This window comes from Arthrobacter sp. H35-D1 (genome assembly GCF_030063185.1).
Classification (GTDB): domain Bacteria; phylum Actinomycetota; class Actinomycetes; order Actinomycetales; family Micrococcaceae; genus Specibacter.
The window spans coordinates 57,672-115,342 of sequence record NZ_JASISP010000002.1; the positions used below are offsets into that span (position 1 = coordinate 57,672).

General features: G+C 62.6%; 49 protein-coding genes, 1 tRNA gene and 1 pseudogene (2 of these 51 cut by a window edge). 14 read left to right on the forward strand and 37 right to left on the reverse strand.

Annotated features, from left to right (window positions below):
* The 4 genes from QMG25_RS03645 to QMG25_RS03660 all read right to left on the reverse strand — a co-directional run.
* Positions 1-134, reverse strand: the 5' end (the start) of a protein-coding gene (locus QMG25_RS03645) for a CDP-alcohol phosphatidyltransferase family protein (RefSeq protein WP_283457414.1). 622 nt of this gene lie to the left of the window's left edge; only the first 134 of its 756 coding nucleotides appear in the window; its start codon is at positions 132-134; its stop codon lies off the left edge, out of view.
* A 91-nt stretch (positions 135-225) separates the two neighbouring features.
* On the reverse strand, positions 226-1,386 hold the full coding sequence (locus QMG25_RS03650) for a glycosyltransferase (protein ID WP_283457415.1): 1,161 nt from the start codon (positions 1,384-1,386) through the stop codon (positions 226-228).
* 17 nt (positions 1,387-1,403) lie between these two features.
* On the reverse strand, positions 1,404-6,224 hold the full coding sequence (locus QMG25_RS03655) for a PKD domain-containing protein (protein ID WP_283457416.1): 4,821 nt from the start codon (positions 6,222-6,224) through the stop codon (positions 1,404-1,406).
* Positions 6,225-6,254: 30 nt separating this feature from the next.
* Positions 6,255-6,671: a hypothetical protein gene (locus QMG25_RS03660; RefSeq protein ID WP_283457417.1), complete on the reverse strand. Its 417-nt coding sequence runs from the start codon at positions 6,669-6,671 to the stop codon at positions 6,255-6,257.
* A 31-nt stretch (positions 6,672-6,702) separates the two neighbouring features.
* On the opposite strand from QMG25_RS03660, the gene QMG25_RS03665 reads away from it, so the two are divergent.
* Positions 6,703-6,978, forward strand: coding sequence for a hypothetical protein (locus QMG25_RS03665; RefSeq protein WP_283457419.1), 276 nt, complete (start codon positions 6,703-6,705; stop codon positions 6,976-6,978).
* On the opposite strand, the gene QMG25_RS03670 is transcribed toward QMG25_RS03665, so the two are convergent.
* The 20 genes and pseudogenes from QMG25_RS03670 to QMG25_RS03760 form a co-directional block, all read right to left on the reverse strand.
* Positions 6,956-7,984: a glycosyltransferase family 2 protein gene (locus QMG25_RS03670; RefSeq protein ID WP_283457420.1), complete on the reverse strand. Its 1,029-nt coding sequence runs from the start codon at positions 7,982-7,984 to the stop codon at positions 6,956-6,958. The genes QMG25_RS03665 and QMG25_RS03670 overlap by 23 nt on opposite strands.
* Positions 7,984-8,736 carry a glycosyltransferase gene (locus tag QMG25_RS03675; RefSeq protein ID WP_283457421.1) on the reverse strand — a complete coding sequence of 251 codons (753 nt, stop codon included), beginning with the start codon at positions 8,734-8,736 and terminating at the stop codon, positions 7,984-7,986. Before QMG25_RS03675 ends, QMG25_RS03670 begins: the two co-directional genes overlap by 1 nt.
* A 341-nt stretch (positions 8,737-9,077) precedes the next feature.
* A complete protein-coding gene (locus QMG25_RS03680) occupies positions 9,078-10,262 on the reverse strand; it encodes a DUF1972 domain-containing protein (RefSeq protein WP_283457423.1) in 1,185 nt (394 codons plus the stop codon).
* Positions 10,259-10,720: an FAD synthase family protein gene (locus QMG25_RS03685; protein ID WP_283457424.1), complete on the reverse strand. Its 462-nt coding sequence runs from the start codon at positions 10,718-10,720 to the stop codon at positions 10,259-10,261. The genes QMG25_RS03680 and QMG25_RS03685 overlap by 4 nt, the downstream gene beginning before the upstream one ends.
* An 11-nt stretch (positions 10,721-10,731) precedes the next feature.
* Positions 10,732-12,468 (reverse strand): sugar transferase, encoded by a 1,737-nt coding sequence (locus tag QMG25_RS03690; protein WP_283457425.1) that lies wholly within the window; start codon positions 12,466-12,468, stop codon positions 10,732-10,734.
* A gap of 734 nt (positions 12,469-13,202) precedes the next feature.
* The gene (locus QMG25_RS03695) at positions 13,203-15,926 is read right to left on the reverse strand and encodes a helix-turn-helix transcriptional regulator (RefSeq protein WP_283457426.1); all 2,724 of its coding nucleotides are present in this window, start codon (positions 15,924-15,926) and stop codon (positions 13,203-13,205) included.
* Between the two features lie 3 nt (positions 15,927-15,929).
* Complete coding sequence (locus QMG25_RS03700; RefSeq protein WP_283457427.1) at positions 15,930-18,725, reverse strand: helix-turn-helix transcriptional regulator; 2,796 nt, start codon at positions 18,723-18,725, stop codon at positions 15,930-15,932.
* Between the two features lie 156 nt (positions 18,726-18,881).
* Positions 18,882-19,454, reverse strand: a complete 573-nt coding sequence (pth, locus tag QMG25_RS03705; RefSeq protein ID WP_283457428.1) for an aminoacyl-tRNA hydrolase — start codon at positions 19,452-19,454, stop codon at positions 18,882-18,884.
* A gap of 9 nt (positions 19,455-19,463) precedes the next feature.
* Complete coding sequence (locus tag QMG25_RS03710) at positions 19,464-20,039, reverse strand: 50S ribosomal protein L25/general stress protein Ctc (protein ID WP_283457429.1); 576 nt, start codon at positions 20,037-20,039, stop codon at positions 19,464-19,466.
* 191 nt (positions 20,040-20,230) lie between these two features.
* On the reverse strand, positions 20,231-21,586 hold the full coding sequence (locus QMG25_RS03715; protein WP_283457430.1) for a phenylacetate--CoA ligase family protein: 1,356 nt from the start codon (positions 21,584-21,586) through the stop codon (positions 20,231-20,233).
* A gap of 312 nt (positions 21,587-21,898) precedes the next feature.
* The gene (locus tag QMG25_RS03720) at positions 21,899-22,879 is read right to left on the reverse strand and encodes a ribose-phosphate diphosphokinase (RefSeq protein ID WP_283457431.1); all 981 of its coding nucleotides are present in this window, start codon (positions 22,877-22,879) and stop codon (positions 21,899-21,901) included.
* Between the two features lie 39 nt (positions 22,880-22,918).
* The gene (glmU, locus tag QMG25_RS03725; protein WP_283457432.1) at positions 22,919-24,367 is read right to left on the reverse strand and encodes a bifunctional UDP-N-acetylglucosamine diphosphorylase/glucosamine-1-phosphate N-acetyltransferase GlmU; all 1,449 of its coding nucleotides are present in this window, start codon (positions 24,365-24,367) and stop codon (positions 22,919-22,921) included.
* A gap of 103 nt (positions 24,368-24,470) precedes the next feature.
* Positions 24,471-24,545: transfer RNA gene (locus QMG25_RS03730), tRNA-Gln, on the reverse strand.
* 201 nt (positions 24,546-24,746) lie between these two features.
* Positions 24,747-25,139: a putative endonuclease domain-containing protein gene (locus QMG25_RS03735; RefSeq protein WP_283457433.1), complete on the reverse strand. Its 393-nt coding sequence runs from the start codon at positions 25,137-25,139 to the stop codon at positions 24,747-24,749.
* Positions 25,140-25,427: 288 nt separating this feature from the next.
* Positions 25,428-25,583 (reverse strand): annotated as a pseudogene (locus QMG25_RS20480) (hypothetical protein); the annotation flags it as partial.
* 213 nt (positions 25,584-25,796) lie between these two features.
* Entirely contained in the window at positions 25,797-27,587 is a 1,791-nt protein-coding gene (locus QMG25_RS03740) for an ABC-F family ATP-binding cassette domain-containing protein (protein ID WP_283457435.1), read from the reverse strand.
* Between the two features lie 78 nt (positions 27,588-27,665).
* Positions 27,666-28,697 (reverse strand): 4-(cytidine 5'-diphospho)-2-C-methyl-D-erythritol kinase, encoded by a 1,032-nt coding sequence (locus QMG25_RS03745; RefSeq protein WP_283457436.1) that lies wholly within the window; start codon positions 28,695-28,697, stop codon positions 27,666-27,668.
* 31 nt (positions 28,698-28,728) lie between these two features.
* The gene (gene rsmA, locus QMG25_RS03750) at positions 28,729-29,601 is read right to left on the reverse strand and encodes a 16S rRNA (adenine(1518)-N(6)/adenine(1519)-N(6))-dimethyltransferase RsmA (protein ID WP_283457914.1); all 873 of its coding nucleotides are present in this window, start codon (positions 29,599-29,601) and stop codon (positions 28,729-28,731) included.
* Between the two features lie 91 nt (positions 29,602-29,692).
* On the reverse strand, positions 29,693-30,889 hold the full coding sequence (locus QMG25_RS03755) for a resuscitation-promoting factor (protein ID WP_283457437.1): 1,197 nt from the start codon (positions 30,887-30,889) through the stop codon (positions 29,693-29,695).
* 270 nt (positions 30,890-31,159) lie between these two features.
* Positions 31,160-32,083 (reverse strand): TatD family hydrolase, encoded by a 924-nt coding sequence (locus tag QMG25_RS03760; RefSeq protein ID WP_283457438.1) that lies wholly within the window; start codon positions 32,081-32,083, stop codon positions 31,160-31,162.
* 123 nt (positions 32,084-32,206) lie between these two features.
* Between QMG25_RS03760 and QMG25_RS03765 the strand changes: the two genes are divergently transcribed.
* The 3 genes from QMG25_RS03765 to QMG25_RS03775 are packed head-to-tail and all read left to right on the forward strand — an operon-like array spanning position 32,207 to position 37,311.
* Entirely contained in the window at positions 32,207-33,334 is a 1,128-nt protein-coding gene (locus QMG25_RS03765) for an AAA family ATPase (protein WP_283457439.1), read from the forward strand.
* A gap of 15 nt (positions 33,335-33,349) precedes the next feature.
* Complete coding sequence (locus QMG25_RS03770) at positions 33,350-34,807, forward strand: DUF58 domain-containing protein (RefSeq protein ID WP_283457440.1); 1,458 nt, start codon at positions 33,350-33,352, stop codon at positions 34,805-34,807.
* Positions 34,804-37,311, forward strand: a complete 2,508-nt coding sequence (locus QMG25_RS03775) for a transglutaminase TgpA family protein (protein WP_283457441.1) — start codon at positions 34,804-34,806, stop codon at positions 37,309-37,311. The genes QMG25_RS03770 and QMG25_RS03775 overlap by 4 nt, the downstream gene beginning before the upstream one ends.
* A 124-nt stretch (positions 37,312-37,435) precedes the next feature.
* On the opposite strand, the gene QMG25_RS03780 is transcribed toward QMG25_RS03775, so the two are convergent.
* The gene (locus QMG25_RS03780; protein ID WP_283457915.1) at positions 37,436-38,929 is read right to left on the reverse strand and encodes an NAD-dependent succinate-semialdehyde dehydrogenase; all 1,494 of its coding nucleotides are present in this window, start codon (positions 38,927-38,929) and stop codon (positions 37,436-37,438) included.
* Positions 38,930-39,301: 372 nt separating this feature from the next.
* Positions 39,302-40,249 (reverse strand): 16S rRNA (cytidine(1402)-2'-O)-methyltransferase, encoded by a 948-nt coding sequence (gene rsmI / locus QMG25_RS03785; RefSeq protein WP_283457442.1) that lies wholly within the window; start codon positions 40,247-40,249, stop codon positions 39,302-39,304.
* A gap of 70 nt (positions 40,250-40,319) precedes the next feature.
* On the opposite strand from rsmI, the gene QMG25_RS03790 reads away from it, so the two are divergent.
* The 5 genes from QMG25_RS03790 (at position 40,320) to QMG25_RS03810 (ending at position 44,643) form a co-directional block, all read left to right on the forward strand.
* Positions 40,320-42,119, forward strand: coding sequence for a dolichyl-phosphate-mannose--protein mannosyltransferase (locus QMG25_RS03790; RefSeq protein ID WP_502866349.1), 1,800 nt, complete (start codon positions 40,320-40,322; stop codon positions 42,117-42,119).
* A gap of 194 nt (positions 42,120-42,313) precedes the next feature.
* Positions 42,314-42,652, forward strand: coding sequence for a hypothetical protein (locus QMG25_RS03795; RefSeq protein ID WP_283457444.1), 339 nt, complete (start codon positions 42,314-42,316; stop codon positions 42,650-42,652).
* Between the two features lie 430 nt (positions 42,653-43,082).
* Complete coding sequence (locus tag QMG25_RS03800; protein WP_283457445.1) at positions 43,083-43,514, forward strand: hypothetical protein; 432 nt, start codon at positions 43,083-43,085, stop codon at positions 43,512-43,514.
* Between the two features lie 86 nt (positions 43,515-43,600).
* Positions 43,601-44,365: a hypothetical protein gene (locus QMG25_RS03805; RefSeq protein WP_283457446.1), complete on the forward strand. Its 765-nt coding sequence runs from the start codon at positions 43,601-43,603 to the stop codon at positions 44,363-44,365.
* Entirely contained in the window at positions 44,362-44,643 is a 282-nt protein-coding gene (locus tag QMG25_RS03810) for a hypothetical protein (RefSeq protein WP_283457448.1), read from the forward strand. The genes QMG25_RS03805 and QMG25_RS03810 overlap by 4 nt, the downstream gene beginning before the upstream one ends.
* A 66-nt stretch (positions 44,644-44,709) precedes the next feature.
* On the opposite strand, the gene QMG25_RS03815 is transcribed toward QMG25_RS03810, so the two are convergent.
* Positions 44,710-45,288, reverse strand: a complete 579-nt coding sequence (locus QMG25_RS03815; RefSeq protein WP_283457449.1) for a DUF6431 domain-containing protein — start codon at positions 45,286-45,288, stop codon at positions 44,710-44,712.
* 303 nt (positions 45,289-45,591) lie between these two features.
* Here QMG25_RS03815 and QMG25_RS20485 point away from each other — a divergent pair, with 303 nt between their 5' ends.
* Both QMG25_RS20485 and QMG25_RS03820 read left to right on the forward strand, forming a co-directional pair.
* A complete protein-coding gene (locus tag QMG25_RS20485; protein WP_502866340.1) occupies positions 45,592-46,020 on the forward strand; it encodes a DUF6544 family protein in 429 nt (142 codons plus the stop codon).
* A gap of 22 nt (positions 46,021-46,042) precedes the next feature.
* Positions 46,043-46,300 carry a hypothetical protein gene (locus tag QMG25_RS03820; RefSeq protein WP_283457450.1) on the forward strand — a complete coding sequence of 86 codons (258 nt, stop codon included), beginning with the start codon at positions 46,043-46,045 and terminating at the stop codon, positions 46,298-46,300.
* Positions 46,301-46,411: 111 nt separating this feature from the next.
* Here the strand turns inward: QMG25_RS03820 and QMG25_RS03825 are convergent, their stop codons facing one another.
* The 10 genes from QMG25_RS03825 to QMG25_RS03875 all read right to left on the reverse strand — a co-directional run bounded on the left by QMG25_RS03825 (position 46,412) and on the right by QMG25_RS03875 (position 55,100).
* The gene (locus tag QMG25_RS03825; RefSeq protein WP_283457451.1) at positions 46,412-46,753 is read right to left on the reverse strand and encodes a hypothetical protein; all 342 of its coding nucleotides are present in this window, start codon (positions 46,751-46,753) and stop codon (positions 46,412-46,414) included.
* Positions 46,750-47,040, reverse strand: a complete 291-nt coding sequence (locus tag QMG25_RS03830; protein ID WP_283457452.1) for a hypothetical protein — start codon at positions 47,038-47,040, stop codon at positions 46,750-46,752. The genes QMG25_RS03825 and QMG25_RS03830 overlap by 4 nt, the downstream gene beginning before the upstream one ends.
* Positions 47,041-47,715: 675 nt before the next feature.
* Positions 47,716-48,780, reverse strand: a complete 1,065-nt coding sequence (locus QMG25_RS03840; RefSeq protein WP_502866341.1) for an IS1595 family transposase — start codon at positions 48,778-48,780, stop codon at positions 47,716-47,718.
* A 460-nt stretch (positions 48,781-49,240) separates the two neighbouring features.
* The gene (locus tag QMG25_RS03845; RefSeq protein WP_283457453.1) at positions 49,241-49,441 is read right to left on the reverse strand and encodes a hypothetical protein; all 201 of its coding nucleotides are present in this window, start codon (positions 49,439-49,441) and stop codon (positions 49,241-49,243) included.
* 803 nt (positions 49,442-50,244) lie between these two features.
* On the reverse strand, positions 50,245-50,727 hold the full coding sequence (locus QMG25_RS03850) for a transposase (protein ID WP_283457454.1): 483 nt from the start codon (positions 50,725-50,727) through the stop codon (positions 50,245-50,247).
* Positions 50,728-50,812: 85 nt separating this feature from the next.
* Positions 50,813-51,013 (reverse strand): hypothetical protein, encoded by a 201-nt coding sequence (locus QMG25_RS03855; RefSeq protein ID WP_283457455.1) that lies wholly within the window; start codon positions 51,011-51,013, stop codon positions 50,813-50,815.
* A gap of 379 nt (positions 51,014-51,392) precedes the next feature.
* Positions 51,393-51,704, reverse strand: a complete 312-nt coding sequence (locus QMG25_RS03860; RefSeq protein ID WP_283457456.1) for a hypothetical protein — start codon at positions 51,702-51,704, stop codon at positions 51,393-51,395.
* A 178-nt stretch (positions 51,705-51,882) separates the two neighbouring features.
* Positions 51,883-52,986 carry a TIGR01906 family membrane protein gene (locus QMG25_RS03865; RefSeq protein ID WP_283457457.1) on the reverse strand — a complete coding sequence of 368 codons (1,104 nt, stop codon included), beginning with the start codon at positions 52,984-52,986 and terminating at the stop codon, positions 51,883-51,885.
* Between the two features lie 133 nt (positions 52,987-53,119).
* Positions 53,120-54,013 (reverse strand): SGNH/GDSL hydrolase family protein, encoded by an 894-nt coding sequence (locus tag QMG25_RS03870; RefSeq protein ID WP_283457458.1) that lies wholly within the window; start codon positions 54,011-54,013, stop codon positions 53,120-53,122.
* A gap of 94 nt (positions 54,014-54,107) precedes the next feature.
* On the reverse strand, positions 54,108-55,100 hold the full coding sequence (locus QMG25_RS03875) for a stage II sporulation protein M (protein ID WP_283457459.1): 993 nt from the start codon (positions 55,098-55,100) through the stop codon (positions 54,108-54,110).
* A 113-nt stretch (positions 55,101-55,213) separates the two neighbouring features.
* Here QMG25_RS03875 and QMG25_RS03880 point away from each other — a divergent pair, with 113 nt between their 5' ends.
* The 3 genes from QMG25_RS03880 to QMG25_RS03890 form a co-directional block, all read left to right on the forward strand.
* Positions 55,214-56,017, forward strand: a complete 804-nt coding sequence (locus QMG25_RS03880; protein WP_283457460.1) for an RDD family protein — start codon at positions 55,214-55,216, stop codon at positions 56,015-56,017.
* 801 nt (positions 56,018-56,818) lie between these two features.
* The gene (locus QMG25_RS03885) at positions 56,819-57,343 is read left to right on the forward strand and encodes a DUF6398 domain-containing protein (RefSeq protein WP_283457461.1); all 525 of its coding nucleotides are present in this window, start codon (positions 56,819-56,821) and stop codon (positions 57,341-57,343) included.
* Positions 57,336-57,671, forward strand: partial view of a hypothetical protein gene (locus QMG25_RS03890; protein ID WP_283457462.1) — the 5' end (the start) only. The gene runs 1,416 nt beyond the window's last position; 336 of the gene's 1,752 nt are visible here — the first part of the coding sequence; it begins with the start codon at positions 57,336-57,338; the stop codon falls past the right edge of the window. The genes QMG25_RS03885 and QMG25_RS03890 overlap by 8 nt, the downstream gene beginning before the upstream one ends.

Genomic DNA, 57,671 nt, shown 5'->3' on the forward strand with positions numbered 1-57,671 from the left:
AAAGGCCGATTGACGTAGATCGAATATGCGGGCGCACCGCGTGCACGTTCTTTCTGAGCCGACCCCAGTTCAGCCTCAATTTGCCGATAGCGTTCCCGGAAGGACCCGGATGCATTTGCGACGGACTTGCTCATTGCACTCTCGATTCAGGAAGCGTCGACGAAACGTCACTGTAGCCGTTGGCGTACTGATCACTTCCGACAATAGCCTTTCCGCAAGCCGAACTCACGGAATTCCTTTTGTGGCTGGGAAAGCGGGTTCTGAAACGGCACAGCCTTCAACGATCGATACGATCTTCTCTTGGTATTGGGCAATGCTGTGACGCTGCCGTGCGAGTGGCAAATCATCGGCTAGATCCCTTGGCAGATCATCCCACCGAGCCGTGACTGCTTTAACAGCCCCTGCCACGGCAGCCGGGTCGTTTGGCGGAACCCTGGTCGCTGCCGAGTAACCGGCGGTAGCTTCGATCAACCCCGTCGTTCCACTTGCTATGACAGGGCGTCCACCGAGGATGGCTTCCACAGCTGTGTTTCCGAATGGCTCATCGGCGCGCGATGGCACAACGACGATGTCGCTATCGGCTACGAAGTTCCACACCGACGGCTGAAATCCGAAGAACTTGACCTGGCCACCAAGGCCGCGCGCCTCAATCTGGTCTACCAGTTGCTGTTCGTACCATTCGTAGCCGGGAAAGACAGCACCCATGATGCCCAACTCAGCCTTGACACCGTCACGCAGCAACAAAGCCAAGGCATCTATGGCGGTGTCCACCCCTTTTCGGGGTGAAAGGCGCCCCATGTAGGCCAGCCGCAAGGGGCCGCACAATTCTGATCGAATGGGTCGCGGATTGAGTGGTCCGGGCACTGCGTTGTAGACCACCTGAATCCGCTTCCCAAGACTCTTGAACGAAGCTTGGATGACCCCGGCACTGAACGTGCTGTTCGCGATTGTTGTCCGGGCCAAGAACAAGGGCAGGGCAAGTGCCATCCGCACCACAGGGCCGGCTGACGCCTCTCCCTCGTGAACGTGCACCACCAGTGGGACCCTGTAGAAGCGGGCAAGTACGTTCCACAGCGGGATCGTCATGGTGTTGACGTAGATCAGTTGGGGACGTTCCTGCCGTATCAGGCGTGAGCCGTGTCGGAGCCCTCGCACTGTGACCAGCAATGTCTGGATCAACTGCTTCGGTTTGAACATGCTTTTACGCAGCACCGGGCTGGGGCAAAGCTCAACCCGGGCCCCGCGGGTGTGGAGTTCTTGTTCAAGCGGGCCGGTCACAGGCAGGGAAACCACCACCTGGTTTCCCGCCTGCACCAGCGCCGACACGCTCTCCAAAAACACCCGATCCGAGCCGTACAGCTCCGCGGTGGGGTGAGTCAGAAGCACGATGCGCGGATTCTTTCTCATTTCGTCCAAATATCAGTGATTGGCAAGGCCTTGGTGCTCCCATCGTTGGCAGGCAGTCCGAATGCGTCCTGAATGGTCCGCAAAACACTGTAATGCGTGATCTTTCCAGAGTACTCACCCGGCAACACATCTTGTCCGGTGATGATGGTTGGAATTTGGTTCTGGGCCTTGCTGTCATCCTCATCCCAAGTCAGGATCAAAAGGCTGTTGTTTTGCTTCGCCCAGTCCGCATAGCCACCGAGGTTCTCCTGCAGCCACGCATCGCCCTGGGCAATGGTTCCGTCGTGCATGTCATGCTGCAAATTGGGAATCACATAAGAGACCGTAGGCAACCGTGAGTAGTCAGTCGGGAATGCTGTCATGGGCTGGTTTGCGGCTGCAGGAATGGCTGGCCAATTCACCCACGGATTGTGCTTTCTTGCGTATTGCCCGCTCTCGCATCCGAGGAAGCCGGCACTTGGCAGGTCCTCGGCATAGCCGGTGAAAGTCAAGCCCGCATCCACCAGCTGGCTGGCAATATTCGGTGTTGTGTAACTGTGCGGGCAGCTATCGTCCGTCAGTCCCTGTGTGGATCCTGAAAAAAGCGCCAGATAGTTCGGCTGGCTCGGATGCGCAACGGCGAACGACTCCGTCATCGAGGCGCCGCCGCTTGCCAAGGAATTGATGAAGGGCGCATCCGCATTGCCCAGAATGGTGGTTGAAGAATGATTCTCCATGACTACCACCACCACATGGTCGGGTTTGGGTACGGTTTCCTCTTTCAAGGCAGCCTCGGGAGCAGTGACAGTCACGGAACGGGTGACCGCCACCGAGGCAAGCCCCTGATCATCAGTAACCACCAACTTCACCGTATAACTACCCGCCGCCGCATACACATGCTCAGCAGTCACCGACGTCCCAACAGAACCATCACCAAAATCCCAAGCATACGAAGCAACCGAACCATCAGCATCCGAGGAACCAGCACCATCCACCGACACCTTCAACCCAGACACACTGGAAGCAAACGCAGCAACCGGCGCCTTGTTCGCTGCCGGAGCGTCCTTCGCCGCCGGAGCGTCCTTCGCTGCCGGAGCGTCCTTCGCCGCCGGAGCGTCCTTCGCTGGCGGAGCATCCTTCGCCGGGGCGTCGTCCACCGCCGGCGCGTCCTTCGCAGGGGCGTTGTCCACCGCAGGCGCGTCCTTCGCCGGCGCCTTGTTCGCTGCCGGGGCGTCCATCGCCGGGGCGTCGTCCACCGCAGGCGGAGCATCCTTCGCCAGCGCCTTGTTCGCTGCCGGTGCATCGCCTGTTGTCACCGTGTAGTTGTCAAAGCTCGTGGCAACAGCTGTGCTGGCCGCCCCCGAAAGGTAAGCCCCCAACCCGACATTGCCAGCCTGCTGCAGGCTCGCGGTACTGTCGGTTACCGACGCCTGCCAACTGGCCGGCTCGCTCTCACCAAGCTTCCAAATCTTCCCTTGGACAGTTGTTGGCGATGTCCCGGCCACTTGCAAACGCAGATTCAACACCATGTTGGATGAATACTTGAGGCCTGGAACGGTCAACACCTGCAAGACCGTCGAGTCCCGATACACCACCAACGCCACGGTCCCATCAGCCTTGACCCATGACTTGAGCAGATAACTGGAAGAACCCACTTGCCGACCGATCACCGTGACAAAATTCCCAGTACCCGTCGGGACGGAATCCAGGGAAACCGTCACACGGGAATCCGTATCAGCAGAAGAAACCGACTTCAGGTTTGCAACCCGGGTGGACCCCGGAGACAGCGCCAGCTTGGCCGACCCTCCATCAACCTCGAACATGCCAGCCCCGCCTGTAAGCGTCCACGGACCACCCACATCAGCACTCCCCCAACCGTTGCTCACAGTCCTGCCAAAGGCATCCTGTGCAACAACATCCGACGCCGGAGCAGTGACAGTCACCGAACGGGTCGCCGCCACCGAGGCAAGCCCCTGATCATCGGTAACCACCAACTTCACCGTATAACTGCCCGCCGCCGCATACACATGCTCAGCAGTCACCGACGTCCCAACAGAACCATCACCAAACTCCCAAGCATACGAAGCAACCGAACCATCAGCATCCGAGGAACCAGCACCATCCACCGACACCTTCAACCCAGACACACTGGAAGCAAACGCAGCAACCGGCGCCTCATTCACCACCGGAACCTTGACAGTCACCGACTTGGATGAAGTTCCCGGCACGCCTGCACTGCTGGTCACCGTCAGGAGGACCGTGTAGCTACCCGCCTCGTTGTAGCTGTGATTCACCTTGACACCCGTTGCGGTTGGCGAACCATCACCAAAGTCCCATTGGTAGGACTGAATCGTCTGCCCTGCAGGAGCAGCTGAATTCGTCGCATCAAAGGCTGCATCCAGCGCATTTGGAGTGGCCGTGAATGACGCCGTTGGAACACCTTGTCCTGTGCCGAGCGCATGGTGGGAGGCAACCTGTGCCGCCGTCAAAGCTGTGTTGTAGACGGCAAAGTTGTCGAGGCTTCCATTGAAGTAGTCGCTTGATGGACGATTTGGCCAACCGGAAAGGTTGTCCCCGCCGACTCGCCAATATCCGTTGTATTTCTGGGCCGCTGTGGTCTGCGGGTCAGTTCCCACAACTGTCCCGTCGACATAAAGGACCATCCCGCCCGGGCCTTGTGTTGCAACCACATGGTGCCAGGCGTTGTTGTTGTAGCTGGAGGTGCTAGTGACAACCTTGGTTGAGCCGGTATATGCACCAAAAGCCAATCGGCCATCGTTGAGCATATATACATGCCTGTCGTAGGACGTTGAAGCCCCGCTGGAGCTTGATCCGTAGCCCAGGAGCTTGCCGCCCTGATTCGTGGCGGTTTTGAACCAAGCCTCAGTGGAGAAGCTCGTGCCGACAGCAGCTGTTTGGCTGCTGGCAATGACCCCTGTGCTGCTCCCATTGAACGTGGAAGCCGGGGATGTGTCCCCTGCAATGGATCCCCCGCCCGCCGAGGTGGAACCCACTCCTGCGCCCACGGTCCCGTCGTTGCTGCCAACCCAGTCTGCAGCAGCGACCGATGCCGAGCCACCCAACGGCCAGTAAAGTGCCGGATTGTCATTCAACACTGCGTCCGCATAAGGCGATACGGCTGAATCGCTGATCTTCACAGTTTTCTGGGCACTCGTTGCCGAATTTCCGTCAGCGTCTTTGGCAACCACGTAGTAAGTGTGGGTGGATCCCGGGGATAATCCAGTGTCTTTCAACGTCACTGCCGGCAGGTTCCAGAACGTGGACTGAATAGTCGTGGAGGCCACCGGCTGCGACTCCCCAACACGCATGAGACTGTATGTCAGGTTCAAGTCGTCCCGGTCCCAGTTCGCGCCAATGGTGACACGGGCAGAACCGGCAGCAACGGACGTCGCAGTGGGCGTCCACCCTGTCCCGGACAACCTTGGACCGTCTTTTGGGCCCCCGGGGGGATTTGAGGAAAACCGTGCAAGTCCTTGCTGGTGTTGGTTGTTGACCCCTACGAATTCCCCTCCCACTGAGATGAAATTCCCAGTGCCGACAATCGAGAAGCCAGCTTGCCCCATGCCGGTGGCCTTGCCTGTCAACCAGTCCGGATACCAGTCCACGAATGCAGGCGCCGGGTAGCCGCTCCAGTCCTTGTAGATGCTGTTTACCCAGGGCGAACGACTCAGGGTTCCCTTCGCCACAGCGGTGGTGGCCGAGGAGTTGCGCAAGTTTTCCGGTTGCTTTTGCACAATGCCGCCAGCGGACTCACACGCATGTTCGTGGCTGGTTGTATAGACGGTGGTTCCGTCTGAGTACACTCCATAGTGATCACCATGGCAGTCTGCAATCCAACGGATCTCGCCCGTCCCAGGATCAGCTGCGAATGTTCCCTCCAAGTTCCCCACGGTCTTGTCCGCGAACACCCATCCGGTTCCATAGACCGCATTCTGGTCCGTGGTCAATCCCCAGATTCCGGCCTTTCCGGCGCCGTTTCCGCTTCCCTTGCCATTCAGTATGATGTTGGGGGCCTGCCACGGAAGCAAAGCTCCGGTGGACAAATCAAGAGCTGCCATTCCGCGTTGGACCACCCCATTGACGACGGCGAACCGGCCGGCGGCGATCAGCTTGTCTTTTTGGGGCGTGAGCGTCATGGCGTCCACTTGGAGGTCGGCGGTGGGCGCCCAACCCAACAATTGCCCGGAAAGATCAAACGCAGCAAACCCCTTGCGCACAACGCCATTGCCCGCCCCAATGAGCCCGCCCACGTAAACCGCCGAATCCGTGACTGCAATGGCGTTCACGTATGAACCGCCCACGGAAGCCTTGAAGGTCGGGACGAGCGCCCCGGTGGCCACGTCAAAAGCGGCAAAGTTCCATCGAGTCTGACCGTCGACAGAGTTGAATGACCCTCCAACATACAAACGTTTCCCGTCCGGGGATGCCTTGACCGACTTCACCGTTCCATTGATCGACGGGGCAAACGAGGCGATGACGCCCGTCCTAATGTCATAGGCGAGTATGTTGCTGCGTGGAATCAAATTCGTTCCAGGAAGAGCATCTGCCGGTCGCGCATTGCTGAAAGATCCCCCGGCATAGACAACATTGCCGACGATTTCCTGGGCCCACACCACACCAGCATCGATCTGCACCGTGGGCAATCGATCGCTGGTCATGTTTGTGCTGCTTCTTTGCTCGATGGGGGCCGGGCCCGGAAGCAACGCATCTGCCGCCCACGCCGGCAGGGTGAAACCTGTCACGGCCAGACTGAATGCGCCAAGAACTGCCACCAATGCTGCAATGGGATGCTTGATGCGCGGAATCGCTGATCTCATGGTAATTTCATCTCTGCTAGAAGCGGTATGTCAGGGAACATCGCCAGTGAAACTTGCGCTGGCTCGGCCAGCCTCGTATTCCACGCTCAATGTCAGGTCTTTCCTGTCGTCCTTGGGCAAAAGGAATACGTAGATACCCTTTGCAGAGTCTCCGGCTGCGAGGTCGCCTGCAAAGGGACTGTAGGGATCTGAAGTTGTCGGTTGTCCAAGAGCACTCGTCGAATCGGCGACCGTCACAATGACTGAATTGATATTGATCACGCCGGCCGAACCGTTGTGTATGGACACGTGCATGGCAACGGCGGGTCCTGCTATCTCTCCCGGTGTTGTCGCCTTCGTTTCCATCGACTCAACGTTCAAAATTTCTATCGACACCTTGTTGGGAAGGGCTGCCGTGTCTTCCAAGCCAACTTTTGTGACCGGCCCCGGCGTGCCCTTGGGGATCACTTCAGTGATGGTCCCACCCGAAGGAGCTGGAATGGGCAATAGACGTTCGGGGATGGCAGGAGCAAGACCTGCAGCTTGCGACGGCTCAAGCGTGCCGGGACTGGCCGTCTGGCTGCCCGGGGTTGCCGACGGGTCCGCCTGGACCGACGACGGGACGGGACTTGACGTTGCCGAGGGTGAGTCGGGACTCGATGCAGGGGTGGAACATCCCGTGAGCGCCATGGATGAAACCAGCGCAAGAACCAGAGACGTCCACGCCATGGGTGACCGTTTTTCAGAATTGTTCATGTTCTTCCCTGTCCTTTGAGTGCATGGGCCAATCCCGCTGCGGCAATCGAGTGACTGTCGCCGGCGCCCTGGTCCAGGCCGATGCGACCCGGTGGTTGGGTTCTGGAGCGGATGGTCAAAATCATTCTCAGCCCATCGATGATTCCAGTAAAATAGGCCCTCAGCGGGGCAAACGAAGAAAAGAACTGCCGGCGTCCGCCCGCCAACAAAATCTCATACGACACTCGTGGAGTCGCATAAATCCAGCGCCGAATTTCTTGCGCCTCCAAATGCTTGGCCGCATAAACCAAACGATTGCGAATATTGTAGAAATAATAGACTTCCGACTTTGTGCGGACCCCGCCCACCCGAGTCTGGGTTCCACCTGGGTCATGCACGGCAAGAATACTGCCGGACACCGTCAGCCTGCCGCCGCTTTTGATCACCCGTCGTGAGAGGTCCACGTCTTCCCAGTACAGGAAATAGTCCTCGTCAAACCCTCCCACCAATTGCCACAGGGTCCTGGAGACTGCGAAGCAGGCTCCGGAAATCCAAGGCTCGTGTGGGCCAGTCGGGGCAACGGGGCGTCGTCGGCTGGCGACCCTTCCGGAATTGACGTAGAGGTCCATGCCGTCAAACCAAGTTCTGCCATCGCTGGTTTGGATGGTCGGGGAAACGATCAAGTTGGAGTCTTCCACGACAGCTTGCAACAGGCGCAGCAACGCTTCGGATTCGATGTGCGCGTCAGGATTGAGTACAGCCATGGCACGTGCACCTCGGGCAAAGGCGAGTTCCGCCCCGGCATTGACTGCCGCGCCAAAGCCGCGGTTGCTTTCCAACGCGAGCAGTGTCCAGTGCTGGGCCGATGCCAGTTCTTCCACGGCCTGCACTTCTTGGCTGGATGTGTAGTTGTCCACAATCACGATTTGCCCGCCCAGTTCAGCAAGCGTCAAAGCGCCAAGATTCTTGGCAAGCAATGGGGAGGAACCGTAGTTGACGACAATTAGGGCACATTCCTTGGCCTTGGGTGCGGAACCTTCACTCATCACGAACCCCCAACCGGTTCGGACTCCGTGACGAGCAACGATTCCGCTCCGGCGCCTGTACTTTTCCTGAGCCGACACGCATTTTCAAAGACACGCAGGTGGGCTGCGCCGGCACGTTCCCATGACCTGGCCTGCAGATCCGGTTCCTCTCGCGGCGGGCTTGAACGGTGTTTGTTGAGTGCTGAGCTGATGTCTTCGGCTTCGATGTGGCCTTCGAAGCAGTAGACCCAACCCGGCCCCACTTCGTCGCAGAGCCTGCGATTGACCTCCGTGGCGGGAACTAGAACAGGGCGGCCCAAGGACAAGGCGGTCAGCGCTGCCCCGGAATTGTGCATGAAGTTGTAGGGAAGCACAACAAGTTCCGACTGCGTAACAGCCTCGACCAGTTCAGCATCGGAGAGGAACTTGAAAGTGAATTCGATGTCGGAGCTGCCGTCGGCCAGCTTAATCAGGGTGTCGCGCAAGGCAGCATCCGTTGGACGTCCGGAGACCGAGAGCGACAGGGCCGGGTCATGAAGCTCAAGAAAAGCCGCAATCAAGTTCTCGACGCCCTTGTATTGACGGATGAGTCCAAAGAAGGCGATTCGGCCCACGGTGCTCTTCCCGCGGGGAAAGGACTCAAACCAATCCCGATAATGGCCATGCAAAATCGTCGCCGCCGGCGACGGCGCAACTGTCACATCATTCAGCCGGATGTTCACGGCAGTCAATCGATCAAACCACGCGTCAAGAACTTTTTGCCTGAGCGTCATTCCAGAATGGGGTTCGATGTTGTGCCGGGTTCTGACCAATGCCTTTCTGCCGAGCAAGAGGCGAACCAGTATCACTGCCGTTAGCAATTCGCGGACCAGCCCTTTCACGGGGCCGTTTCCGGTATAAATCAGCTCTGGCCAGTGCACATGGAAAACATCATAGGAGGAAAATATTGCCCGCTTGAAAGAGAACAAGACGAGTTCACATCCTGCTTCACTGTCCAAGCTGCGTGCCAGTTGAGTGATGTAGGGATTTGTTGTGGGGCGGGGCGCCTGGAACGATTCCAGTACGCGAACGGGCCTGGCGTGGCACGCCACGCGCAGGTCTCCACTGGCCGCAGTCATGATCGTCTGCCTGAGCGGGAGGTTCTGCCAGCCTTGGCCTGCCCGGAAAATTTGCGCGCCGCCAAGTCGATGCACAGCTGTTCGTAGGCCCGTGCAACTTCATCCCAGTCGTATCTCAGCGATTCCTTGTAGGCCAGCTTGCCGCGGTCAACACAGTCCAATGGGTCGCCTTCGGCCAATTCAAGGAGCCTGCACACGTCCTCACTGCTGGAGAAGTAGCGGCCGCTGCGCCGCAGGACTTCTTCATTGAAGGAGACGTTATAGGCATTGGTTGCCGTGCCGGCACCGATGGCCCGCAGCAGCGAGGGATTGGTCCCTCCCACGCTGTGCCCATGCCAGTACACGAGGGCATTGGCATAGAGCTGATTGAGCATTTCCTGGTCCCACACCCCGCCAAGGAAGATCACTCGCGAGTCTGCTGCAGCATGAACGTTCTGCACGTACCTGGCCGAATACGGGGCCGAGCCAACCACGACCAGCGGCAGGCGCGCCCCACTCTTCACGTAGCCTTCGACAATCATTTCCACATGGTTTTCAGGTTCAAAGCGGGCTACCAGCAGGTGGAATTGCTCGGCGACCAGACCGAGGCCGGCAAGCTTGTCTTGTCCGGAGCCCACTTGTTTCGGTGCGCCATAGGCGATGCCCACAGCATCCCTGCCGTAGTTGTTCCAGTAGTAGTCGGATATTCCGGAGGCATCGGCGATCAGGGCGTCGGAGTACCGCACCGCCATGGCTTCGGCACCCTTGTAATACCGGCGGCCGGTCTTGCCCCACTTTCCACGCCGCCATTCAATCCCGTCCATGTGCGTGGCCACCGGGATGCGGGCTGCCCGCAGCAACGGCAACCAAGGCGCGTTGGCGGCATTGAAAACCAGCGCTGCATCAACATTGCGGCCCAAAGTATCCGCTACGGAGAAGCCTGTGTGGCTCAGCGTCTCCAGGCTGCGCCGGTGCAGGGCGGGCTTGTGGATGATCTTCATGCCCAGATACTCGTCGAGTCGATCCGCCCGCGCCACTCCCCGTGAATACACAAGCACCTCATGCCCTCGGTCGGCCAGACGGCTGCCGACCTCTTCGACACACGTTTCAAATCCGCCGTATTGTGCCGGCACGCCGCGGGTGCCAATCATGGCAATGCGAAGCTTGCGCTGGGCAGGCATCGCCGTGTTGAGATCTCTCATGACAGGCCGTCCTGGGAGACGCGAGCAACTGCCAGCGGAGCATTGAGCCTGTTCAAGGTCCGCCGCAGGAGAGTACTTGAAGTGTTGAGGGTGTACGGGAAATACACCACGGCAACCCCCACGCTGGAAAATTGCCTTTCCAGCTCGAATCCGGCCGCAGTGCCACGCCAGTCGTCACCTTTGAAGAACACGTCAAAGTGAAGCTCCTGCCACGATTCCAGCCGGTTGGCGTGGTCCTCGACAACTGCCTTGTCCACACAGGAGATGCTTGCCACAATCTCCAGCCGTTCATTCAGCGGAATAACCGGTGTGTGCCCCTTGGCTTCCGCACACAATTCGTCGTTGACAACCCCTGCAATCAGGAAGTCGCATCGACTCCGTGCCTGACGCAGAATGTTCAGGTGCCCCACATGAAACAAATCAAAAGCACCTACTGCATAACCTACTTTGAGACCCATGGCCATCCCCCTTAGTACGCACCGGTTGAACGATAAACAGCTTTGAAGGTCCGCCAGAGGATGATGGTGTCCCCCGTCAGCGACCAATTTTCCACGTAGTACAAATCAAGCCGAACGGCCTCATTCCATTCCAAGTCGGAACGCCCGTTGATCTGCCACAAGCCCGTGATACCCGGCTTTATGAGCAACCGCCTGTGTGTGGGACGCTCGTACCCGGCAACTTCGGTGGCCAAGGGCGGCCGCGGCCCCACCAGGCTCATGTGGCCCAGCAAGACGTTCCAAAATTGGGGCAGCTCATCCAAGGAATACCGGCGCATCCACTGCCCCGCGCGGGTCACTCGGGGATCGCTGGAAAGCTTGAACAACACCCCGCTGCCTTCATTGGCTTCAGCCAGCTGCTCTCTCAACTGTTCTGCATTGGACACCATGGAACGGAACTTCACCATGGTGAACGGTTTGCCGTTGCGGCCAACCCGCTCCTGATGGAAGAAGGAGGGCCCGTGGCTGTCCAAGCGGACAATAAGAGCCAGCGCGCCCAGCAATGGGGCAAGCAGCAGCAGTGCCACTGCGGACAGGACAACGTCCATGGCCCGCTTGATGACATGTTTTCCACCCGAATACTGCGGCAGTTCCACATGCATCAGCGGTAGCCCTTCCACAGGGCGGAAGTGGACGCGGGGACCAGCCACATTGGTCAACGACGACGCCAGCACGAGTTCGCAGGACATGTCCCCCAGCCGCCAGCCCAATTCCTGCACGGCAGCCGGCCCGCCAGGCAATTTGCCTGCCACAATCACTGTCTGGGCCCCCGTGCGCTTGACGGTGCTTGCGATGTCCTCGCTATTGGCCATCTCAGGAACTTCATGCCAGGGGGCTTGCAGCCGGATCTGATCCTGGGGTGTTGTCAGGGCCACCCCCGCCACCTTGTAGCCGGCGGACAGGTTGCGACTCAGCTGTGTGATGACGTAGCGAACGTCTTTTGCCTCCCCTACGACAACTGCGCCCGACAAGCTGCGGCCTCGCGCCCTCTGCCGGCCCAACCAATTGCGCCACATCCACCGGCTGGCCACCAGCAAGCAGATGCCCAGCGGCAGTGCCACGGCGAAGAAGCCCCGCACCAACTGCAAGTCGAAGACGATGAGGACAATGGCCGGTGCACCAAAAGAACGCAACGTTGAATTCAGTACCCTCCGGTACTCTGCTGCGCCGGCACCCACCACCGTGCGTTCACGGGTTCGGAAGATCTCCAAGTCCAGATTCCACAGCGCAACTATCAACAGTCCCAAGCCTGCGTACTGCAGGGTTGTGGTGGATGGCCCGGCCGTTCCGGCGAAGCTAAACCGCGCTGCAAACGCCACATACACAACGATCACGGTGATCAGCAGGTCGCTGATCCGCAACCGCCACAGGAAGCTCTTGGCCCAATCCGCGCTTGTTGGGTTCTTGGTCGCGGCAAGGTGGTGGGCAACCGGCGTGGAGGCAGGGCCCGCAGCACTAGCTGTATCGGCGAGCATGGCGGGCAGTGCCCCGCCTGATAGGTGCATGCCGGTCCGTGCCAGATCCGTGCCCGGCCACCGGAGGAAGCGGTGTGGCTGCTCCAGCCTGCGCGAAGCCTGTCTTCCGGAGCTGTTTTCCTTGGAGTCCGCCCTGGCGTTTGCCTCGGCGGTCCGTGGATTGGCCGGCCGAGCATGCCCTGGCCGAGCAAGCCCGGGACCTTGGCTGCCATGCGGCGCTTGCAGTTGGCTCATGATTGAGCCTTTTCCACGAGTTTGCAGGCGTCCGTGGGCCGGCGCCCCTGGACTGCCGATCCGCGGGACAGCAGGACCGGCAGCAGTGGGGGGAACCGGCGGCGGCTGGGGGAAAGCCTTGGTCTCAGAAGGCTTCTCCGCCGCCGGTTCCGCTTTGGTAGCCCAAGACACTGCATACTGGCGCAGTGCCTCGGACAAGTATTGTGGTTGTCACTGCAGTGGTGGTCGCTGCCGTGCTGAACACTGCAGTGCTGAACACTGCTGTGGTGAAAGGGACACGGTGGACGGGAACTGCGTGGCATGCCTGAGCCGGTGGGACTGCAGGACATGGCGCACTGAGACTGAGACATGTGAGACCTCTTGCCTCCAGATTGACTGGACGTTGTAGCTTTCTTCCCCGAGTTGCTTTGCTACTTCCAGTCAACTTCCAGCTTGTTGGCGTAGCACGGGTGAACGATACGTCTTTTTTAGCTAGCTAAATCCAGCCATCACGTGGGCACGAATATTTTGTACGTGGTTCTTGGGCACGTACTACTTGGACTACGTGCACGGGTACGTCAGCAGATTGATCGAATCAAGGAAAAATACGTTGTTATGCATGACATCGCGTACGTGCCGCAGTCTTGTGTACCTGTTTCGGCTCGGCTTGTTCCTTGGCCTCTTTTACGGTGCGGCATGACAAGCGGGCGCCGAACATGATGCTGACCCCGACAGGCGGGGCATCCCCAACCGGGTTACAGAACCTCTGTCAGTTCACTGCGGGAGGTGATGTTCAACTTGGCATAGCAGTGGTACAGGTGACCTTCAATGGTGCGCACCGACAGGTGCAGCCGAGCTGCGATCTCGGCATCGCTGACTCCACGGGCGGCCAGGGCAGCAATTTCGCGCTCCCTGCGGGTCAGCACAACACTTGTGGCCTGGCGGATCAGCTCGTGCCCGCGGGCTTCGGCGCCCGAACCCATCGCAGCCTTGGCCTGCACGGCGCCTGCCCGAGCGGCACGGGCCAGCCTGCCCTGCCTGCCGATGATTGCCGTGGCTTCGGCCTGGTCAAAGAGGTATGCGGCATGCGAGAAAAGCTGCTCATTGGCCAGGTGCTGGGCGGCGGAGAGCTGTTCGGCCGCGCTGTGGCTCCCCACTCCGTCCGAGTAGTGCGCCATGGCCTTGCTCCACCTCCCTTGAACACGCCCGGCCACGGCCAGCAGCCGATCGGTACCTTTGTCCGGGGCAAAATCCAAGGCGAGCACAAGCGCGTTGAGTTCCACGGCGGGCAGGCCCCTGGCATGTGCGGCATCGGCAAGCTGCAGCAGTTCACCGAGCCCGACGCCGTCGCCCTTGAGATGTTCCTGACCGGCAGCGACAAAAGCCCGTTGGTGGGAACCGATCAGGTGCATGCCCGGACCTCGGCGTTGCATCAAGGCAAAGCGTTCGGCAGTTTTTTCGCGGCCCAACCGTGCCGCCGCGTAATAAGCCAAGGCCGTGCCCAGGGAATGAAGCTGGGCGGGGTCGTTCAAGGCCAAGGACTCGACACCAAGGGACAATACGTCAAGGGCCGGCTCGGACCTGCCCTGGCGCAACAGCACCAGCCCCCGCACCAAGCTTCCGCCGCCGTCATAGCCCACTGTTGACCGGCCGCCCTCAGCGGCCGACGAGACCAGCAACTCTTCAACTTCGGACCAGTTCCCGGCAGCCACGGCAGCGGAGTGGGCTCGACTGAGAACATGTTCGGGCAGAAAAATTGAGCTGTGGTCTTGCTGGGCCTGGGCTTTCAGTGCGGCCGCGGCCTGTTCCCTCGCGTCCAGCGGCCGGCCCAGGGCTGTCAACCGCTCTGCGTCCAGGGCCAAGGCCACAGCACGCATGCCGGCGGCCTCATGTTCGGTTGGGGACGGAGACCTGGACAGCAATTGCTGCAGTGGCTCCGCCATGGGACTGTAGCGGCCATCGCGCGAACATGCCAGCAATTCCACCAGCATGGCCATCTCTGTACATCGCCTGCGGATGCTTTCCTGCTCGAACTCGTTCGCCCGGGCCAGCACCTCCCCGTCTTCGCGCAACTTCACGGCATCGGCCCTGGACGCAGCTGTGCTGTGCCCCAGCGCTGTGTGGATCAGTTCACGCAGGAGGGCTCCCCGCAATAGCTCATCAACTGTGCCCTCGCCCGGCACGGGACGCGGCAGGGCCTCGAAGGCCCCGCTGTAGTCGCCGAGCAAGTACTTGGCCCTCGCACGGAGGCAAGCCGCCCACACGGCAGACGTGGGGCCTTTCATGGCCTCGGCAAGTCGCAGTGCCTTCCCTGTCTGGTGTACTCGGCAGGCTTGCACGGCGGCGTGGATGAGTTGGCTCTCGGGAACGGCTTCGGTGCTGTCCAGGGACCATATGGTTTGACGCAGCAGGGCATCCTCATTGATGAAGTTCCGGTGCGAGCCGGGCTGCAACTGGCGGTGCAGGAGCCGGCTGCGGGTTTGCGGGACCATGGCACGGACAACCTGGCCATAAATGGGATTGGCGGTGCGCAGATAGCCTGCTTGTTCCGGCAAGTCGATGATCAACCTGCGCGCACGCAGGGACTCAAGCGTGGACGCTCCGACCACAGCTGCCAGCTGGTTGCGTTGCAGCGGTTCAGCGAATGCCACAAGGTACAGCGCATTCCTTTCCTTGTCCGTGAGCCCTCGAAGCCGCTCCTGGACCACCTCGCTCACACCTCTCCCCTGCGGAAGGAACAAGGGCTCGGCAATCCACAGGCCGTTTGAAAAGCGCAAGGCGCCCACGGCGAGCGCCTCAGCCATCATGAGGCGCATCAGCAGCGGAGACCCCGCGGCTGCGTTGCGGATGTTCGTGCTGCTGGGAGCCACCAGTTTGCCGCCCAAGACTCCCTGGCAGTATTCATGGGCGGCCGCAGGTCCCAGCTGTTGCAGACTGATTCTCTCCGCCAGGCCATTGAGCCACAACTCCGGCAGGGGTGCAGGCAGCGGCAGCAACGAACTATGCGCAAGAACAGCCCGGGCTGCACCGGCCCGCACCAAGCCACTGATCAATTCAGCCGAGGCGGCATCCAGCACTTCTGCGTTGTCGACCGTTATCAGCGGCTCTCCGTCCGGAACACCTCCATGGAGTTCCGGACCGCCTTGCGAGCCAAAAAACGCAAAGACGGCCCTGTACATCTCCACGGACGTCAGCTGGGTGTATGGACTGCCGGGGCGCACAGCTGCCTGCAACGCGGCGAAAGGAACATCTTTCAGCACAGGGGACGAACGGACTTCCAGCAGTGGCCCATGGTCCTGCACCCTCCGTGCAACTTCGCGCAACAGGGTGCTCGCCCCCATGCCGGTCTCCGCGTCCACGAACACTGCCTGGCCATGGGAGCCATCGAGCAATGCGAGGATTTGAACAAGTTCGTCTGCGCGGCAAAATGGCGAGGCCACCTCCTGCGTCGTCCGTGTTCCGAATGCTGGTTTTGTCATGGTTCAGAGCTCCACAACGCGTTCCAGTTGGCTGCGCGTTGCCACACCCAATTTGTTGTAGGCCTGATACAGGTGCCCCTCGACCGTGCGTACCGACACCCCGATCCGTTCGGCAATCTCGCGGTTTCCCAGTCCCCGCTTGGCCAGCTTGGCAATTTGGCGTTCGCGAAGAGTCAGGTCCACACCAACTGTCCTGGGCTCCACGGGAACCACGAGCAACTGCTCCTTGAGCGTGTCAAAGCGTCGTTGCGCATTCCTGGCCAACACCAAGTCGCCGTTCTCCCTGGCGAAGTCCACGGCCAAGGCAGTCAGCCGTGTTTCTGCCGCCCCGGCACCCATCTCCTTGGCAAGATCAGCACCCGAGAGCGCCAGCTCCGAGTCCCCGGATGCCATGGCGCGCGAAAGCACCACGGCAAGCCGAGCCAAGGGGCCTTGGCATTGCAAGGCGGCTTGTTCCAACATGGCATGGTCCTTGTCCGAACCGTGCAGCACCGAAGCGAACAGGAGATTCGTGGCGGTGCTGAATTGCCTCCTGGACATGTCCGACCGCGCTGCCAGCAGCATGCTCCCCATGGCCGTGGCATCAGCAAGCCACAGCCGAGCCGTCCACTGCAGGATCCGTGCCATTGACCGGTCCATCCAAGAACCGGGCGACGGCGACGTGTCGGCAAGGCGCAGGTGCAAGACACTTTCCTGCTCATGCCCCTGCAGTGCCTGGGCCAGGGCAAGGGCCGAGTGTGCCACGGCCAAGTCTTCGCCCCGACGGTTGAGAGTGAGTTGGGTGCAGGCCGCACTCAACGTTTCGACAGCCTCGGCGCCGCTGCCCGAGAGCGCCTGGGCCATCCCCAGTTCCAACTGCATGCGTGCTGTGCGTTGGAACGGCGGCGCTGCGGCGGCCCGAAATTCCCCCAGCAGCAGTTCTTTGCCTTCACTCCATTGGCCACTCCAAAGCAGGGCGGCCAGCAGACCCTGCCGCAAATACGCCCTGAAGGACAGCGGCCGGCCCGTCACTTCCGCCTGCCGCACGGTCCAGTGCGCCAGATTGACGGCTTCAAGTTCCCTGCCCGTCGCCGCCAACGCAGGCACCAGCAAACTGGCACAATCCAGCGCAAAGCCCACATCGCCGTCGTCCTTGGCACCCTCGCTGAGCTCAGCCAGCACGCCGGCAAATTCACCGTGCTGCACGGCCACAAGGCAGTGCCCAAGACGGAGCGTGCGCGCCCCTGCCACGGGGGCCGCACCCTCGGAGTCCGGTTCCCCTTCCAGCAGCTCCCGGCCCTTCGCCAGCAGGGCGACGGCCTCGCCGCTGCCGCCCGGCATCCGGACAAGCGCCGAAACCCGGGCCAAGATCCATTGCGCATAGCCATCGGCGTCCAAGGTTTCCCCGGCAGCACTGTCACCGGCTTCAAGCTCTTCGGCGGCGAGCCGGTACTCACCCAATTCCATGTGCGCTGCCGCCGCCAACGAAACAGCTTCGGGCCACAACGGATCGCCGGGGACCACAGTTGCAGCGCATCGCAGGGCCAGGACGGGATCGGCGCGACCATTGGCTTCCCGCGCCGCCGCCAGTGCGGTCGGTGTTGAGAGTTCAAGCCCGGCGTCAAGCAGCCATCCGGCAATGCCCCTGGACTCCCCTGCCTGCACCATCAACGTCTCCAGATTGAGGCTCGGGTCGACCTCCCCAAGTAGCTGTGCCTTGCGCTCGGCGGTCAGCTGGCGGCGGATGACCTCGCCAATATACGGTTCGCGCAAAACAATGCTGTCCGCCCCGTCGGAACCAACGTCCAAGAGGTCGGCCTCAACCATGGCATGCACGCGTTCGTCCCCCAACGCTGCCATGAGCACGTCAAGCGGAGCCCGGCCCAGCAAGGCCATTCGCTCCACTCCCTCCCGCGCCAAGCGGCTCCGTCCCTTCAAGCGCAGCTCCACGATGCGGGCCAGCGCATCGCCAACAGCACCCTCGCAGCCTCCATTGGCACTGCTTCCACGGGCACAGCCCCCATTGGCACAGCCGCCACGGCAAGTTTTAGGGTTGGACACCACCCAGCCGCCGCCGTTGCTGACCTGCAGTCTGCCGTTGGCTTCGAGTTCTTCAAACATGGCTTCAAAGACCATCGGTTTGCCGTGGCTGCCCGCATGAAGCAGCGAAATTGCCGATTCCGCGGCTGCAGTCCCCGTGGCCTGGGCTATCAGTGCCCCGACCTCATCGTGGGTGAACGCTTCAAGCCTGAGCTGCTCCAGCCTGCCGTCCGTGAGCAGCCATGCCAAGTCCTGCGGAAGGTGCCGGGGTGTACGGGCCAGCACAAGAACCTTTGCTGAACCGGAGAGAATCTGGTGCAGCAGGACAGCAAGGCTGGCGGGGTCCACTTCGGGGATTTCATCAACGATGAACAGGACCGGCCGGGTACCTGCATCAGCATGGATCAGCGCACCAATGCCTGCAATGCTGGCAGCCGCAGAAACAAGGTCCGCCGGTGGAAGGCGCGCCAGATAAAGTTCGAATGCAGCAAAGGGGGCCGGCTGCGCCTGCCTTGCCCCAAACAACCGCACGATGTGGCGGCTGGGCAGAAGCTGCGCTTCCACGGCTCGGGCCAGGGTGGTCTTGCCAACGCCCCAGTGTCCAAAAACGGCGACGCCGCAGGCCTGGGACGTGGTGAGAATTCCGACTGCCTGCGCGATTTCTTCCCGGCGCAGGAATGAAGACCAATGCCGCCGCTCCAGCACCCGCAGGGGTTCCCGGCCCGCACGATGCTCATCCCCCGCCACGGCACCAGGATTGAGAAGATCCTCAACAGTCATGGACGCTGTCCTCCAACGGCCACCGTTCCCCGATTCTCGGCAGACATGCCAGATGGCCAATATTACGCCATCGTAGCATCGAGACATCACTCTGGAACGGGCAATGGCGCCCGCGGCGCGACCGTGTCAAGAAGCGGGAAGGGCAGGGTGCGTGCCCTATTGGAATTTCTGTTGTGCTGCCAGCAGCCCCTCGGCAACGAGCAGTTCCACGGCGTCTGCGGCGTTGTCGATCAAAAAGGGCAACGCCTTGTTCTCCGTTGTTGAGAAGTCGCGCAATACGTGGCTGGCGGCATCTGCACGCCCGGGCGGGCGGCCGACCCCTGCGCGCACGCGGTAATAATCCTTGGTTCCAAGGGTCCGGGAGATGTCCCGCAGGCCGTTGTGGCCGCCTTCGCCGCCACCCAATTTGACCTTGACCGTGTCAAAGGGGATTTCGATTTCATCGTGGACGGCAACCACGTTCCCTACCTGGAGGTTGTAGAACTTGGCGAGCGACGCCGTCGGACCTCCATTTAAGTTCATGAAGGTGCCGGGCTTGGCCAGAATCAGCTTGTGCCCGCCGGCGGGCAGGCGGCCCGTGGCCACCAGCGCCTTGGCTTTGTGGGTCTTGAAAGTGGCCCCCAGGCGGGAGGCAAGTTCCTCAACCACCATGTAGCCAATATTGTGCCTGTTGCGGCTGTAGCCGGGCCCGGGATTCCCGAGCCCGACTACAAGCCAAGTCTCACTCATAGGTGTTGACTACTCAGCAACTACTTCAGCTTCGTCCTCGTCGGCGACCACAGCCGGCTCGGCGAAGTGCACGATCAGCATGGCGCCGTCGGTCTCCAGCTCGTTGCCGGCCGGCAGAACCAGGTCTGCAGCGTAGATGTGCTCGCCGGCGGCGCGGCCGTTGATGTCTACCTCAACCTGGACCGGGACGTTCGTGGCGTCGGCGGAGACGCTGACAGACATTTCTTCCTGGTTCACCACGATGGAGGGAGCAGGCTCGCCGGACAGAACAACGGGAACGTCAACAACGACCTTCTCGCCCTTCTTCACGGTCAACAGGTCGATGTGCTCAACGATCTGCAGTACGGGGTCGCGCTGGACGTCCTTGACGAGGGCCAGGTGCTTGGTGCCGTCAACGGTAACGGTCAGCAGTGCATTGGCGCCGCGGATGGCGCGAACGGTCTGGCGCTCCGGCAAAACGATGTGCAGGGGGGCTTCACCGTGGCCGTAGATCACGGCAGGGATCTGCATGGCGCGGCGAATGCGGCGGGCCGCCCCCTTGCCAAACTCGTTGCGGGCTTCGCCGGTCAGGTCCAAATCAGACATAAAAAACGCTCCTTCATTCTTTGGTGTGGGCGTGGACTAAACAGGTCAACACAATCCACAACACGAATGCCAGGAGCGCAGAAGACCCAGTCGATCACGGACACCCACCCAATGGGGCGTCCCTCGCCAAGGTTTACTGGACAATACTAGCAGAACGACGGCGGACCCCCGGACCGTGCGCACGCTTGCGTTCAGCTTTGTGCCGGCGGGGGCGGGACCGCCTGCGCATCGCTGACAATCGGCCTGAATTTGCCGCGCACGACGTCAATCTGGTCAACAATTTTTAGCGAAACGGGGGCCTCCGCCCCCACCCGCGCCCGCAGCCGTCCCACCCGCTCTTCGGCAACGGGCAGGGCATCCGGGTGATCGGTGAGCCGCAGCGACACCTCGACCCCGTAGTCGCTGCGTTGGTAGACCGCATATTGTTGGATGTAAGCGGCGCTGCCCTCGAAATAGTCAAAAATGTCTCCAGTGAGCACCCGCCCGCTGGGGAAAACGAGGTTGTCGACGATGCGCCCCTCAATGGTTGCCACCCGACGGAACGGGCGCCCGCAGGCACAATCCCCTTCGATGCGGGCCGTCCTGTCGCCAATGCGGTAACGAACCAGCGGAAAGACGCGGTTGGCGAAGTCGGTAAAGACGGTCTCCCCCTTGGAGGAACCCTCGGTGGGAGAACCGTCGGCATTGATGATCTCGAGATTCTTGATGTCGTCGAAGCAATGCAGGCCACTTTGTTCCCGGCACTCGGCGGCAAGCCAGTTGCTCTCGGTTGACCGGTAGTGGTTGTACACGGGAGCACCGAAAGCCAACTGCATTTCCTGGCGCTGCCCTTCGAAGAGCGGGCCGGCGGTCACCGCAACAGCCGTGGGGGAATGCGCCATCTTGGAGCGTTCAGCCAAGAGCTTGCCTACGGTGGCCACTCCTCCGATGAAGCCCACCACGTACTGGGGCTTGACTTGATTCCACTCCTGCACGAACCTTTCGAGGGCATCGTCGTCCAGTTTGAGGGTGTCAAAAATTATGCGCTTTGTGGGCCAATACAAAAGTTGCTGTTGTGCTTGTCGCAGTCCATGACGGTGTGTCCGATCGATGGTGGCGCCGTTCTGCCATGGTTCAACGCCCCACCATTCCATGGCCCGCCACTCGTAGGCCCGCACCGGCGCCCGGACGTCGCTCAGCACGGTCAGTGGATGTCCCGTACTGCCGCTGGAAACGCTGGGCCGGGCAGTGCGTGAGTTTGCCTGCCCAGTCTTGATTTCAGCAAAGTGTTCGCGAACGTGGTCTTTGGTCAGGAACGGCAGAGAGTAGAAGCACTCGGGGTCATCAAGATCAGCGCGTGAAAAGCCATGGTCCGCGTAAAAATCCCTGTAAAAGGAAGAATTATCGTAGGCGAAACGTGCCATCTCCGAAGACCGCTGGTCTCGAAGTTGGGCAAGCTTCGCGGGCGAGAGCTGCTCCGAAGCCCGCAACCGGTTCAGCGCGATGAAACTCTGTGGCGCCAGCACGCGAGACTTTGTTGCGAAACTAACTTTCTTGAGCACCGACATTGACTTCTGCTTCCGTCGAGTCTTGGAAGAGCTGGCAAGCGAACGCCGAAGATGCATGCGACGGCGGATTCGCTGCGCCCACTGTACCAACGGGCCCGCCCGTCCGCCTAGCATTTCAGGCACCCGCGGAAACTCAGACGGCCGCCTCAGGAAACGCAGACGGCCGCCGGCCCCTCGCGAGCAGTAAGATTTTGCCGCTCGTTCCTCGCGAGCAAAATCCATCCTCGCTCCGGGGCGGGCGGCCGTCTGCTTAGGGTCTCGACGCGTTTGACCACCGGTGGCCGAGCGCATCGAGACCCTGGATGCCAGTCGTCAGGCGTCGCCGTCGAACAAGCTGGTGACGGAGCCGTCTTCGAAGACTTCCTTGATGGCGCGGGCCAGCAGCGGCGCGATCGGGAGCACAGTGAGGGTCTCGAAGCGCTTCTCGGCCGGGATGGGCAGCGTGTCGGTGACAACCACTTCACGGGCGCCGCAGTTGGCAAGGCGCTCGGCGGCGGGGTCGGAGAACACGGCGTGCGTGGCGGCGATGATGACGTCCTTGGCACCGGCGTCCTTGAGCACGCGCACGGCCCCGGCGATGGTTCCGCCGGTGTCGATCATGTCATCGATCAGCACACAGGTGCGTCCCTTGACCTGCCCCACAACAGTCTTGGACACTGCCTGGTTGGGGACGGTCAAGTCGCGCGACTTGTGCACGAATGCCAGCGGTGCCCCACCCAGGCGCTCGGCCCACTGCTCAGCCACGCGCACGCGGCCGGTGTCCGGCGAAACGACAGTGACGGCGTCGTTCCCCACAATCTTGCGGATGTGCTCGGCCAGCAGCGGGATAGCGAAGAGGTGGTCCACGGGGCCGTCGAAGAAGCCCTGGATCTGGGCGGTGTGCAGGTCAACGCTCATGATGCGGTCGGCGCCGGCGGTCTTGTAGAGGTCGGCGACCAGGCGGGCGGAGATCGGCTCGCGGCCGCGGCCCTTCTTGTCCTGGCGCGAGTAAGGGTAGAACGGCGCAACGACGGTGATGCGGCGGGCCGAGGCGCGCTTCATGGAATCAACCATGATCAGCTGTTCCATGAGCCAGTTGTTCAGCGGGGCCGGGTGGGCCTGGATGATGAAGACTTCCTTGCCGCGCACGCTCTCGCCGGAGCGGACGTAAATCTCGCCGTTGGCGAAGTCGTAGGCGGACATGGGCAACAACTCTGTCCCCAAACAGCGCGCCACTTCCTCGGCCAGCTCAGGGTGTGCCCGGCCGGACGCCAACACCAACTTCTTGTCGACGTTATGGACTAGTTCGCTCATGGATTCGCTTTCTCGCAGGGGTGGGGTCGGTGAGAAGTCTTATTTTTTTGCATGTGCTGCAGCCTGCGCGGAGACGCTGCCCGGGCGGTTGGCCGCGGTCCAGCCTTCGGCGTTGCGTTGCGGTGCCACGGTCAGGGTCAGTGCCCCGGCCGGAACGTCCTTGCGCACAATGGCGCCGGCCCCGGTGAATGCGCCGTCGCCGACGGTCACCGGTGCCACGAACACGGTGTTTGAACCGGTGCGCACGCCGGAGCCGATGACGGTGCGGTGCTTGTTGACGCCGTCGAAATTGGCGGTGATGTTGCCGCAGCCGATGTTGGTGTCCTCGCCGATCTCGGTGTCGCCGGCATAACCCAGGTGGCTGAGCTTGGAGCCGCGGCCGATGGTAACGTTCTTCGTTTCGTAGAACGCGCCGATCTTGCCGTCGGCGCCCAGCACCGTGCCGGGGCGCAGGTAGGTGAAGGGACCCACGTGGGCGCCTTCCCCAATGATGGCCCCGGTGCCGTGCGTGCGGGTCACTTCGGCACCGGCCGCGATCTGCACATCCCGCAGCGTTGAGTCGGGACCCACGACGGCGTTGCTGGCCACTGTGGTTTTCCCGTGCAGTTGGGTGCCGGGCAGGATGGTGACGTCCTGGGCCAGCTGCACCGTGGAGTCGATCCAGGTGCTGGCGGGGTCGATGATGCTCACGCCGGCGCGCATCCATGCTTCCAGGATGCGGCGGTTGTGTTCTGCGCCGAGGGCCGACAGCTGCACGCGGTCGTTGGCGCCTTCCACCTGCCAGCGGTCCGAGGTCGAGACCGCGGCGACCCGGCCGCCGTCGTTCCTGGCCAGCGAAAGGACATCGGTGAGGTACATCTCGCCCTGGTTGTTGTCCGTGGTGACGGACTTCAGCGCCTGGCGCAGCACGGCCGCGTCAAAGGCGTAGATGCCGGAGTTGATCTCACGGATATCACGCTCGGCGTCGGTGGCGTCCTTGTGCTCGCGGATGCCCAGCACTGTGCCGTCCTCGTGGCGCAGGATGCGGCCGTAGCCGGCGGCGTCGTCCAACACGGCCGTCAGCACGGTCACGGCGTTGTTGTCTGCGGCGTGCGTTGCCACCAGCGTGGCTAGAAGTTCGGTGGTGAGCAGCGGGACATCGCCGTAGGTAACCACCACTGTGCCGCTCAGTTCAGCCTGCGCGTCCAAGGCCTCGAGTGCCTGCTGGACGGCGCGGCCGGTGCCCGGGATGTTGTCCTGGTCCACGAGGATGGCGCTTTCATCCAGCGCTGCAACATGGGCTGCGACGAGGTCGCGTTCGTGGCGAACCACCACGGCCAACGTGCCCGGATTCAGCCCCTTGGCTGCTGCCAGTGCATGGCCCACCAGGGAGACTCCACCGATGGTGTGCAGGATCTTGGGTGTGTGTGACTTCATCCTGGTGCCTGCGCCGGCGGCCAAAACTATGACGGCTGCCAGGGTATCGGTGGGGATGTCTTGGGGGCTCACTAAGTGGCACTCCTGCCCGGATCAATGTCCGTTTTTAAACGTACTCAATGGGAAACAGTTCCATGGTACCCGCTTGGGCCGGATGCCCGATCCGCATCGAATGTGGTTCCGCCCATAGGATTCGAACCTATACTCCACAGCTCCAAAGGCTGGGGTGCTGCCATTACACCAGGGCGGACTACGCGCTTCTTGCTCTCGCTGGAAGCTCACGAGAATATAGTGTGCCACGCCGAGACGCCCTTGCGCGAGTTGAGAGCTGCATCGCTGCGCAAACAGCCCGTGCCACGTGGTGAACATCACAGTGACCGGAAGGTGCTGGCTGCTGCGCGCCATTGAGTTCCCATGGTGCGCCACAACTGGACCTGCGCACCGTTGGGCCCTAATGACGCCTCGCTGCAATCGTTTCAAAGGCCTGACGGATCCAGCGCAGCATTTCCTCCGGATAGTACATGGCCACGGCAGCCCTAAAGTGCAGCACAGGGACGTCTCGGATCATGAGAACGTTGCCACGGCGAAGGTCCTCTTTCCAGGCTTCTTCGTTGTTGTGGTAATCCTTGCCATCAATTTCAAGCCCCAGCTGGCCATCCACCAGCGCGTCAAGATGGCCCATGCCGCGAATGTAGGCCTGTCCCTGGACGTTGTAGCCAGCCTTCTGCAACTGGTATCTGGCGCATGTTTCAGGAATCGACATCGATTGCGGGTCGATCAGCCCAATGATTTTGCGAATCCGGGCATCATTGCGCCTGCTGAAGAACGCCCGCAGCTGTGCCACGGTGCATTTTTCCTTGACAACGGCCGATTCCAGGACACAAAGTATCTCCAGCTCCGTGCCACACTGCGCGCAATGGCGAAGAATGTCCCGTAGGAGCAGCCTGCCCTGGAATCTGTGCGTCACACAGCCTGATACCGGCCGGCCGTGCGCCGTCCCGACATGCGGAACGTCCTGGGCGTGGAGAACCCAGAGCCCGTCTTGTCTCGCACGGGCAAAACACGTCAGTTCCGCCTGATTGCTGGCCAGGTGCTCCGCCATGGGCGAGGACCCCTCAGCCGCATAGACACCACGGGAGACCCGCCTTATGCGACCTGATTGAACAGCCTGCCGGATATGCCGGTCCGAGAACCCTCGGTCCACGAGCACGCTGCGCCGAACGGTTCCACCCAGGGCGGCAATAACTGACTCAACGGGGCTGATGCTACGACTGTTTTGTGCATTCATGGCACCATGATCGGCCAGAAAAGGAAGCTGCGACAGTCCCGGCGTCGTACTTGTGAACAAGACGGCGCCGGGCCATGGCTGTGGAAGAAGAAACACAACCCAGCTCGGCGGGCAGGAAACGCCGTGGCGCACCCTTGAGGTTCAATGGTGCGCCACTCCTGGAGCTGCGCACGATTGCCGAACAATGGTGCGCTGTGGTCAAAGTGGCGGCGCTTACTCCAGCACCTCGGAAGCTGCCAGCCATTCCAGTTCCAGGCCTGCGCGCTCGGAGGCCAGTTTCGCCAGCTTGGCGTTGAGGTCGGCCAGCGCGTCGTAGTCGCCCACGTGCTCGCTCATTTTGGCATGGACCTTGGCGTCGGCAGCCGAATTCTTGCCCAGCTGGCGTTCCAGGCGGTTCAGGACCTTGCGGGCATCGCGCTTTTCCCCCTCGGTGGGCCCTGACGGAGCAGTAGCGGCGGCGTCGGACTTGGCAGAGGGACCCACGCCGGCGTCGGCACGCAGCTCCAGGTACTGGTCCACTCCCCCGGGCAGTCCGCGCAACTTGCCGTCGCCCAGCAGCGCCATCTGGTGGTCGGTGACGCGCTCAAGCAGGTACCTATCATGCGAGACCACCACCAGCGTGCCCGGCCAGCCGTCCAGGACGTCTTCCACGGCGGCCAAGGTGTCCGTGTCAAGGTCGTTGGTGGGCTCATCGAGCATGAGCACATTGGGCTCACCCACCAGCAGGCGCAGCAGCTGCAGGCGACGGCGCTCACCGCCGGAGAGGTCCTTCACTTGTGTCCACTGCTTGTCCTTGGTGAAACCGAGCTGCTCCACGAGCTGTCCGGCGCTCATGTCCTTGCCGCCCACGTCAAAGGAGCGCTTCTCCCGCTCAATGACCTCAACGACGCGCATGCCCAGGACGTCGTCTAACTCGTCCACTTCCTGCGTCAGCACGGCCGTCTTCACGGTCTTGCCGCGCTTGACCTTGCCGGACGACGGCGAAACCTCGCCGTTGAGCAGCTGCAGCAAGGTGGTCTTTCCGGCGCCGTTGACGCCCACCAGTCCGAGCCGTTCGCCCGGGGCCAGGCGCAGCGTGATGTTGTTGAATAGTTCCTTTGCGGTCTCGTCCTCCCCGTACGTCAGCGACACGTTTTCGAGGTCGATCACGTCCTTGCCGAGGCGCGCCGTGGCCATTTTGGACAGGGCCACGGTGTCGCGGGGTTCGGGGACGTCCGCGATGAGGTCGTTGGCGGCCTCGATCCGGAACTTGGGCTTGGCGGTCCGGGCGGGGGCACCGCGGCGCAGCCAGGCCAGCTCCTTCTTCACGAGCTGGACGCGCTTGGACTCAACGACGGCGGCCGTTTTGTCCCGCTCGGCCCGGGCCAGCACATACGCTGCGTAGCCGCCGTCGAACGGGTCGATGACGCCGTCGTGGACTTCCCACGTGCGCGTGCACACTTCATCCAGGAACCAACGGTCGTGGGTGACGACGACGAACGCGCCCTCGTTGGCCCGCCACCGCTGCTTGAGGTGCTTCGCCAGCCAGGCCACGCCCTCCACGTCGAGGTGGTTGGTGGGCTCGTCGAGCATGATGACGTCGTCGTCGCCGATCAGCAGCTTGGCCAGGGCCACGCGGCGCTTCTGGCCGCCGGAGAGCGAATGGATGTTCGCGTGCCAGTCGACCTCGCCCACCAGGGCGCCCATGATTTCGCGGATCTTGGGGTTGGAGGCCCATTCGTGGTCCGCCGCCTCGCCCACAATGGCGAAGCCCACCGTGTCCTCGCCGTCGAGCACGTCGGTTTGGTCAAGGTAGCTGACCTGCACCCCGCCGCGCCTGGTGACGCGGCCCGAGTCCGCCGTTTGCCGCCCGGCCAGCAGGCGCATCAGCGTGGACTTGCCATCGCCGTTGCGCCCCACAATGCCAATGCGGTCCCCTTCGTCAAGCCCAACACTGACCCCGTCAAGGACCGTCCGGGTTGCGAAGGAGATGCTTAGATTTTCTCCGCCCAGCAAATGAGCCACGTGGTACCACTTTCCGTAAAAATATTGATTGATGAAGACTTCTCTTGCGGGCGCGCTGGCCCTTGAGTGCACAGGCCCTTAGGCGATGATCGCGGCCCCGTGCACGGGGCCTTCCACAGCCCATGCTTCGTGGCCCCGCTCCGACAGGGCCGCCGCGAGTGCCGCGGCGTGCTCCTGCCCGGCCGCCAGGAACGCCAGGGTGGGCCCGGAGCCGGACACCAGCGACGCCAGCGCCCCCACTTCGTCCCCCGCCGCCAGCACAGCTGCCAGTTCCGGGGCCAATGCCAGCGTGGCGGGTTGCAGGTCGTTGTGCAAGTACGGGGCCAGGGCGTGCGGATCCCCGGCCCGCAACGCAGCCAACACGCCCGGTGCAACCTCCCGCGGCTCGACGGCCGCAACACCGCCCTCGCGGCGCAGTGAATCCAGCTTCCCGTACACCAGCGGCGTGGACAGTCCGTGCCCGGCCGGCACCAACACCCAATGCAGGGGCGTGGGTGCCAGGGCTTCGGTGAGCTTGTCCCCCACTCCGAGGCCGACGGCGGCTCCCCCCAAAAGTGCGAACGGCACGTCTGCACCCAGTTCGGCACCCAGCTGGGAGAGTTCTTCCCGGGAGAGCCCCGTGTGCCACAGCGCGTCGCAGGCCACCAGCGTGGCGGCGGCGTCGGCCGAGCCGCCGCCCATGCCGCCGGCAATGGGGACGTGCTTGGTGATCTCCAGGTGGACGCCGGCGGGGTTTTCGGCGATGTCGGCCACGAGCAGGGCCGCCTTGACCGCCAAGTTGCCTCCGTCCAGGGGTATGTTGGCCAGCGCGGCGGCGTCGAGGGTGCTTTCGGGGCTGATGCTCACGCTCACGTCGGCGGCCGGCCTGCCCGGTTTGACGGTGGCCAGCACTTCCTCATGGCGTGAGACGGCGAGATAGGTGCTGGCGACGCCGTGGTAGCCGTCCTCGCGCAGCGGACCCACCCGAAAGGAGGCGTTGATTTTTCCCGGGGCGCTGACCTTCACGTGTCGCGGGGAATGGCCCCACAAGGGGGTCGCTTCGAACGGCTCGGAAACGGTGGCCGCATCCCATGCTGCACGGCCCCCGCCGTCCTGTTCCGTCGGTTCCATGTCCGTTGGCTCCATGTCTATTGGTTCCATGTCAGGCCGTGAAGGGGATCTTGGCTTCGGCGATGCGCGCATAGGCTGCCACGTCAATGACTTCGCCGCGGGCGCTGGGGTCCACACCGGCCAGGCGCAAGCAGCGCTCCGCTTCGGCAGCGCCGCCGGCCCAGCCGGCCAGTGCTGCCCGCAGGGTTTTGCGGCGCTGGGCGAACGCTGCATCAATGACAGCAAACACCTCTTCGCGGCTGGCCCGTGTCACCGGCGGTTCGTGCCGGGTGAAGGACACCAGCCCCGAGGAAATCTTGGGGGCCGGCCAGAACACGTTCATGCCGATCACCCCGGCCTTGCGCATCTTCGAATACCAGGCGCCCTTGACAGAGGGCACACCGTACGTCTTGGACCCGGGGCCGGCCACCATGCGGTCTGCCACCTCGTCCTGGACCATGACAAGGCCGTGTTGCAGGGAAGGGAAGTGTTCCAGCAAGTTCAACACCACGGGCACGGCCACGTTGTACGGCAGGTTGGCCACGAGGGCAGTGGGCTCGACGGGGAGTTCCCGCACGCGCATGGCGTCGGAAAGCACCACCTCGAGATTGCCGGCCAACTCCGGGCGGAATGCGGCCACTGTGGAAGGGAGCTTCGCGGCCAGCACGGGATCGATCTCCACGGCCACCACGCGGGCGGCGGCGTCGAGCAGTCCCAGCGTCAGCGACCCCAGGCCGGGACCCACCTCGAGGACGGTTTCAGCAGGGTCAATGTTGGCCGCGGCCACGATTCGGCGGATGGTGTTTCCGTCAATGACAAAGTTTTGTCCCAGCATTTTGGTGGGACGCACACCGATTTCCTCCGCAAGGCGGCGGATTTCGGTGGCACCCAGCAGTGGCTGGGTTGCGGGGCTGGGCTCAGGCATGGTCACCGAATAATCGTAGCCGCTATTAACGGAAGCACTCCCCCGCCGCGGGAATCGCGGCGGGGGAGCGGATGAATCGTGTGCAGGGACGTTATCCTGCGGCGTGGGCGCAGCCCCACGGTCCCAGGCCGGCCTTGGCGTAGTACGTGTTGGCCACGGCGATCTGCTCGGCCTTGGTGGCCAGGCTGGCATTGGGGGCGTAGGCTCCGCCGCCGTTGGCCATCCAGCTGGGGATGTCGAACTGGAGTCCGCCGTAGTAGCCGTTGCCGGTGTTGATGGACCAGTTTCCTGTCGACTCGCATTGTGCGATGGCGTCCCACATGGCCTCATTGCCCATGGCCGGCGCTGTGGCACCGGTGTTGGCCGCTTTCTCTGCTGCAGCGGGCTTGGGTTCCGGCTTGGGCTCGGGCTTGGGCTCCGGCTTGGGAGCGGGCCGCTCCTTGCCGCCGATGCTCACTTTCGCCGCGATCGGGTCCTTGACAACCTCAGAGCCGGTTTCGGTGCGGCTGACAACAACCCCGTCGACGGTCACGGTGCGGAAGTTGCGCTGCAAGGTGCCGGCCACGCCGGCGGAGACGGTCGTCTTCTCGCCCTTGAAAAGGGCCGGGTCCACGCTTTGATCCGTCTCGAACGGAACAGCTTCGGTTTCCTTGGCGGTTCCCGACGTGTCCACGCGCGTCACCTTGATGACCATGTTTTCAACCACGGTGGCATTCTTGGGAGTGGAGAGCCGGTCCGTCTTCTCCAGTGTCACATCTGCATCGGCAAGCACGCCGGAAACGTCCTGGGCCGTGGTGGTCTTGACGGTCTTTTTGCCGTCGGCCACGAGGACGACCTTTTTGGCGGTGATGATGTTGATGTCGCTGGAGTTGGCAAGCAGTGCGTCAACGGGAACTGAAATCTTGGCATTTGCGGCGATGCCCAATTGGCTGATCAAGCCGCTGATCTTGTTTGAGGTGGTCGTGACAGTTTGCTCCGCACCGTCAAGGCTCACTGTGATGTCCTTGGCCGTGTCCACGGTGATGGTGCCGCCATCTTCCACGGGAGTCTCAAGGGCGGGGCTGACCCGATCCGCCGTGCCAACGGCGAGGTCTGCCCGTTTGAGCACATCCGCCACTGAGCCGCCGTAGGCCTGCACTGAACTACTCTGTCCGTCGACCACCAGGGTGACGGTCTTGTTGGCAGTGACAAACGCCATCAGGCCTGCGACAAGCGCCAGGAGCACTGCGGCCTGGCAGGCGAGCTTTAGATAGCTCAGCTTGCCCTTGACTGTAAGAAAAGAAGACACAGGTTCCCGTAACTTTTGGAGCGCCCGAGCACGGGAAAGCAAAGAGCAACGGCCACTGGATTTTTTCCGCAGTCATGCCACGAATCGTCCAGCAAAAATTGTTCTTCAAAAACGGTGTCCGCCGGCCCAATGTGAACGGTGGGCCCAACAGCATTTCACCCGTTGGCCTTCCCCGACCACGGCTAATAGTTCTCGAGCGTAACCTAACCGTGACCAAATGGACAAGATTGGGTCACGAATAAGTGATGGATACCACAGTGCCTGTCGGCCTTAGCCGGCCCAGGAGCCGTAAACTGCCTCCGTATTTTTGCGCAGAAGTTGGCACATGCCGGCCAGTTCACGCTCAAGCAGTTGACTCATGTTTTGCACCGTATAAGGCAGCATGTAGCTGGCGTTGGGCCGTCCGCGGAACGGATGCGGGGTCAAAAAGGGCGCATCCGTCTCAGCCAAAATGAGCGCCGGGTCGGCCACCGCCAGGGCTTCGCGCAGATTCTTTGCATTCTTGAACGTCACAGTGCCGGAAAAGGACATGTACCAGCCGTTGTCGTTGCAGATTTTTGCCAGTTCCGCATCCCCGGAGAAGCAGTGGAAAACCAGTCGTTCGGGTGCCCCGGACTGTTGCAGAATACTCAACACGTCGGCGTGCGCATCGCGGCAGTGGATTTGCAGGGCCAGGTTCCTGCTTTTGGCGATTTCAAGGTGCTCCCGGAAGGAATGGTGTTGGGCGGCCATGCCGTCCTCGCCCGTCCGGAAGTAGTCAAGGCCGGTTTCCCCGATGGCGCGAATCCGTGGGTGGGCGGCCAGTGCGTCAATTTCAGCGAGCGCATCCGCCAGGGTTCCTTCTTCCGCCAGCCCCGGGGCGTCGTTGGGGTGGATGGCCACGGCTCCCAGCAGGCGCTTGTCTGCCTCGACGGCAGCCACGGTAAAGCGGGACGAGGGCAGGTCGCAGCCAACCTGCACGGCCCCGCCAACCCCCACGGCTTCCGCGGCGTCCAGCGCATCCGCCAATGCAACGGGTGAGTCACCAAAGTCAAAGTGGGTGTGGTTGTCATACACCGGCACCGGCAGCGCCGGCGGAGCCGCGGCAAAGGGCCCAGGGCGGTTGCCGCCGTCGTTGCTTGATGACAGGGATTTCGCGGCCAGCTCCGCCAGCGAAACTGGCCGGTACGGGAGGGGAACTTCTTCAGAGCACATAGTTGTCCACTTTACCGTTTGTGGGTTTTCCCGGCAGCGGTGGCGCCAAACGGGCCTCTTGCTAGTAGCGTAGGTCACAGAAGCGTCCGGGCCTCGTGCCGGGCATCAACGGGAAGGTGGGGCATGCACCCGCGGGAGACCATGTACGAAAGCGAGGGGCTGGCAAGCGCGGCGCCGGCAGCGGCAGGGTCGACCGGAACAGGGCCGGCAGGCGCAGCCCCGCAAGCTGCAGGCGCAGCCCCGCAAGCTCCCTTGCTGCGTCCGCGTTCCACCAAGCCCGGGCCCCCCATGGATGCCGCCACCTTTGCCCGGCTCAGCGATGGAATCGTTGCCGCCATGAACACTGTCATCGACGGCAAGGAAGAGGCCGTGCGGCTGGCTTTGACAGTGTTGCTGGCCGGCGGGCACCTGTTGCTTGAGGACGTGCCCGGCGTGGGCAAGACCCTGCTGGCCAAATGCTTGGCGCGCGCTGTGGACTGCTCCGTCAACCGCATCCAGTTCACCCCCGATTTGCTGCCCAGCGACATCACCGGTGTCTCGGTGTTCAACCAGTCCTCGCAGTCCTTTGTTTTCCGCCCCGGCGCCATTTTTGCCAATATCGTCATTGGCGACGAGATCAACAGGGCTTCGGCCAAGACCCAGTCGGCGTTGTTGGAATCCATGGCCGAGCACCAAGTCACGGTGGACGGCACCACTTACCTTTTGCAGGAACCTTTCATGGTGGTTGCCACCCAAAACCCGATTGAAATGGAAGGCACCTACCCGCTTCCCGAGGCGCAGCGGGATCGCTTCATGGCCCGCATTTCATTGGGCTACCCCGACGAGGCCGCCGAACTTGCCATGTTGGAAAGCCACCAGTCGGTGAACCCGCTGGACTCCGTGGAAGCCGTCGCAACGGCCGAACAGGTCGGGGCCATGGTGCGGGCCGTGGCCGCCATTCACGTCTCACCGGCCGTGCGGGCCTACACGGTGGCCTTGGGCCAGGCCACGCGAAACAGCCCGGCACTGCGCCTTGGCGCCAGTCCGCGGGCGCTTTTGCAATTGCTGCGCGCGGCGAAGGCGGCGGCAGCCCTGGAGGGGCGCGGTTTTGTGCTTCCGGACGACATCCGCCTGCTGGCCGAACCGGTCCTGGCCCATCGTTTGTTGGTGGAGCGCAGTGCCGCCAGCCAGGGGGCCACGCCCTCCGGCGTCGTCGCGGAGTTGCTGGGGCGGGTTGCCGTGCCCGGCCCGCCAAACGAACGATCCGGCTAGGGCCGGGTGTTCGCGGTGCGTCCTTTTCGTCCCCGAGGCTGGTTGCTGCTGGGCTTTGGCGCGCTTGCCCTGCTGCTGGCCTGGGTCCTTGGCCGCCGGGACTTGTTGGCGCTGGCAGTGTTCTGCTGTGCGCTCCCGGGAGCCGCCTGTGCGGGCCTGTACTGGTTCAAGCATGGCTTTTCGGTCAAGCGCAGCCTTTCCCCGGCACTGGCCCGGGTTGGCCGCCCGGTCTCGGTGACCCTCGACGTGCGCGGGCACGCCATGGGCGCCGATCGAATGCGGTTGCGGGAGGAACTGCCGGTGAGCTTCCATGACCTGCCCCGGTTCAATCACCCGAACCCCGTGGTCCCGCGCAGCTTGTTGAGCCGCTACCAGTACCGGATGCACCCGTCGCGGCGCGGCGTGTTCACGATCGGTCCGCTCACCGCAGAGTTTTCAGACCCCTTCGACGTGGCGTTTGTCCAGCGCAACCTCGACGCCGGCGATTCGCTGGCCGTGGCGCCGGCCGCCGTCGAGCTTCCCGCCATTTCCTTGACCGATGGCAGGGGGCAGGACGGTTCGCGCAGCACGCGGGAGCTGGCCCATGCCAGCGACGACGACGCCATGACGCGCGAATACCACTACGGGGATCCGCTCCGGCGCGTCCATTGGCCGGGGACGGCCCGGCAGGGCAAGCTCATGGTGCGGGCCGAGGAGTCGGTCACGGCGCCGGAGGCGTCCCTGATTGTTGACCGGCGGTCGCTGGCATTCGGCGAGCCGTCGGCTGCGGCGGGCCTGCCCAAGCTGCGCACCACTGCCGCGTTCGAATCCGCAGTGGTGGCGGCAGTTTCCATTGCCACCCACCTGCTGGAGCGCGGCTACCAGGTGCGCATCCTCGACCACGCGGGGCAGCCCGCGTTTGCCTCATCAGTCTCTGCCGTGGAGGCACAGATGGAGGACTTCAGCGGCGAACAAGGCGTCTTTGAGGTGGCGGCCGCCTTGGCTGCCCTGGAGCTCGCTCCCTCCATGCCCGACGCCGGGCGCCCCGCCCCTGCGCCCCGCACCGCAGGCCCTGCGAGCGCCGCAGCCCCTCGGCCGACTGCCGGCACTTCCCCCGGCCCCTCCCCCGGCCAGGGTGGTGCTGGCCCTGCCGTTGGCCCTGCTTCCGGAGATGCATTGGGCGCCGCCTTTGGAGATGCCTTGGCACACAAGCTCCACCAGGGACGCCGCCGAGGCCCGATCGTGGCCGTGACGGGGATGCTCAGTCGAGACGAGGCCCAACTGCTGGCCAGCACAGCCAAGGCAAGCCAAAGCGCGTGCGCCCTCGTGCTATGCAGGGAGCCGAGCCAGGCCCGGGATGCGCTGGATATTCTCCACCGTGCGGGCTGGCAGGCTGCGGCACTCACCCCGGGAACACCCTTGGTGGAGGCGTGGCTGCGGTTTGACTGGCATGCCTCCACCAAGGGCCCTCCGGCGGCGGGACGGCTGTCATGACAGGGGTGCTGAACGCCGGGGGCCCCCGGTACGACGGCCCCGGGCCGGACGCAGGAAACAGGCCCCCCTCCCCACCGCCGCGGCGGCTTCTGGGCGAACCAACAAAGGGCTCGGCGCGCTGGGTTCTGGCGCTTGCCATGTTCGGGGCCATCATGGCCACCTCACTATCCCTGAACGGGGTGCTCGCAAGCTTTTCCTGGTGGCCGCCGTCGGCCGTGGTGGTTGCGGCAACACTGCTTCCCGCCGCCCTGCTGCGACGCTGGCCCGTGTTGGCGCCGTTCGCTCCGGTGGGAGCCATGGCGGGCTGGTTCCTGGGCTTGACGATCGTCTTTTTTCCGGCGACTGCAATCTTGGGCTTTCTGCCCACTCCGGGCACTGTCGAGGCTGCGGTGGAGCTGGCCGCCGAGGCCGCGACCGTGATCACCACAGGTGCCGCCCCTGTTCCGGCAGTGTCGGCGATGAGCTTTCTGGTGGCCGCCGGGCTGGGCTTTGTGGCGCTCGTCATTGACACGGTCGCCCTGACACTGGCCGTGCCGGCAGCTAGTGCACTGGGGCTGGTGCTTGTCATGTTGCCCCCTGCCCTGACCACCACGGACGGTATTGGCGGTTGGGGGCTTGCCTGCTCAGCAGCAGGGTTTTTGCTGATTCTGGGTTGTTCCCGCTGGTACGCCCCCGGCGGGAAGCTGCGCACTGGAGGGAGCGTGCACCCGAGCGGAACGCTTTCCCGTGCCGTGGCCTTGGGCACCGTGGTGGTGCTGTTGATGGCGGCCGTGCCGGTGGCCATCCCCGGTTTCAGCAAAGGCGCTTTCCCCCAAGGCACCCGGCTGGGCCAAGGTTCCGGAGCTACCCAACTCGATCCCATGATCGCCCTGGGCGTGGACCTTCGTGCACAATCCGACAGCGTCGCCGTGACGTATCTCAGCAGCACGAGCACGGCACAGTACCTGCGGCTGAACACCCTGGAAGACTTCACCGGGAAGGCTTGGCAACCGTCCGCGCTTCCGGACGGGCTGAAAGCCGGGGTCACCGGTTTGGCACCCGTCCCGGCCGTCCCGTCGACTCTGCCGCGAACCCGCGACCTGACATGGATCTCCACGATCGGCTTGCAAAGCAGCTGGTTGCCCACCCCGCTGTCGCCCACGAGCATTGAGAACCTCGACGGGTCGTGGGTGTGGAATCCATCGACGCAAACCATCAAGGCCAAGTCCTCCTCAACACTGGGCCAGTCCTACGTGGTGAACAGCGAAATGCCCGTGCTCAGCCGAGACCTGCTGGCCGCAGCCACCCGGAACGCCGGCGCCGACGTGGACCCGATCTACACGCAGCTACCCAAGGACGTGCCGAAGATTCTGCGCACCACAGCCGCGGAGGCTGCCGGTTCTCTCCAGAGCCCGTATGCCAAGGCCGTGGCCTTGCAGGACTATCTGCGCTCGGGATTGTTCAGCTACAGCCTGGACACCCCCGTGGAAGAGGGTTACGACGGCTCGGGCATGAAAGTGCTGGCTTCCTTTTTGCAAAAGAAGAGCGGCTACTGCGTGCACTTTTCCGCAGCCATGGCCGTCATGTCCAGGGAGCTGGGCATTCCTTCGCGAATCGCCGTGGGGTACGCCCCGGGGGCAAGCACGGATGAAAGCCGCATGCGCAATGGCCGCCAGCTGCGCGGTTTCCAGGCCACCGGCCTCGACGCCCATGCCTGGCCCGAACTCTACTTTGCGGGTGTGGGCTGGGTCCCGTTTGAGCCGACTCCCTCCCGCGGCAGCGTGCCTGACTATTCGCTGGAGCTCAGCGCACCAGCCCCGAACGACGGCGGCCCGACCGCCCCTGTTGTGGAAGAGAACCCCGTGCAGTCCGCCTCGGCCACGCCCAGCACGGCTGCGGCAGCGGCAGGCTCCACCGCCGGTGCCACCCATGCCAGCCAATGGCTGCTTGTTCCCGGCACAACCCTGCTGGTGCTTTTCCTGCTGGGGGCACCGGCACTTGCCAGGGTCCTTGTCCGACGGCGGCGCCTGGCCCAGGTGCGCGACGGCAACGGATCCACTGTCGTTGACACTGACATTGACACTGACACAGTCGCTGACGCTGACGCTGCCATTGAGGCAGTCGCTGACGCTGCCGTCGACATTGCCGGGACGCCGTCGCTCGTTGCCTGGCGTGAACTGCTGGCCACTGCCACGGACTACGGCTGTCCCGCGGACCGTTCGCTGACCCCGGCACTGAACGCCGCGCGCATCGCACAACTGACGGGACCTGCCGCCTCCGGCGCCCTGGACTTGCTGTTGCACTCCTACGAACGCGCCGTCTATGGCCGTTCGGAGCTTTCCGCGGGCGCGGGCCTGTCCGGCAATGGACGCGAGGACCTCGCCGAAGCGCTGGAAACACTCATTGCCCGTATCCAGACGCGCGCCACACCGTGGCAACGACTGCGCGCAACCCTTGTGCCGGCGTCGTTCTTCACACGGGCACCGGGCCGACGCGGCAGCCCCGAAATGGCTGCACCGAAGTAGCAGCGCAAGGCTGGCGTTGCGGCCCAGACAGCAGGGCGCAGGCGCCGGGGCCCATGCTCCTGCAGATCAGGCGCCGGGTCCCATGCTCCTGCAGATCAGGCGCCGGGGCCCATGCTCCTGCAGATCAGGCGTTGTTGGGGTTGGGGAAGCCAATGTACTGCGTGTACTGGTATTCCTCGATGCCCTCGATGCTGCCTTCGCGGCCCAATCCGGACTGCTTGACGCCGCCAAAGGGGGCCGCGGCGTTGGAGATGACGCCGGCGTTCAGGCCCAGCATGCCCGTTTCAATGCGGTTGGCCATGCGCAGCCCGCAATTGTGGTCCCGGGTGTAGACATAGGCCACAAGACCGTATTCGGTGTCGTTGGCCAGTGCGACGGCCTCGTCCTCGTTCTTGAACGTGACAATGGGGGCCACCGGGCCAAAGATCTCCTCGCTGAGGATGCGTGAGCCTTGCTCCACGCCCGCCAGCACGGTGGGCTGGTAGAAGTAGCCCGGGCCGTCCACGGGGGCGCCGCCGGTCACTGCGCGGGCACCGTCTGCCACTGCGTCGCTGACCAGGGAGTGCACCTTCTCGCGGCTCTTGGCATCGATGAGCGGGCCCACCGTGGTGTCCGGGTCCGTGCCGCGGCCCGTGGTCGTGGCAGCCATGCGGGCTGCGAACTTGGTTGAAAACTCTTCCGCGACGGACTCGTGCACCAGGAAGCGGTTCGCAGACGTGCAGGCCTCGCCCATGTTGCGCATTTTGGCAGCCATGGCGCCATCGACTGCGGCGTCGACGTCGGCGTCCGCAAAGACGAGGAAGGGGGCGTTGCCACCCAACTCCATCGAGGTGCGCAAAACGTTGGTGGACGCGTCGGCCAACAGCTTCCTGCCCACCCCGGTGGAGCCGGTGAAGGACAGCTTGCGCAGGCGGTTGTCCTGCAGCAGCGGGCCCGTCACGCCGCCGGCGTCGGAGGTGGCCACAACATTCAGGACACCGGCGGGCAGGCCGGCCTCGATGAGGACCTGGGCAAAAAGCTGGCTTGTCAGCGGGGTGAGATGCGCGGATTTGAACACCACGGTGCAGCCGGCGGCGAGCGCGGGGGCGATCTTGCGGGTGGCCATGGCCAACGGGAAGTTCCACGGCGTGATCAGCAGGCAGGGCCCCACGGGCTTTTTCTGCACGAGGATTTGCGCGGTGCCTTCGGGGTTGGAGGAATAGCGGCCAAAGGAGCGCACGGCTTCCTCGGAGAACCAGCGCAGGAATTCCGCACCGTACGTCACCTCGCCGCGGGATTCAGCCAGCGGCTTGCCCATTTCAAGGGTCATGAGCAAGGCAAAGTCCTCCGCACGGGCCGTGACCAGGTCAAAGGCACGGCGCAGGATTTCTCCCCGGGCGCGCGGTGCCGTGGCAGCCCACTCGTCCTGCGCGGCCACGGCGGCGTCCAGGGCTGCGGCGCCGTCGGAGGGTCCGGCGTTGGCAAGTTCCAGCAGCACCTTGCCGGTGGAAGGGTCCTCCACGGCAAACGTGGCCCCGGAGGCTGCGCTGCGCCATTCACCGTTGATCAGCAATCCGGTGGGAACACTGGCCAGAAGGGTGCTCTCACGCTCGGTAAGTTCTGCGGCGGCGACGGTCATGATGGACTCCTTTGTCGAAAGCTTGTCGAAAGTTTGCCGGAAGCCGCTGCCGGGCAGCCCCGGGAGGTACTCCCGGCGATGGTGCTGCGGCAACGCGGCGGTGTGCTGATTCTTCAATTCCTTGCTGGTCAGTTCACCGTAGTTCCCGGCGAACGAACGTGTCTAGGCTTGTCCGCACTGCCCGCAAGGCTTTTGCTGTGCACTCGTACAACAGTCGTGCACCCATTTGCAGCAAAACTTAATTTATCCGCCGAACCCGCCGCCAGTTCTGCAGATAAGTTCAAAGTCCGCCGCCAGTTCTGCGGATACGTTAGGCCACAGCTGTCAGGGCACCCCGCGCGCACGGTTTCAGTCCCCGGGAAGGTGAAAACTCTAGGCCCGGGCAGCCAGCACGGCGCTGTACAGCTCGCGTTTGCTGACGTGGACGTCGTGGGCGATGACCGCCACGGCTTCCTTCATGCGCATGCCTTGGGCCATGAGTTCGTTGACGGCGGCCACGTGGTCTTCGGGCGTGCCGGGGTCGGCGTCCGGGGAGCCGCCCACCACGATGGCAATCTCGCCGCGGATCTGGTTCGTTTCAGCCCATTCAAGCAGGCCCGAAAGCGGCTTGCGGATGACTTCCTCATACGTTTTTGTCAGTTCTCGGCACACCGCAGCCGGCCGCGACGGGCCAAAGGCCGTGTGCAAGGCGCGCAGCATGGCTTCGAGCCGGTGCGGGGCTTCAAAGAACACCATGGTGCGCTTCTCCACGGCCAGTTCGTGCAGCCGGGCGGCCCGCTCCCCCGACTTGCGGGGCAGGAAACCTTCGAAGCAGAACCTGTCGGTGGGCAGTCCGGACAGGGCCAGGGCGGTGAGCACGGCCGAGGGCCCGGGGGCGGCCGTCACCTTCACACCCGCTTCGACGGCGGCACCCACCAGCCGGAAGCCGGGATCCGAAACCGACGGCATGCCCGCGTCCGTCACCATCAGCAGCACCTTGCCCGACTGGACCTGCGCCAGCAGTTCGGGGGTCTTCGCGGCTTCATTGTGCTCGTGGTAACTCAGTATCTGCCCATTGACCTTGACTCCCAGGCTTGTCACGAGGCGGTGCAGGCGCCGGGTGTCCTCGGCGGCAACAATGTCCGCTGCGCCCAGCCAGGAAATCAGCCGGGCAGTGGCGTCGCCCATATTCCCAATCGGGGTGGCAGCCAGGACAATCAGGCCCTGTCCGGGCGGGGTGCTGGGCGCAAGGGACGAATCAAGGGTTTCTTCGGCCACTTCTGCCGTATCCGGGTCCTGGTCTTGCGTTGTGTCCGGGTCTTGGCCAAAGTCATCTTCCATGACTCCAGCGTAGTGGGCCACGGCAACGGCAGTGCATTTGGGTAGCATTGACCCCGTGCAACCCCACGCTATGGATACCGCCCCGGCGGCCCCGGACCCAGTCTCCCCCGACGAGCCACCCCTCGGCGGTTCCAGCGACGCACCCGCGGCCGATGCCTCAGTGGCCTCGGCGCGGAGTGCGGGGCAGCACGCTCGGGAGCAGCACGCGCGGGAGCAGCACGCGCGGGAGCAGCCCACTTGGGAGCAGCCGACGCAGCCACCGCGCTGGCTGCGGGATCCGGCGCTGGCCTTCACCCAGGCGGCCGTGGCGAGCCGACTGCTGGGCCAGCGTTTTTCCTTCAACACCACCCCGGCCAGCCTGCGGCTCTGGTTTTGGCTGGCACCTGCCCTGACGGCGCTCATTGGCGGGCTGTTGCGGTTTGTCCGCCTCGGCCAGCCGCCCTCGCTGGTCTTCGACGAGACGTACTACGTCAAGGACGCCTACAGCTACCTGCAGGGCGGCTACGAACGCAATTGGGCCGACAAGGCCAACGACCTCTTCAACCAGGGCACCTTCACCAGCCTCGAGACCACTGCCGAATACGTTGTGCACCCGCCGGTGGGCAAGTGGATGATCGCCTTTGGCCTATGGATTTTCGGCCCGGACAGCACGTTTGGGTGGCGTTTCACGGCAGCGCTGGTGGGCACCATCTCCATTTTTTTGCTGGCCCTGATCGCGCAAAAGATGTTCCGATCCACCATTCTGGGTGCCATCGCCGGCCTGCTTTTCGCCATTGACGGGCACGCCATTGTCCAGTCCAGGACGTCATTGCTGGATATTTTTGTCATGTTCTTTGCCCTGCTGGGCTTTGGCGCCCTGCTCATGGACCGTGATGATGGACGACGGCGGCTGGCGGCCAAGCTGGCCTCGCTCGCCGGAGCGGACGGCCGGGTTCCGGCGAAGAAGCTGCTTTACGGCCCCTGGCTGGGGATCCGCTGGTGGCGGTTGGCCGCCGGTGTGGCGCTGGGCCTGTGCATTGGCACCAAGTGGTCGGGGCTGTTCTTCCTCGCCGCCTTTGGCCTGATGAGCGTGGTGTGGGACATGAATGCCCGGCGCATCGCAGGCATCAGGTACTGGGTGCTGGGTGCCGTCTGGAAGGACGGCATCCTGGCCTTTGTGAGCGTGGTGCCCGTTGCGGCGCTGACGTATTTGGCCTCGTGGACCGGCTGGTTCATGTCAAAGGATGCGTACGACCGAAACTGGGGTGCGGAAAACCCGGCAGGCCCGTGGGGCTGGATTCCGGAGTCTTTGCGATCCCTGTGGCACTACCATTCAACGGCCTACAACTTTCACACCGGACTTGCCTCGGACCATCCCTACAAGGCCAACGCGTGGTCGTGGCTCGTCATGGGCCGGCCCACGTCCTTCTACATCAAGAACTTTGAAAACGGCGAGGCCGGCTGCACCGTGGACAAGTGCACGTCGGCCGTGACCAGCTTGGGAAACCCGCTCATTTGGTGGGCTGGCACGCTGGCGATTCTGTTCTTGATCGGCGTGTGGATTGCCAAGCGCGACTGGCGGGCGGGGGCCATCCTGGTTGGCTTTGCCGCCGGATTCGTGCCCTGGCTTTTCTATCCTGAGCGCACCATCTTCTTCTTCTATGCCATCGCCTACGAACCGTTCATGATCCTGGCGGTGGTCATGGTTCTGGGCATGGTGCTCGGCAAGGTGGGCGACCCGCCGTGGCGCCGCCAGCAAGGGGCCATGTTTGTGTGCATCTTCCTGGTGCTTGCCGTGGCCCTGAGCGCCTTCTTCTACCCCGTCTGGGCCGCGGAGATCATTCCGCAGGATGCCTGGCGCCAGCGCATGTGGCTCCCCAGCTGGATCTAATCCGGAGGAAGTGCGGGACCTCGGGAAGTCAACTCGTCGACGGTGACGAACCGGTAGCCCTGTTGCTTGATCCCGGTCGATGGTCAGTGCCACCATACGGGCGCATGTTCCAAGTTCCAAGGAAACGGAACACCCCAATGCAGAATCACCGTTGGTAGCGCGCTTTACCGTTCACCAACTGACAGGCTAGAAGAATGAGCCTTATTTACCTGCTGCCACTATGTGTCGGACTCTTCTGGGTGCTGCATGCCTGCTTGCGCCTGCTCGGCCGAAAGATGGCAAAGTACACCTCTTGGCTACTGTTGGCGGGCCTCCCCATCATGGCAATCACCTTTTTCCTGTCGTCAATGGCTGCCGAGGAACCTGACCCGTCAATCTTAATAGGGGATGTGTTCTTGCCGATGTTGTTTGCTATGGAGTGCCTCTTCCTCTGGCCCGTTGCAGGCATCGCAGAGAGTAATCTCGTCCTCATCGCATCCTCGCGGCGCGATAGATCCGCAACCAAAGACGCCGTGGGTATCGACCCTGTATGACGTTCCCGATAACTTCATCAGGAACGGTTCAACTTCCAACTACTGGATGATCTTCTATTTCGGGTGGCCCACTTCTAAGGAAGCGGGCCACCCCTCCGGCGGGATTTCCCCGCCAATGAAACATTGTCGGTACTCGTCTGCGCAACCTTGGTGCGACCGTAAGCGGAACCTCCTGCGAACCACCAAACGCGTGCGTCATGATGCCGAGGCGATATCGACCACCGCCAGCCATGTCGTTGGGAGAAGAGTCGTTCGCGTTTCGTTTCCTTTCCTGGTCGTCACGCAGCAGTTGGGACCTTCGGCACTCCCGACAGAACCCGACCACGCCTATTGTTTGAGTATGTGCCGCGCATTATGACGACACGTCGACGGCAGTACTCTCCGCGAAAGCGAGCAAGGCATGCGAGCAAATATTCTGACGAGAATCGCGATGAGAACCCTGATCGTCGTGGTCATTTTCAACGCCCTTTCGGCCGTGGGGGGAAGCCTCGCCATGTTTTTCACGAACGGACTTGGCATGCCGACGTCGTTCTTGGAGAACAGCCCCTTCACGTCCTTCTTTCTACCTGCGCTGATCCTGCTCGTCGGCGTCGGCGGGACTCAGGCTCTCGCAGCCGGGCTGCTCCTGGGTTACAGGGAATCTTCCCTACTCTGGACGGCTTTCGCAGGTTTTGCGATGATTATCTGGATCCTGACAGAGACCGTGATTATTCAAGGGTTTAGTTGGTTGCAAGCGATTTACTTCACGACCGGCATTGCGGAGCTCGCGCTCGTTCTTGCCCTCTCTGGCATCGTGTCCTGGTTGCCGCGCATCGAACTCGACGCCTGGCGAAAACGCAGTACGTTGCACGGTAGGGCATGAACGCACCCCGCGCCCGAAATGGCCTTCCCAAACCATGGCTCTGGCTTTCCATCTCGGCGGCGTCCCTCGCGGCTGCAGGAAGCATCGTGGGTTCGCTCAATCCTGCGCTGGTGTATGGCAAGGAAACGGCCACATTCTTCGATGCAAGCATCGCACAGGACCTTGTCAACCTTTTCTTCGTCGCCCACATGATCGTCGTCCTGGGGATACTGGCCTTCCATGGATCTTTGAGGTCTTGGCTGTGTCTACTGGGCTTCCTCGCTTTCACCGCTTATAACTACGCGATCTACGCCTTCTCCATCCATTTCGGACCGCTTTTCCTGGTCTGGGTGGCTGTACTCGGGCTGTCGGCCTACGCGTTCGCCGGCAGTGCGGCAGCGTTGCACCCTTCAGATTTACGTCGGCGTTTGGGCAGTTTTTCAATACGGCTACCCGGATGGTTCCTCATCGCAGCAGCAACACTGTTCACCTACTTGTGGTTGAGTGAGATCGTTCCAGACCTGCTGGCCAGCCGGCCATCAACCTCTGCCACCACCTGGAATGTGCCGAGCAACCCTGTTCATGTCCTGGATCTCGCGATCTTCCTACCCGGCGTCTTCGTCGTAGGGCTTCTGCTTCTGCGCCGCCACCAGCTGGGCTATGCGTTCGCACCAAGCGCATTGATATTCCTCGGACTCACCACCTTGCCGATCATCCTCACACCCTTCGTGGCGCAGGCCGAAGGTCATGCGCCGTCCTGGTCGGTCTTGGTACCGGTCGGCATCATCGCCCTCGCAACGCTCGCCTTGTTATGGCGGATGCTTCACAATGCCGGGAATAAATCAGACCTCGGATCGGGAGGCATGTCGTGAGTGCTGACACTCGAAGGCCACAGACCCTCGCCGAGTGGGAAGACGAGCTCACCGGCTTCGCCGACAATGCTGCCTTTACTGGAGAAGATGTCGCTGAACTACCAGAGCCCGTTCAAAAATACCTCAGGGCGGCAATCCGGACCGGTACCCCACTGGCGCAGGTGTTACCGAGCGCATTGTTTGACGATGGCGGCGTCGCCCTTGTTGGCGATGGGAATGGCGGGTTTGGTCGTCATCGTGACGCGGTGGTTGGCATTGCTGCCGGGAGGAAGAGCTAGCAATCAGTGTCGTCGTCATGGTGACGACTGTTTCTGGGCATGGCTGGGCACGGTCTCGTCGCTTTTTCAGGTGCGCAGCGGCGGACTCAGCAGGTTACCTTGTGTGAAGAGCCCGATCAGGGTCCAGGGCGGCAGATCGACGTCTACGCGGTGCCGGTAGGCCAGTGCGGCACCGGCCAAGATGTTCAGGCTCCAGCCGAGCAGGCTCGGCCAGGGTTTGGGCCGGGCGAGGGTATCGGGGTTGAGGCGGAATGCGTGCTGGACTGCTTGCTCGTACAGCCAGTGAGCGTGTGTTTCCGGCACCCGGCGCAGCCAACGGCGCACCGTCGAGAGGGGCCGGCCCATGTGGGCAGCGATCGTGCGGTACCCGCTGCCGGCGGCCTTGGCCGCCAACGCGGTCCCGATGACCTCCACCGTGTCGGCCCGGCGCACGGACAACGCGGCTGGCAACAGGATCTGGGTGCGGCGGCAGCCGGTGCAGCGGGCCCGCCGCGGCCGCATTGTAAGCCGCGTATCGCCTGGGCCCCGCACGGTGCGGGTGCGGGCCTGCCCGTGGGGGCGCAACGGCGATGAACAGTCCGGGCAGAGTATCTCGCCCGCCAGCAAGGCCGTCTCGGTCTGCCCGCGGCCGTCCACGATCATCATCGTGCCCGCTCCTGTTCGCCTGTCCCACACTCATGTCAATGACTATTGCCTATCATGCCCGCGGCGGGGAAGGGGCCACTTCGTGTTGAACCAGCACCGTCCCGGGACGAATACGCCACCGGCCACCGGCGGAACCAATGAAACCAGCATGACCACGGTATTTTCAGGATCGCAGCGCGCCGGTCGGAACGGCGGGTGTCGTCGTCACGATGGCGCCGCCAACGAACCCCGGGACCAGGACAGCGCCATCGTCAGGCAACGCAACTACCCGCGGTCATCCACTGCGACGCGTAACAGCAGGGCGTGCGGCTGACAATGCGAGGGAGCATTAAGATCGGCAGGTGGCTGCCATTTAGGGCCACACAATTGATCAACCCGCACAGAGGCTTCATCTGGAAGGCGAGAGTCGCTGGGATCATCGCTGGGTCTGACCATTACCTCAACGAAGAAGGAGGCATGGACTGGAAATTGGCTGGCCTCTTCACTCTCGCCCACACTGACGGGATGGACGCTTCCACAAGCGCCGCGGGGCGAGGCGGTGCCGAGGCGGTCTGGGTTCCAACAGCACTACTGCCCAGGTTTGGGGCAACGTGGACTGCAGCTGACGACACTCATATTTCCGTGGTCCATACCATCGGGAACACCTCAGTGGAAGTGCATTACACGCTACGCCCAGACGGCCACATCCATTCACTGGTCTTCGACCGATGGGGTGATCCAGTGTTGCGGTAACCGAGGGAAACGGCGCTGCGGGGTGGGGGCGCATCTGTTGGGCAAGATGGAGGACGTGGCCCTGAAGGCTGGTTCCAAAACTGTTTACGGTGTGACGAGTGCGGACTCGGCGGCGTTCTACAAGGCCGGGGGCCACCAAGTACAGAAGCCGGATGAGATGTTCAGGACCTATTGGGGAGAGTCTGAGGTGGCATTTCCCATTTCAGGTGATGCGCAGTGGTTCTCCAAAGGCCTGAAGCGCAGAAGCTCATCCTGGTTGGCCAACCTGGTCAACCCCTGATCGCTGGGTATGTAAGACTCAAGGAAGATTGTGCCCGATTCACTGACGAAGAAGCCCCGAACCATCACCGGTCCGGGCTTCTTCGTGTCCCGGTGCTCACGATCTGGTCAGCTATTTGCTGGTTCGACCGAGCCTTTTGACTGCAGCGACATAGGCGGCTAGGCCCTTACGTTCTCCGACTGATACTGCTTGCACGGCTTTGACTTTGCCGTCCTTGATTCGGTAGACGAGGCGGAAGCGAGGCTTCTGTTTCGTGTCGGTGTCGAAGTAGAGCTTGAAGCAGTCGCTAAGATCGCCGGTGGAAACCCTGTCATCCAGGCCCTGACCAGTGAGAGTGCCTTTGGCAACTTCGACCAGCAGGCCTACGGCCATTATTCGGAGCTCTTGGGTGGGGAGTGCTGACATATCGTCCTCAAAGCCGGGTAGGGCATCAAGACCAAGCTGAGAACTCACGCTTTCGGTTCATCAATGGTGATGCCGAACTTTGCGGCAACATCAGCAAGCGGTACGGCTGGGCCGGCTTCTTGGCGTTCACGAACGAGGCGCGCGATTTCCAGGTCCTCCATGATCGGAAGGAGCTCGGAGTACAGCTCGAAGGGGATGACCACAGCTTCGGGGCGGCGGTTGGCGCCGAATACGACCGGTGTGGCTGCCGCGTGGTCCGTCCGGAACCGACGAAGAATTGCCGGGACGCTGGTGCGGAATTCGGCTGTTGGCTGGACTTCAAGGAAAGTGCTCATACCCTAAGTGTACAACTAGATGGTCATAAAGATGTACATCTTGTTGTCATTTTTACATCTGTTGCGCCGGGGGTGCGGCGGGCGCGAACAAGCTCGGTTTCAATAAGCGAAGCATGCCTTTCGGTTAATGAAAACGTCAACCACTGCAGTCAATGCCGACTGAGCTTACCTGGGGCCCTTTGCGCCCCAGCGTGAGGGACTGGGGTCTGAGGATGATCCGTACGGAAATTCACGCTAAGAGGTTGTTTCGAGGTCAGATCGTCCTTGGTTTAAAAATATCCATGCCCGTAACGGGAACCTCCTGCGGTGCAACCTTGTGGTGTTCCAGACATCCAACTGCTGGGTGGGCATCTCATGCCACCGGGAGCCGCTTCTATGGCGGTTTGCCAGTAGATGCCCGGCGATACGGGCAAAGACGGAACCACCTGACACACTCTGATCATGGCCGCTTCTTTCGAATGCACGACACCATCCAGCTTGCCAAAAGCGCAGTTATTTGACTTGGCGCGCAGCATTGAAGCCCATAAGGAATCGATGGCGCAGTCCCGAGAAAAAGCTGTCGCTGGTGTCACGTCGGGACTCATTTCGTTGGGAGAAGAGGTGACATGGCGTGCGTGGCATTTCGGTCTTCCGCTGCGGATGATAAGCCGGATCTGGGCTCTCCACTTAAGCGGATTAAGCGGAGTTGTGAATCTTTATTCCCTGACGCCAGGGACGTACTGTGCGGCGGCGCTCCGATTTGCCGGGATAACCGGGTGTGATTGGCGGGGTTGGTGGTTCCTTCCGCCGCTGGTGGCCCACGGCTACTTCCCGATACTCAACGGGACGGTGCCCTACAGTAAGTGTGAGCAGACTGTGGAACAGCAGGCCTTGGTGATGTGAGGTGCGTCGGTTGAAGCGAAAAACAAATTCGTCCAGGTAGCTGTCCAGATGCTCCGGGCTCACGGCGCCCTGGTGTGTCCCCAGCAGCCAGCGTTTTGTCAGCGCCGCGACCCGGTGGACACCTGGCAACAAACCGCCAGGATCTTCTCCACGTGAGGCTGCGGCACGCTGGCTGCGAGGTTCGTGGACGTATCCCCATTCCTTGATGCCGCGATAGCTTGGCCAACCATCCGTTATGACGGTCGAGCCCGGCGCAACAAACGTTGAGACAAATTGTTGTACGGATGCTGCGGAAGCGTCGTCGAGTACGCCCATGCGACACCGGCCGAACCCCCGCGGTTCATTGACCTCGACAGCGATGCCGACCAGCACCTTCTTCCCGCGGGCACGTCCGCCTGCCAGCCCAGCTTCGTATCCGCCAATGAAAGTCTCATCGACTTCAACCGTGCCAGACAAGGGCCTTCGACCAGGCTGGGACAGCAGGGAACGAAAACGGTGCAATAATATCATCCACGCCGTCTGGTAGGACCCAATCTCCATCGTCCGCTGGAGTGCCAGAGCCGACACCCCGTTCTTGGCGGTAGCGAACAGCCAACACGCCCTAAACCACACCGTCAGCGGCATGCGCGTCCGGTGAAATATCGTGCCGGCGGTGACCGACGTCCGGTAGGAACACCTCGAACACATCCACCGCCCGTCGCCAAGTCTCCAGCCGCCACCACCACACTTCCGACAGGTGAAACCTGCTGGCCAACGCAGCCATTCCAGGTAGTCCAGGCAATCCGCGTCCGTGGCAAACCACTCCTCGAACTCGCCCAACGGGCTAGGATAATCAACACCCACAAGGAGGATTTCCATCCCCCAAATCTACTCCGCTTAAGTGGAGAGCCCAGTGCCGGATAACACAAATGGAGGCACCAGACTCCTTCGTCGATGAACAGGTTAAGGGCCCGTTCAAGCGGTTCCGGCATATCCATGAGTTCAGTCAAGATGCGAAGGGAACCACGATGATTGACCGAATCGAGTTCGCGGCACCTTTCGGCCCCATCGGGCTACTCGCCGAGAATCTGGTCCTAGCCCGCTATATGCAGAAGCTAATTGAGACGCGGAACCGCCGCCTCACAAGCAGATGAATCGTCCTGAAAGGAACCTCCACTGGGACGGATCGAGCGGACTGCCTCCATGCTCATATGGTGCAAATGGAAATCGCTTGGAAGACAGTTGGCATCAATCAAGGCAAGACATGAAGATCAGAAATCTACCGCACCATTATTGGGCTCTTTTCAGAGCGCTGCAACGAACAGGAGCTTCCTCCCGCTCAGTGGCAGCTGATTGGTGGCCCCTCCAATAGATCCGATTTGTATGCGCCGAAAACGGACACGACACCACCATCTGAAGCCCATTTCATCGCATAGCTGCCAGCTTCAATTGTCCGGCCGCCATCGTCAACGCTCCACTGGCCCACCCGATGTCCGATCCCGAAGGCGTTGACGGCGTATGCCTCGCCTTTGCCGCTCATGAGGAAAGATGATTCTCGTGCGACCGTTCGGCAGCCGTTGGGACCATGAGGCTTCAAGACGAAGTACCCAGTATCCCTAACCATGTCCTCCGCTACGCCTATGGCGCTACCCGCCCCGACGACAACGAGTAGCAGGGCCAACACCGATGAACGCAAGCAACTGCCCGACCCGGCCTGGGCTTTGGCCCGCAGACGCAGGAGTAGCAGTGCCGCCACAAACAGTGCGCTGCTGAGCATCCAAGCTCGGACAATGTACGATCCAATGGCAAATAATCCAGCTCGTCCAGGACGCTATAACGACTACGGCGCCGAGAAGCAGGCAGCAGACAACGGCCCAGTCCATGCGCATAATAATGGAGGGTTTGCGCTGCTCGAGGTTATTCATCAACGGAGTCTATCTGGGGTACCAAGAACGATTGTTAGAACGCCCATTGCCTGACCAGGGCCAGAATACGAGGGTTATCACGCACGTCTCTAGATGCGACACTAATGTCCCCGCAAAGGAACGTTCACCGGCACCGTGGGGAAGTTCGATCTGAATGCTGCCTTTGCGCGAGCGCGGCGGGCGACCACAGCGCGGGAGCGGAAATCGGTTCTCAGCACGTGGCCATGAAAGTAGCCCAGTTCTGACCCGGATCCGCGAGTAGTGGCTCTTTGAGGTCGACGTCCTTGGCGGGTCAAGTTTCGCGGATCTTGGCCCGGTGGGCATGGCAAGGTGCCCGTGTGTCGTGCCGGGTGGGCGGAGACTCCTACGGTGTCTCGGGTGGTCTTTCTCGTGGCGGGGGTACAGGTGAATTCGAGTGTCAACCTGGGGCGGACAGTCCCTGCAAGGTGGGCAGGACGGTAGCGAGCAGTTGTGGTCCCGGTGGCAGTCGGAGCTGGATTTCACCGGCGCGGCGGGCGATGCGGGCCGGGACGCGGATCAGTTCCCGCCGGAGCCGGGCCACGGTTCGTCTCCCACGCCCGTTCCCGTAGTCCATGCCGGTGATTTCCTGGAGCCAGTCTGAGATGGCGCAGCCGAGCAGGCCCGCCCACATCCACACACTGTTGACCCGGTGGCCAGCGGAGGTCAGGTGACGGAGGGCGGTTCCGTGTTTGGCGTTGCGGTTCAGCTCTTCGATGTCGGTGCGGTGGCGGTACCACCACTCCACCTCGGCGAGGCTTTCATCCGTGGAGACGTCAAGGTTGGTCAGGATGAACGAGTAGCCATAGACCTCATCGATCCGGCCCTCCAACGTGAGGGCGAGCTGGTTTTTGTCAATGGTGCGGCGTTTCCGGACCCGCACGGTCGGGATCCGCTCGACCGGGATCCGGGTCCGCCGGGCAATGCAGGTGATGTTCGCGTCCTTGGGCCAGGGACCGGGCAGGTAGTCAATGATTGCGAGTTCGGGGGGTGTCGTCCATGCCCACAGCCGCCACCCAGGTGTACCGGCCCAGTCCTTGGGCGGCAGCCATGACCTTCGCGGTGCGCTTGACCCCGATCGCGAAGTCGACCCCGCGCTTCGCACAGGCGGCGGCGAGTTCGGCGGCGAAGTAGCCGCCCATCCCAGCGGCACTGGATCTTCTCCACACCTTGGGGCAGTGCGGCAATCGAGCGGTCCAGGATATCCACGGCGTTGGTCCGGGGGTCTTCGGTCCCGCCCATCAACTCCGCCGCCACCGCCACCCCGGCCTCGGCCCAGAACCCGATATGGGAGCGCAGCGTCAGCGCCCCGGTGTACGCGTGTGTGGCCTTTTGCTTGGTCCGCCCGTACACTTCCACGTCGGTCGAGTCCCCATCGATCGTGGCGACCTCCAACAAGGAGTTCCGGCGCACCAGCGGCAGCAGGGAGACCCTGGCGGTGTTGATCGTCCCGATGCCCGTCCCGCTCCCGCGGAGCTGGTCGTCGCCGAAGCGTTTGGCAATCCCTGCCGCGGTCGTGGAGGCCGGGGTCGGCACCGGTTCCAGATCCTAGCCGGCCGCATCGGCCCGGCGCCGGTCCAAACCCACCAAAAAGTCTTCCCCGGCCAGCTGTGCCGAGGCCATTGAGACGAGCAGTTCGCCGCCGGTCAGGTCACGGTTGCGTTTCTTCACCGCCCCGATGCCCGCATCCAGAGCCGCCGTGACGCCCAGGACCCGGTCCACTTCCCGGAGCGCCTCGATCCCGGCCGCCGGCGTCAGCCGCGGATCCGGGGCACCGATACGCACCCGGCGTGCCCGGGCCCGCTTCCTCGCCCGCGTGTCCGACTTCTTGCCACGTTTCTTGCCATGTAAACTTGCCATCGAACAGGTGCCCCTTTTCTGCTGGAAATTATTGGTCTGCTAACCCCTATTTTCCCGCCAAAGACGGCACCTGTTCGCTTTAACATGCCCCAGTCAAAAAACACCAGTCAAAAAATTCTTACTCGCGGATCCGGCCCAGAAGGCGGCGATCAATTCCCGTGGAGACATGGATACGCTGCTACCCAGCTGCAGCGCGGCGACCCGGGTGCTTGGCCTTCGCAACAGCTTGGCGGCGGTCCTTGGTGGGCCAGGTGAAGGCCAACGTCAGGGAGGAGACCACCAGCACAAAGACGCCGATGAACAGGCCGGAGTCCGTCCAGAACTGGCTGGGGAACAGCCGGATCAAGGTGTCGTCCGTGTAGAACGTCCAGGTGCCGTCGGCGAAGAAGATCCTGTGGAACTCGGTGAAGAACGCCTCCCAACCCAGCACGGCCAGCACTCCCAGCCCAATGATCAAGGCCAGGGTGGCGATTGAACCGGCGAAGAGCCCCCGGCGGATCCCACCGTGGCTGCGTCGGCGCAAATACACCATGCCGATCACCATGACGATGGCCAGCACAAGACCGGTCAGGAAAGCCATGACGATCACTGCCTTGACATCGGCCATGTGGCCCACTTCCCGCTCAAGGAACAGCGGCTTGCCCAGCGTGTTGACAAGGCCGCCCAAGTAGCGTGCCGGAGCAAAATTCAGCAAGTAATCCACCGTGTACGAGCCGTAGGTGACCCTGTCTTCGGTGGTGAACCCGAAGGAGTCCGCAGGAAAGCCGGGACGATGGTACTCAACCCACAAAAACACCGAGGACGTCACGAGCCGGATCGACAGGACTAGCAAAACGATCGGATAAAACACGGCAATGAGCACCTGGAAGACGCGGGTCAGCACCGGTTTGGTGTTGGCCGCCCGCTCCATGGCGGCTTGGCGCCTGGCCACTTCCTCGGCCGACGGGCGGGCCGCGGGAGCCTCGACCAGCGCCTCCTCGACGGGAGCGCCGTCGTCTACGGGGCCTGCTTCGTCGGCCTCGCTGACACTTTTGGCCAGCGAGGCGGCGATTTCCTCGTCGCTGGGCAGCCGGGGCAGCCGACCGGCCGGGCGCATGGGCTCGTCGTCGGCAGCGGCATCCAGCTTGATCCTCGGGGCAGGATCGAGACTCTCCGGCTCCGCAACGGTTTGGGGCGCAGCAATGCCGTCAGCGGGGGCCTCGGCCCCGGCGCCAGCCTCCGAAGGGGACGGCGCCTGGGCAGCGCTGTTGGCTGAGTCCTGGGTTTTTGAATTCTCGCTCACAATTCGAAAGGATACCGGGCAGCTGCCGCGACCGGGCGCTGCCACCCCGAGTCGATGCCAAAATGTCACCGGATCCCGCCAGTTCCGTGGCACCGGAACGTCCCGCGGCACAGCGGGCCAGACGGGAAAAGCTTCAGGCGGGACCTCCTTCGGGCGGGACGGCATTGCCGAAGATCCGCTCCGGACGCTGTTCCTCAACGATCGGCGAAGACGAGGTGGGCGGCGTGGTGTCCCAAGGTGCCGGGACCGGGCGTTTGGCACCGAATCCGCCGTTCGCCGGTTCGTGCCGAATACTGCGCAAAACATAGGGCACAAGGTACTCGCGGGCCCATAGCAGGTCCTCCTCCCGGGCTTCACGCCAGCTCCTCTCCGGCAGCGGCTTGGGCAGGTTCGGGCGCAGCGTGTGGGGCACATTGAGCGTTTCAAGCACCATGGTGGCCACGGCGTGGTGGCCCATCGACGAGGGATGCAGCCTGTCGGGGCTCCACATCCGGGGGTCGTGCAGTTCAGTCATGGCCCACATGTCCGCAATCACGGCGTCATTCTGTTCGGCAATGCTGCGCAAATTTTCGTTGTACACGGCAATCTTCGTGCGAAATTGCCCCAGCACCGTGGAACGGCCCGAGTCCGGCCCCACAAAGATCACCACTGCCACACCCTGAAAGCGCAATATCTCCACCGCTCTTTCCAAGATTCCCGCCAGCTTGTCAGGGTCCGCACGCGGGTGCAAAAGATCGTTCCCCCCTGCCTGGATGGACACCAGATCCGGCTTCAGCGTGAGAGCCGGCCCCAACTGCGTCTCGACAACCTCGTGCAGCAGCTGTCCTCGGACGGCCAGATTCGCATAGGCGAAGCCGGGAACACCGACGCTCAGCTCCTCGGCAACACGGTCCGCCCAGCCGCGGTAGCCGCCCGGGTTCAGCGGCTCGGGATCATCCAGGCCTTCTGTGAAGGAATCTCCCATGGCGACAAAGCGGCGCCAGGGGTGCGGCGGCGGTTTCGGCAAATCCTGATGGTCTTGGCCCATCACCCCATACTGCTCCTTTGCCTGCTTCAGCGGGAGGGGCAGGCGGGAATACCCCAGCCACGGGCTGTCCCCCAAGCAGCTCCGAGCGGCAGTCTCAGGCCGAGCGGACGGAGGCTCCGGCGTCGTCCGCGCCCAGGTCCCCGCTCTCACCGGCCCGCACCGCCCGGCCGCCCAGCACCAGGGTGTAGGTCCAATACGCGGCGAGAACCAGCGCACCAATGCTGATCTTGGCCCAGGTGGGCAGCGGGCTGGGCGTCACGTACGCCTCGACCAGGCCGGAGACAAACAGGACCAACACCAGCCCGGCGGCAACTGTCATGAGGGATCGGCCCTCCTTGGCCAGGGAATTCAGCCGCGTCTGCGGACCCGGGCTCACCCACGCCCAAAAGATGCGCAGGCCGGCCGCTGCGGCAATGAAAATGGCTGTCAATTCCATCAGTCCGTGCGGGAGGATATAGCTGAAAAACACGTCGCCGCGGTCATAGGCGAACATGACCCCGGCCGTCATGCCCACCCCCTGGGCGTTGGAGAAGACGGCGTACGGCACGAACACGCCGGTGATCCCGAAAGCCACGCATTGGGCCGCAATCCAGGCGTTGTTGGTCCAGACGGCGCCGGCAAAGGAGGCGGCCGGGTTTTCCGAGTAATAGCCCACAAAGTCCTGCTCGACGAGCTGCTGCAGTTGCGCGTCGCTGCCCATCGCGGCCAGCACCCCCGGGTTCCCTGCAGTCCACGCCCCGAACAAGGTGGCAATGAGGACAAAGACGGCGCCCACAATGACCGTCAGCCACCGAATCCGGTAAAACGCGGCGGGCAGCGAAATCACAAAGAAGCGCGCCGTGTCAACGAAGAAGTTGGATTTGGCGCCCGTGAACCGGGTTCGCGCGTTGGCAAGGGTGGCCGAGAGCGACGCCGAGAGCTGGCTCTCCGCCGCCACCGAACGAATCAGCGACAGCTGTGCAGAGACGCTTTGGTAGAGCTCAAGGAGCTCGTCGGCCTCGGCCCCGTTCAGCCGCCGCTTCTTGGCAAGCACATCCAGCCGCGCCCATTGGGGGCCGTGCACTGTTGTAAAAGCGTCCATGTCCATCCGCCCCAGCATAGCGCCCGACGGCCCGGCAGCGTGCGGCGGCATCCGCCGTTTCGCGGACATGTTCGCTTTCGAAGGCCGGCTCTGCGCTGGGGCGTGGATAGACTGTTTTAATGTCCGCGATCATCACCGGTGAAGCCGTAGTCCTGGAGCTTCGCCCCGCCTCCTTCGCCGCCCGCTCCCTCGCCACGGCCATCGACGTCACGGCCACGCTGGTGGTGGGCCTTGGACTGTTCCTGCTCCTGGCCGCGGTGCCGTTTGTGGTGGATTTTGCCGCCGTCCGGGCCATCCTGGTGGTTGCGCTCGTGGCGCTGCTGGTCATTGTGCCCATCACCGTCGAGACCCTGAGCCGGGGGAAGTCGCTGGGAAAGTTGGCCATGGGCCTGCGGATTGTGCGGGACGACGGCGGATCCATCCGTTTTCGCCATGCCATGATCCGGGCCTTGCTGGCAGTGTTGGAGATTTACATGACGCTGGGTTCGGTGGCCTGCCTGGTGTCCTTGTTCAACGAGAAATCCAAGCGCCTGGGCGACATGCTCGCCGGCACCTACGCCATCCGGGACCGAGCCCCGAAAGTGAAGCCGCTGCAGGTGTCCGTGGCACCGCAACTGGCGCCTTGGGCTGCGTTGGCCGACATTGGCCGGCTGCCGGACCCGCTGGCCCGGCGCATCTCCTTGTTCCTGGGCCAGGGGGCCGCCATGGCCCCCGCTTCGCGCCATGCCCTCGGGCTGGAACTGGCCGGAGAAGCCAGCCAGTATGTTGCCCCGCTGCCTGCCCCCGGCACCGACGCGTCCGTGTTCCTGTCATCGTTGATGGCTGAACGGCGGGAGCGTGAATTCAAGCGCCTGACGGCGTCGGCGCAGCGGGCAGCCGCCGTGCGCAGCCAGCTTGAACGCCACGGCGTGGGCGGGCACTAGGCCAAGCTCCACCAGCTGGCTGTCATGGCCGCTGAAGATGCGTGCTCCCCCGGCCAACTCGCGCACCTTCACTGTGCTGTTCAGGTAGTCAGGCACACTGCCGGATGGTCCGTGGCCGGGCATGGCCGTCAGCTCCACGGTGCGGCGCCGAGGAGAAGATGCTGCGCCGCCCGAACCTGAGTCAAACAGCAGCACGCGCCGATGGCCGATCAGCAGATATTGATTGTTCCGCTGCGAGTTGACTCAGCTAAAGTGACGCAGTCTCAAGTTAGTTGATGTACTAGGTGGCTGGTGTTTTTCATCAAATGGTGTGTCGGTGTCTGGGCTTGCGTTTGGTTTTTGGGGAAATTTAGATGGATGGATTCCTAAGAATTCTGGATTGATTGATGACGTTGGCTCTGGCGCCTACCCAGGGTGATTCGCTGTGAGGCACGGCTGAGTATTGTCATGGGCTGGTGCCTGAGAGCCCGATTTATGCGGTGCATCGGGAGTGCCGTATCGACCCCGAGGTGCCCGCTGCGGACCCCAATACCAGGCAAAAGCCAACAGCCTCACCCCCTCCTCAAATCGTCCCTCTTCAGCAACGGCACCACACAAAAGGCCCTTCGGCACCAGCCACCTAGTGACTCATCCAGACGGAGATTCCATTGGAGCTTTGGACCAATAGACCCATTGACCTGTGGCAGCTGGCACCATGGAGCAGCTTGACGAGGATTCCTGAATCTCAGGGGCATCACGTGTAACGTTTGGTTGCAGGCCACAATGACGATGTGGCGAGAACCCGCTCGATCAGGAGGCCCTGTGGAACCGTTGGATGATCCGAAGATGCCGCACAGCGTGCGCCCCTATGCGTCGGAGATCATGGCCATCACCGACAAAGTTTGTCTGGAACACCTGGATACGGAGTATGCCCAACTGTGCCGTCGGGTCATCGGGAAGTTGGCTCGCAAACGTCCTACCCCTCTGATTCGCGGCGACGTTCGCATTTGGGCGGGCGGCGTGCTCTATGCGGTCGGCCAGCTTAACTTTCTGTTTGACCCTGCTGAGGCAATGCACTTGAGCGCCGACCAACTTAGTGACTTGCTCGGAGTCAAGAAAACCACGATGGCCAACAAGGCCAAGTTGCTCCGTGATCTGATCAAGCTCGACCGATTTGATCTCGAATTCACCAGCAAAAAGATACAAGAAAGCAATCCACTCACTTGGATGGTCCTCATCGATGGAATGCCCGTGGATGTACGCCGGCTTCCAGTGGAAATACAACGTCGCATCTTCGAAGATGGACTCATCCCCTATGTTCCAGGCGAGGATGCCAACCATGACTGAAAACCCGGCCACCCTTCACAAATTCCTCACCGACCTGCATCGCCAGCTGGAACAGATGTCACCCGAAGTGATCCGTCAAGCGCTGTTCAACCATGCGGAACGGTTGGCAGCGTCCGAGCGTGGATCTTTCCTAAACAGCTTCTCCGTCGGTCAGCCCAGCGAACCGGACATCGTGAACGAAATGGCCGACAATCAGCAGCCTGTCCCGGACCTGTCCTGGCCGATTGAACACGACCAGTTACTTGAAGAGATTGACGATTTCGTCGAGCGTGTCGAAAGCGGCGCCTACTTCCAGGGGTTTGGGTGGGATGGAGAGATCCATGACGAA

What these genes read in the sequence shown, in the direction of transcription:
- QMG25_RS03655 (WP_283457416.1), bottom strand. Translation starts at nt 6,224, where the DNA reads ATGAGATCAGCGATTCCGCGCATCAAGCATCCCATTGCAGCATTGGTG.
- QMG25_RS03845 (WP_283457453.1), bottom strand. Translation starts at nt 49,441, where the DNA reads ATGAGCGGCAAAGGCGAGGCATACGCCGTCAACGCCTTCGGGATCGGA.
- QMG25_RS03860 (WP_283457456.1), bottom strand. Translation starts at nt 51,704, where the DNA reads ATGGCAAGTTTACATGGCAAGAAACGTGGCAAGAAGTCGGACACGCGG.
- QMG25_RS03800 (WP_283457445.1), top strand. Translation starts at nt 43,083, where the DNA reads ATGAGAACCCTGATCGTCGTGGTCATTTTCAACGCCCTTTCGGCCGTG.
- QMG25_RS03695 (WP_283457426.1), bottom strand. Translation starts at nt 15,926, where the DNA reads ATGACAAAACCAGCATTCGGAACACGGACGACGCAGGAGGTGGCCTCG.
- QMG25_RS03715 (WP_283457430.1), bottom strand. Translation starts at nt 21,586, where the DNA reads ATGTCGGTGCTCAAGAAAGTTAGTTTCGCAACAAAGTCTCGCGTGCTG.
- QMG25_RS03830 (WP_283457452.1), bottom strand. Translation starts at nt 47,040, where the DNA reads ATGAGCACTTTCCTTGAAGTCCAGCCAACAGCCGAATTCCGCACCAGC.
- QMG25_RS03880 (WP_283457460.1), top strand. Translation starts at nt 55,214, where the DNA reads ATGTCCGCGATCATCACCGGTGAAGCCGTAGTCCTGGAGCTTCGCCCC.
- QMG25_RS03765 (WP_283457439.1), top strand. Translation starts at nt 32,207, where the DNA reads ATGCACCCGCGGGAGACCATGTACGAAAGCGAGGGGCTGGCAAGCGCG.
- QMG25_RS03775 (WP_283457441.1), top strand. Translation starts at nt 34,804, where the DNA reads ATGACAGGGGTGCTGAACGCCGGGGGCCCCCGGTACGACGGCCCCGGG.
- QMG25_RS03665 (WP_283457419.1), top strand. Translation starts at nt 6,703, where the DNA reads ATGGGCAATAGACGTTCGGGGATGGCAGGAGCAAGACCTGCAGCTTGC.
- QMG25_RS03795 (WP_283457444.1), top strand. Translation starts at nt 42,314, where the DNA reads ATGAGCCTTATTTACCTGCTGCCACTATGTGTCGGACTCTTCTGGGTG.
- QMG25_RS03840 (WP_502866341.1), bottom strand. Translation starts at nt 48,780, where the DNA reads ATGGAAATCCTCCTTGTGGGTGTTGATTATCCTAGCCCGTTGGGCGAG.
- QMG25_RS03720 (WP_283457431.1), bottom strand. Translation starts at nt 22,879, where the DNA reads ATGAGCGAACTAGTCCATAACGTCGACAAGAAGTTGGTGTTGGCGTCC.
- QMG25_RS03670 (WP_283457420.1), bottom strand. Translation starts at nt 7,984, where the DNA reads ATGAGTGAAGGTTCCGCACCCAAGGCCAAGGAATGTGCCCTAATTGTC.
- QMG25_RS03710 (WP_283457429.1), bottom strand. Translation starts at nt 20,039, where the DNA reads ATGTCTGATTTGGACCTGACCGGCGAAGCCCGCAACGAGTTTGGCAAG.
- QMG25_RS03675 (WP_283457421.1), bottom strand. Translation starts at nt 8,736, where the DNA reads ATGACGCTCAGGCAAAAAGTTCTTGACGCGTGGTTTGATCGATTGACT.
- pth (WP_283457428.1), bottom strand. Translation starts at nt 19,454, where the DNA reads ATGAGTGAGACTTGGCTTGTAGTCGGGCTCGGGAATCCCGGGCCCGGC.
- rsmI (WP_283457442.1), bottom strand. Translation starts at nt 40,249, where the DNA reads ATGGAAGATGACTTTGGCCAAGACCCGGACACAACGCAAGACCAGGAC.
- QMG25_RS03700 (WP_283457427.1), bottom strand. Translation starts at nt 18,725, where the DNA reads ATGACTGTTGAGGATCTTCTCAATCCTGGTGCCGTGGCGGGGGATGAG.
- QMG25_RS03760 (WP_283457438.1), bottom strand. Translation starts at nt 32,083, where the DNA reads ATGTGCTCTGAAGAAGTTCCCCTCCCGTACCGGCCAGTTTCGCTGGCG.
- QMG25_RS03815 (WP_283457449.1), bottom strand. Translation starts at nt 45,288, where the DNA reads ATGATGATCGTGGACGGCCGCGGGCAGACCGAGACGGCCTTGCTGGCG.
- QMG25_RS03685 (WP_283457424.1), bottom strand. Translation starts at nt 10,720, where the DNA reads ATGGGTCTCAAAGTAGGTTATGCAGTAGGTGCTTTTGATTTGTTTCAT.
- QMG25_RS03690 (WP_283457425.1), bottom strand. Translation starts at nt 12,468, where the DNA reads ATGAGCCAACTGCAAGCGCCGCATGGCAGCCAAGGTCCCGGGCTTGCT.
- QMG25_RS03745 (WP_283457436.1), bottom strand. Translation starts at nt 28,697, where the DNA reads ATGGAACCGACGGAACAGGACGGCGGGGGCCGTGCAGCATGGGATGCG.
- QMG25_RS03680 (WP_283457423.1), bottom strand. Translation starts at nt 10,262, where the DNA reads ATGAGAGATCTCAACACGGCGATGCCTGCCCAGCGCAAGCTTCGCATT.
- rsmA (WP_283457914.1), bottom strand. Translation starts at nt 29,601, where the DNA reads ATGCCTGAGCCCAGCCCCGCAACCCAGCCACTGCTGGGTGCCACCGAA.
- QMG25_RS03870 (WP_283457458.1), bottom strand. Translation starts at nt 54,013, where the DNA reads ATGGGCCAAGACCATCAGGATTTGCCGAAACCGCCGCCGCACCCCTGG.
- QMG25_RS03780 (WP_283457915.1), bottom strand. Translation starts at nt 38,929, where the DNA reads ATGACCGTCGCCGCCGCAGAACTTACCGAGCGTGAGAGCACCCTTCTG.
- QMG25_RS03875 (WP_283457459.1), bottom strand. Translation starts at nt 55,100, where the DNA reads ATGGACATGGACGCTTTTACAACAGTGCACGGCCCCCAATGGGCGCGG.
- QMG25_RS03790 (WP_502866349.1), top strand. Translation starts at nt 40,320, where the DNA reads ATGGATACCGCCCCGGCGGCCCCGGACCCAGTCTCCCCCGACGAGCCA.